This window comes from Pseudomonas sp. FSL W5-0203, assembly GCF_001896155.1.
Taxonomy (GTDB): domain Bacteria; phylum Pseudomonadota; class Gammaproteobacteria; order Pseudomonadales; family Pseudomonadaceae; genus Aquipseudomonas; species Aquipseudomonas paracarnis.
In genome coordinates this window covers 55,350-113,020 of record NZ_MPOR01000007.1, presented here as the reverse complement: position 1 = coordinate 113,020, position 57,671 = coordinate 55,350, and the positions used below count along the sequence as shown (strand labels likewise).

47 protein-coding genes and 1 pseudogene (2 of these 48 cut by a window edge) are annotated in these 57,671 nt (G+C 61.5%); 20 read left to right on the top strand and 28 right to left on the bottom strand.

What is annotated here, in order from left to right; all coding sequences use genetic code 11:
* From BOP96_RS09180 to BOP96_RS09170, 3 genes are all read left to right on the top strand, one after another.
* A protein-coding gene (locus tag BOP96_RS09180) for an NAD(P)/FAD-dependent oxidoreductase (RefSeq protein WP_019818134.1) crosses the window boundary here: on the top strand, positions 1–698 show its 3' portion. 451 nt of this gene lie to the left of the window's left edge; 698 of the gene's 1,149 nt are visible here — the last part of the coding sequence; its start codon lies beyond the left edge, outside the window; its stop codon occupies positions 696–698.
* 190 nt (positions 699–888) lie between these two features.
* Positions 889–1,164 (top strand): HU family DNA-binding protein, encoded by a 276-nt coding sequence (locus BOP96_RS09175; protein ID WP_003195589.1) that lies wholly within the window; start codon positions 889–891, stop codon positions 1,162–1,164.
* Between the two features lie 274 nt (positions 1,165–1,438).
* Positions 1,439–2,533, top strand: a complete 1,095-nt coding sequence (locus tag BOP96_RS09170; protein WP_073452508.1) for a type III secretion effector protein — start codon at positions 1,439–1,441, stop codon at positions 2,531–2,533.
* A 222-nt stretch (positions 2,534–2,755) separates the two neighbouring features.
* Here BOP96_RS09170 and BOP96_RS09165 read toward each other — a convergent pair whose 3' ends face one another.
* The 12 genes from BOP96_RS09165 to tssA all read right to left on the bottom strand — a co-directional run bounded on the left by BOP96_RS09165 (position 2,756) and on the right by tssA (position 20,291).
* On the bottom strand, positions 2,756–3,517 hold the full coding sequence (locus BOP96_RS09165) for a pentapeptide repeat-containing protein (protein ID WP_175562982.1): 762 nt from the start codon (positions 3,515–3,517) through the stop codon (positions 2,756–2,758).
* Complete coding sequence (locus BOP96_RS09160) at positions 3,514–7,896, bottom strand: RHS repeat-associated core domain-containing protein (RefSeq protein WP_073452504.1); 4,383 nt, start codon at positions 7,894–7,896, stop codon at positions 3,514–3,516. Before BOP96_RS09160 ends, BOP96_RS09165 begins: the two co-directional genes overlap by 4 nt.
* A 14-nt stretch (positions 7,897–7,910) precedes the next feature.
* Positions 7,911–8,345: a DcrB-related protein gene (locus tag BOP96_RS09155; protein WP_014720504.1), complete on the bottom strand. Its 435-nt coding sequence runs from the start codon at positions 8,343–8,345 to the stop codon at positions 7,911–7,913.
* A gap of 15 nt (positions 8,346–8,360) precedes the next feature.
* Complete coding sequence (locus BOP96_RS09150) at positions 8,361–10,307, bottom strand: type VI secretion system Vgr family protein (protein WP_020302839.1); 1,947 nt, start codon at positions 10,305–10,307, stop codon at positions 8,361–8,363.
* 156 nt (positions 10,308–10,463) lie between these two features.
* Positions 10,464–13,124, bottom strand: a complete 2,661-nt coding sequence (gene tssH / locus BOP96_RS09145; protein WP_073452502.1) for a type VI secretion system ATPase TssH — start codon at positions 13,122–13,124, stop codon at positions 10,464–10,466.
* Complete coding sequence (gene tssG, locus BOP96_RS09140; protein WP_014720501.1) at positions 13,117–14,160, bottom strand: type VI secretion system baseplate subunit TssG; 1,044 nt, start codon at positions 14,158–14,160, stop codon at positions 13,117–13,119. Before tssG ends, tssH begins: the two co-directional genes overlap by 8 nt.
* On the bottom strand, positions 14,124–15,983 hold the full coding sequence (tssF, locus tag BOP96_RS09135; RefSeq protein ID WP_020302842.1) for a type VI secretion system baseplate subunit TssF: 1,860 nt from the start codon (positions 15,981–15,983) through the stop codon (positions 14,124–14,126). The genes tssG and tssF overlap by 37 nt, the downstream gene beginning before the upstream one ends.
* Positions 15,980–16,495, bottom strand: coding sequence for a type VI secretion system baseplate subunit TssE (gene tssE, locus BOP96_RS09130; protein ID WP_003195563.1), 516 nt, complete (start codon positions 16,493–16,495; stop codon positions 15,980–15,982). Before tssE ends, tssF begins: the two co-directional genes overlap by 4 nt.
* A gap of 72 nt (positions 16,496–16,567) precedes the next feature.
* A complete protein-coding gene (locus tag BOP96_RS09125) occupies positions 16,568–17,056 on the bottom strand; it encodes an Hcp family type VI secretion system effector (protein WP_003195562.1) in 489 nt (162 codons plus the stop codon).
* Between the two features lie 155 nt (positions 17,057–17,211).
* Positions 17,212–18,708 (bottom strand): type VI secretion system contractile sheath large subunit, encoded by a 1,497-nt coding sequence (gene tssC / locus BOP96_RS09120; RefSeq protein ID WP_003195559.1) that lies wholly within the window; start codon positions 18,706–18,708, stop codon positions 17,212–17,214.
* Positions 18,709–18,710: 2 nt separating this feature from the next.
* Positions 18,711–19,217 carry a type VI secretion system contractile sheath small subunit gene (gene tssB, locus BOP96_RS09115; RefSeq protein ID WP_003195557.1) on the bottom strand — a complete coding sequence of 169 codons (507 nt, stop codon included), beginning with the start codon at positions 19,215–19,217 and terminating at the stop codon, positions 18,711–18,713.
* Between the two features lie 54 nt (positions 19,218–19,271).
* Positions 19,272–20,291, bottom strand: coding sequence for a type VI secretion system protein TssA (gene tssA / locus BOP96_RS09110; RefSeq protein WP_019818129.1), 1,020 nt, complete (start codon positions 20,289–20,291; stop codon positions 19,272–19,274).
* A gap of 393 nt (positions 20,292–20,684) precedes the next feature.
* On the opposite strand from tssA, the gene tagH reads away from it, so the two are divergent.
* From tagH to BOP96_RS09045, 13 genes are all read left to right on the top strand, one after another.
* A complete protein-coding gene (gene tagH / locus BOP96_RS09105; RefSeq protein WP_014720498.1) occupies positions 20,685–22,013 on the top strand; it encodes a type VI secretion system-associated FHA domain protein TagH in 1,329 nt (442 codons plus the stop codon).
* A 57-nt stretch (positions 22,014–22,070) separates the two neighbouring features.
* A complete protein-coding gene (gene tssJ, locus BOP96_RS09100; protein ID WP_019818127.1) occupies positions 22,071–22,580 on the top strand; it encodes a type VI secretion system lipoprotein TssJ in 510 nt (169 codons plus the stop codon).
* An 18-nt stretch (positions 22,581–22,598) separates the two neighbouring features.
* Positions 22,599–23,933, top strand: coding sequence for a type VI secretion system baseplate subunit TssK (gene tssK / locus BOP96_RS09095; protein WP_003195550.1), 1,335 nt, complete (start codon positions 22,599–22,601; stop codon positions 23,931–23,933).
* Positions 23,934–23,939: 6 nt separating this feature from the next.
* Positions 23,940–25,229 carry a DotU family type VI secretion system protein gene (locus BOP96_RS09090; RefSeq protein ID WP_014720496.1) on the top strand — a complete coding sequence of 430 codons (1,290 nt, stop codon included), beginning with the start codon at positions 23,940–23,942 and terminating at the stop codon, positions 25,227–25,229.
* A complete protein-coding gene (tssM, locus tag BOP96_RS09085; protein ID WP_073452500.1) occupies positions 25,226–28,726 on the top strand; it encodes a type VI secretion system membrane subunit TssM in 3,501 nt (1,166 codons plus the stop codon). The genes BOP96_RS09090 and tssM overlap by 4 nt, the downstream gene beginning before the upstream one ends.
* Positions 28,723–29,376 (top strand): type VI secretion system-associated protein TagF, encoded by a 654-nt coding sequence (gene tagF / locus BOP96_RS09080; RefSeq protein ID WP_014720494.1) that lies wholly within the window; start codon positions 28,723–28,725, stop codon positions 29,374–29,376. Before tssM ends, tagF begins: the two co-directional genes overlap by 4 nt.
* Positions 29,377–30,096 (top strand): PP2C family protein-serine/threonine phosphatase, encoded by a 720-nt coding sequence (locus tag BOP96_RS09075; protein ID WP_003195541.1) that lies wholly within the window; start codon positions 29,377–29,379, stop codon positions 30,094–30,096.
* Entirely contained in the window at positions 30,093–33,071 is a 2,979-nt protein-coding gene (locus BOP96_RS09070; protein ID WP_073452498.1) for a serine/threonine-protein kinase, read from the top strand. The genes BOP96_RS09075 and BOP96_RS09070 overlap by 4 nt, the downstream gene beginning before the upstream one ends.
* The gene (locus BOP96_RS09065) at positions 33,071–33,775 is read left to right on the top strand and encodes an ABC transporter ATP-binding protein (protein WP_014720492.1); all 705 of its coding nucleotides are present in this window, start codon (positions 33,071–33,073) and stop codon (positions 33,773–33,775) included. The genes BOP96_RS09070 and BOP96_RS09065 overlap by 1 nt, the downstream gene beginning before the upstream one ends.
* A complete protein-coding gene (locus tag BOP96_RS09060) occupies positions 33,775–34,959 on the top strand; it encodes an FtsX-like permease family protein (protein WP_073452496.1) in 1,185 nt (394 codons plus the stop codon). The genes BOP96_RS09065 and BOP96_RS09060 overlap by 1 nt, the downstream gene beginning before the upstream one ends.
* Positions 34,952–36,664, top strand: coding sequence for a formylglycine-generating enzyme family protein (locus BOP96_RS09055; RefSeq protein ID WP_073452493.1), 1,713 nt, complete (start codon positions 34,952–34,954; stop codon positions 36,662–36,664). The genes BOP96_RS09060 and BOP96_RS09055 overlap by 8 nt, the downstream gene beginning before the upstream one ends.
* Before the next feature lie 84 nt (positions 36,665–36,748).
* Entirely contained in the window at positions 36,749–37,672 is a 924-nt protein-coding gene (gene tagQ / locus BOP96_RS09050; protein WP_073452491.1) for a type VI secretion system-associated lipoprotein TagQ, read from the top strand.
* Between the two features lie 124 nt (positions 37,673–37,796).
* Positions 37,797–38,171, top strand: a complete 375-nt coding sequence (locus BOP96_RS09045) for a hypothetical protein (protein WP_003195530.1) — start codon at positions 37,797–37,799, stop codon at positions 38,169–38,171.
* A 129-nt stretch (positions 38,172–38,300) separates the two neighbouring features.
* Here BOP96_RS09045 and BOP96_RS09040 read toward each other — a convergent pair whose 3' ends face one another.
* From BOP96_RS09040 to exbB, 6 genes are all read right to left on the bottom strand, one after another.
* Positions 38,301–39,701, bottom strand: a complete 1,401-nt coding sequence (locus tag BOP96_RS09040) for an aminoacyl-tRNA deacylase and HDOD domain-containing protein (protein WP_014720489.1) — start codon at positions 39,699–39,701, stop codon at positions 38,301–38,303.
* Positions 39,702–39,778: 77 nt separating this feature from the next.
* Positions 39,779–41,854 (bottom strand): ATP-dependent DNA helicase RecG, encoded by a 2,076-nt coding sequence (recG, locus tag BOP96_RS09035; protein ID WP_003195525.1) that lies wholly within the window; start codon positions 41,852–41,854, stop codon positions 39,779–39,781.
* Between the two features lie 8 nt (positions 41,855–41,862).
* Entirely contained in the window at positions 41,863–42,783 is a 921-nt protein-coding gene (locus BOP96_RS09030; RefSeq protein WP_003195523.1) for a hydrogen peroxide-inducible genes activator, read from the bottom strand.
* Between the two features lie 156 nt (positions 42,784–42,939).
* Positions 42,940–43,686 (bottom strand): energy transducer TonB family protein, encoded by a 747-nt coding sequence (locus BOP96_RS09025; protein WP_003195521.1) that lies wholly within the window; start codon positions 43,684–43,686, stop codon positions 42,940–42,942.
* Positions 43,683–44,108, bottom strand: coding sequence for a TonB system transport protein ExbD (gene exbD, locus BOP96_RS09020; protein WP_003195519.1), 426 nt, complete (start codon positions 44,106–44,108; stop codon positions 43,683–43,685). Before exbD ends, BOP96_RS09025 begins: the two co-directional genes overlap by 4 nt.
* Positions 44,109–44,114: 6 nt before the next feature.
* Complete coding sequence (exbB, locus tag BOP96_RS09015; RefSeq protein ID WP_003195517.1) at positions 44,115–45,098, bottom strand: tonB-system energizer ExbB; 984 nt, start codon at positions 45,096–45,098, stop codon at positions 44,115–44,117.
* Positions 45,099–45,285: 187 nt separating this feature from the next.
* Here exbB and BOP96_RS09010 point away from each other — a divergent pair, with 187 nt between their 5' ends.
* Positions 45,286–46,137: an SDR family oxidoreductase gene (locus tag BOP96_RS09010; RefSeq protein WP_034134060.1), complete on the top strand. Its 852-nt coding sequence runs from the start codon at positions 45,286–45,288 to the stop codon at positions 46,135–46,137.
* Positions 46,138–46,262: 125 nt separating this feature from the next.
* On the opposite strand, the gene BOP96_RS09005 is transcribed toward BOP96_RS09010, so the two are convergent.
* The 6 genes from BOP96_RS09005 to BOP96_RS08980 form a co-directional block, all read right to left on the bottom strand.
* The gene (locus tag BOP96_RS09005) at positions 46,263–47,003 is read right to left on the bottom strand and encodes a hypothetical protein (RefSeq protein WP_014720485.1); all 741 of its coding nucleotides are present in this window, start codon (positions 47,001–47,003) and stop codon (positions 46,263–46,265) included.
* 56 nt (positions 47,004–47,059) lie between these two features.
* A complete protein-coding gene (locus tag BOP96_RS09000) occupies positions 47,060–47,440 on the bottom strand; it encodes a RidA family protein (protein WP_003176922.1) in 381 nt (126 codons plus the stop codon).
* 24 nt (positions 47,441–47,464) lie between these two features.
* Positions 47,465–49,570 carry a bifunctional GTP diphosphokinase/guanosine-3',5'-bis pyrophosphate 3'-pyrophosphohydrolase gene (spoT, locus tag BOP96_RS08995; protein WP_003195510.1) on the bottom strand — a complete coding sequence of 702 codons (2,106 nt, stop codon included), beginning with the start codon at positions 49,568–49,570 and terminating at the stop codon, positions 47,465–47,467.
* Positions 49,571–49,630: 60 nt separating this feature from the next.
* Positions 49,631–49,894 (bottom strand): DNA-directed RNA polymerase subunit omega, encoded by a 264-nt coding sequence (rpoZ, locus tag BOP96_RS08990; protein ID WP_003195508.1) that lies wholly within the window; start codon positions 49,892–49,894, stop codon positions 49,631–49,633.
* 167 nt (positions 49,895–50,061) lie between these two features.
* Positions 50,062–50,682: a guanylate kinase gene (gene gmk / locus BOP96_RS08985; RefSeq protein WP_019818119.1), complete on the bottom strand. Its 621-nt coding sequence runs from the start codon at positions 50,680–50,682 to the stop codon at positions 50,062–50,064.
* A 10-nt stretch (positions 50,683–50,692) separates the two neighbouring features.
* Positions 50,693–51,556: a YicC/YloC family endoribonuclease gene (locus tag BOP96_RS08980; protein ID WP_014720484.1), complete on the bottom strand. Its 864-nt coding sequence runs from the start codon at positions 51,554–51,556 to the stop codon at positions 50,693–50,695.
* A 286-nt stretch (positions 51,557–51,842) separates the two neighbouring features.
* Here BOP96_RS08980 and rph point away from each other — a divergent pair, with 286 nt between their 5' ends.
* Positions 51,843–52,565: a ribonuclease PH gene (gene rph, locus BOP96_RS08975; RefSeq protein ID WP_003195497.1), complete on the top strand. Its 723-nt coding sequence runs from the start codon at positions 51,843–51,845 to the stop codon at positions 52,563–52,565.
* 22 nt (positions 52,566–52,587) lie between these two features.
* Positions 52,588–52,956 (top strand): DUF4870 domain-containing protein, encoded by a 369-nt coding sequence (locus BOP96_RS08970; protein ID WP_003195495.1) that lies wholly within the window; start codon positions 52,588–52,590, stop codon positions 52,954–52,956.
* Positions 52,957–53,015: 59 nt separating this feature from the next.
* Here the strand turns inward: BOP96_RS08970 and BOP96_RS08965 are convergent, their stop codons facing one another.
* Entirely contained in the window at positions 53,016–53,795 is a 780-nt protein-coding gene (locus BOP96_RS08965; protein WP_003195493.1) for an exodeoxyribonuclease III, read from the bottom strand.
* 82 nt (positions 53,796–53,877) lie between these two features.
* On the opposite strand from BOP96_RS08965, the gene pyrE reads away from it, so the two are divergent.
* Entirely contained in the window at positions 53,878–54,522 is a 645-nt protein-coding gene (gene pyrE, locus BOP96_RS08960) for an orotate phosphoribosyltransferase (protein WP_014720483.1), read from the top strand.
* A gap of 166 nt (positions 54,523–54,688) precedes the next feature.
* Here the strand turns inward: pyrE and argB are convergent, their stop codons facing one another.
* The 3 genes and pseudogenes from argB to dut form a co-directional block, all read right to left on the bottom strand.
* Positions 54,689–55,594 (bottom strand): acetylglutamate kinase, encoded by a 906-nt coding sequence (gene argB / locus BOP96_RS08955; protein ID WP_003213275.1) that lies wholly within the window; start codon positions 55,592–55,594, stop codon positions 54,689–54,691.
* 20 nt (positions 55,595–55,614) lie between these two features.
* Positions 55,615–57,021 (bottom strand): annotated as a pseudogene (locus tag BOP96_RS08950) (phosphomannomutase/phosphoglucomutase); the annotation flags it as partial.
* Positions 57,022–57,275: 254 nt separating this feature from the next.
* On the bottom strand, positions 57,276–57,671 hold the 3' portion of the coding sequence (gene dut, locus BOP96_RS08945; RefSeq protein WP_014720481.1) for a dUTP diphosphatase. 60 nt of this gene lie beyond the right edge of the window; the window shows 396 of its 456 coding nt (coding positions 61–456); the start codon falls outside the window, past its right edge — the gene reads right to left on this strand; it ends in the stop codon at positions 57,276–57,278.

Sequence of the window (57,671 nt, the reverse complement as noted above, 5' to 3'; positions counted from 1 at the left end):
CCGGCCTGATCGGCTGCGAATTTGCCAACGACCTGATCCTGGGCGGCTATGAAATCGACCTGGTCGCGCCCTGTGAGCAAGTCATGCCGACCCTGCTTCACCCGGCGGCGGCCGCCGCGGTGCAAGCCGGGCTCGAAGGCATCGGGGCGCGCTTTCACCTGGGCCCGGTGCTCAATCGCCTGCAACGCGCCGCTGATGGCCTTGAAGCGCACCTCTCGGACGGCGAAGTGATCCACTGTGACCTGGTGGTGTCCGCCATCGGCCTGCGCCCACGCGTAGACCTGGCCGCAGCCGCTGGCCTGCAAATCAACCGCGGAATCATGGTGGACCGTCACCTCAAGACCTCCCACGCTAATATCTACGCCTTGGGCGACTGCGCCGAGGTCGATGGCCTGAACCTGTTGTACGTGATGCCGCTGATGAGCTGCGCTCGCGCCCTGGCACAAACCTTGGCTGGCAATGCCACGGCGGTGAGCTATGGGCCGATGCCCATCACCGTGAAAACCCCGGTCTGCCCGCTGGTGGTATCACCTGCGCCACGAGGCACCGAAGGCGTCTGGAGCGTCGAAGGGCAGGGTGCCGACATCAAGGCCCTGTGCCGCGATGCCAGCGGCCGTCTGCTGGGTTATGCACTGACCGGCAGCGCTGTCATGGAAAAACTGGCGCTGAACAAAGAACTTCCGCCGTTACTGGCGTAAATACCACCCGTTCTGTCGCAAACATCACGTTCATACCCGTAGAAAGGCCGCCGCGAGACTGGCGCGGCGCCCGAGGGCGTGCCATCCTCACTCCCGTCTGCCGCAGAGTAGAGCCTGCGGCGCCTTGGCGCTGCTCCACCAGAGAGCAGCACGGACATAACAACAAAAAACCGTCAAAGAGGCTTCACATATGCGTAAACCAGATCTCGCAGCCGCCATCGCTGAAAAAGCCGATCTCACCAAAGAACAGGCCAACCGCGTCCTCAATGCCGTCCTCGAAGAAATCACCGGCGCCCTGCACCGCAAGGACAGCGTCACCCTGGTCGGCTTCGGCACTTTCCTGCAACGCCACCGCGGCGCCCGCACCGGCAAAAACCCGCAAACCGGTGAGCCAGTGAAAATCAAGGCGAGCAACACCGTAGCGTTCAAGCCGGGCAAGTCGCTCAAAGACAGCGTCAACCCGTAAGTTAAGCGGTACCGTCTCGAAGGGAGGCGGGGCGGTAAAGAAGATGGGCACGCCGACTGGGTCGGGTGCCCATTTTTATTGTGCGAGAGAAGCATTTTTGCCACCACAACAGACGTTGCCTCTTGCGTAGATATAAGTGAGTACAGTAGCCATTGATCGAATCGATGTTATAGAGTTTCTATATTGACTCAGTGTGGAACTACATCCAAACGACAGGACACATATAGCGCGAGACTGCAGGGAGCGCTCTCTAAACTCATTTAGAGGTGTATATATGAAAGTTCTTGATCTGCCTTTTGTTCCACCTGTCCAATTACCCCACGAGAAAAAAGCAGAAGCGAAGGCTCCGTCGGCGTCGGGTGCTGCCGGAGCAGCCACCGCTAACGTTGAGGGCGTTTCGAGTGGCGCGGACGAGCAGGTATTTAAATGCATAGCAGCGACCCCGGAGGAGATCGCTGCTAAAAAAAGGCAAATGGGTGCTGCGATTGCTAATAATTTGGGACCCGATCAATTAGACCTTCCTGCCCCCGAAGATCTTAAATTCAAACCTGGCGCTCCAGGCAAACCTCACACTCCAGGCAAACCTAGAACTGGCGGAACTAATGGTGGATCTTCCCCTGCCGTGTCCACACCTAAGCCAACTGTGAAGCCTAAGCCAACGGTAACGCCTAAGCCAACTGTGAAGCCTAAGCCAATCACACCTACTCCAACAAAACCAACGGCTGTGCCGAACACTCCGAGTGGTGTAGTGAGCACCGCGCAAAACATTGTGAGTCAGCCACAGAACTTGCCGCCGGCCCCTCCATCAGTAGCGGCCAGTGTGCGTAATGCTTTTATAACGGCCAGTGCAAACAACATAATCAGCAGCCCCTTCACTGTCGGCCAGCAATTCACGTCTAACTACTTCCAGAATAAATTTACAGCGCAAAGTCAGATGCCAGGAGCGCCAGTACAGAATGCAGATGGCACGATTGGAAGCGTAGACCCTGCCGCGACGAAAGAGCAAAAAATGGAGGCTCGCCTCACCGGTGCTGAAATAAAAAATGAGGCAACGGCCAACCTGTTTATTTTTCTCAACTTAGGAGCAGAAGCAAATGCGGTGCAGCCGAGCGATCAAGCGCCTAAGGACACAGATGGGCGCCTGAAGAACCTTGAGGCGTCGATGGATGCAATCGAAGAGCAAATGCCGGAGCTCGCTAAACGTTTCAAACTTCTTTACGAACCGTACGAAGCGGCCGAATCATCAGTGGCGCCGACTGAAGAATCTCGTATGGACAATATTGAAAAACGTCAGGAACACATAAATGAAATGATCAATTTATTGAAGATTGTTCAGAATCAGAGATCGCAGAAAACACCAGGCGTGTAAGGGAGATGTAGTGTTTATTTAACAAGTGGGCAGGCAATGCGACGAGCGTTATTGGCTTAAATAACGTTGTCTCTTTTTATGGGCAAGAGCACCAATGAAGGTGACAGGTTTATCTGACTTTTGTGTCGACTTTGATCTGAGTGATCTGCCCATTTTTAGCGTCCTGTCATTAATTTTGGCTCCGATCATCAGAACTTTTAATTCAGGATTGCCCCTCTGTTTTTAAGTGCCCTGAAGAAACTCGATAAATTGTTTGGTGAATTCCGGCCCTTCGTACTCTTCAAGATTCTTGATATTGAAGAGTGCGCCTCGTTGCGTTGTGAGCTTTTGCAGACGGCGTTTCAATAACTTATTGATCGGGTTTTCTGGCTCAGAGATAATCAATGCGAGCGCTTTGCGGGCGCGAACAGACACGTCTTTGAAAAAAATGTGCTGGGGATCTGCAGGGGGAATGATCTGCTCAAGATCACAGTCTGTAAACGTTACCCAATCCAGTTTGCACAATTCAAAATCAACAAGAAGGGGGGTGTTGGGCGGTTCGGATATGAAACTTACCTCTTGTAATTTTCCCGAAAACTTGAGGTTTTTTATTTTGCTGGCATTGAACGAGTTGTCAATGATCTTGCACTGGGTAAATATGCAGTTGCTGAATTCGCAATCTTTCAAAGACGCTTCTCGAAAGTTGCACTTTATGAAAGTGCAGTTCTCGAATTTGCTGTTGCTGAAGCCTGAAGCCTGAAAGTCAACCGTCTTGAAGTGACAATGGGCTAATAAGGTCTTATTGAAAAATCTTGAACCGGAAAAATCAGTTTTCTCAAAGCTGCAGCTTTCCAATATACACTGATCGAAAATCGGATCGGAGAGCTTCGCATCTTTTAATTTACAATCGATAACACGTTCTTTTTCAAAACGCGTTTTTTTAGGTAACACAAGCCCGTCTTGCTGTATGCCTGACAGTACGAATGATGGCATTTTGTCATTCACCATAATATTCCTTCATAACCATTGCCCCAGTCCCCATAACGCCGCTGATGCGTGCCTCTTTTCCAATCAGCCTTAGTCGTGAGGTCCCACCAGGTTTTAGTTTTAGTTTCATACACATCGGGAAGACGCTGCCCTGATTTCGATACCTCCAGGTGTCCCAATGATGGATCATTTTTTACTCTGGTTTTGAAGTTTGCATCAATTCTCTGCCCTACATACCTGCGATAGCGAGAACGTGCTTGTCCGAGATCGCCTCTATCATAGGCTCGTTTCACCGCTGCTCTTTGCCTCGGGGTCAATGACCTTTGGGGGTTACTGTAGACAGCCTTCTTCGCTGCATTGGCATGCGCTTGAAGCTTAGCAGTGGTTGAGCCGCACGGTGCCCATCCCAACGGATCGATCCATCCCGAGGGGTTAGGAGAATACTGATAAAGGTTAAAACCTCCTGCTAGCCCGACAGGGTCCGGCGTTGTAAAACGCCCCACGTCGGGATCATAAAACCGGAATGTATTAAAATGCAGCCCCGTCTCCCGATCCAGATACTGCCCTTGGAATCGTAGATTTTGCTCTTCAATGTAATGTGGCTCCCGCACCTCTTCCAAGGTATTGCCCCACACCTGATAAGTCGCACGCCAGGTAATTTGCCCATCGGCCTCGGTCAGTCGCTCCGGCAGTCCGTTAAGATCATTGTGGTAGTAGCGGGTTTTTTGCAGTGGGCCGATGCCGTCAATCCTGGCCAGGGGCACGTAGCTTTCACCTTCGTATAGATACAGACTGGTCTGGCTGTGTTTGAACTCCTGCAACAGACGTAAACCATCCCAGGTGAAACTCGTCTGGCCCAACGGGCGGCCATTGTAATCATGCTCGGTTTTTTCGATCCGCCGCCCTAGGGGGTCATAGGTCATCCTGACCACGTGGCCGCTCTCATTTCGCACTTCAACCAGCCGGCTTTCCGCATCGTAGGCAAAGCGCTGCAAGCCACGAGCAGAGCTGCGTTTTTCGATCATTCTTCCTAAAGCATCATAGGCATACCGTATGTCTTGATAGACGAGCAGGCGATTATGTCGTATGAGACCACCTTGATTTGGGCGGTCCAGCAGATTGGCCGCAGCGTCATAGGCGTATGTTTCGGTCCGGCCAACTTGGTGGCTTAAAAGGATTCGGTCGGTGCTGTCGTAACCCAGATGTTCTTGATGATCATGTTGGTGGTTTATACGACGTCGCCCGATCAGGTTGTCACTGGGGTCGAAGCTATAGTCCGTCTCGACCAGGGGAGGCAACTGCCAAGGCTGGTCAATGCTGCGACGCTGTCGTGAGCGAACCCTGCCACTTCGGTCGTATGCGGTACTCGTTTTGAGTTGGCCCTGGGTACGCTGTACTTCGCGATGCAAGCGATCACGCTCAAAGTCGCTGATGACTTTTCCATCGATGTTCAACTGATGCAGGTGGCCGCTACCGTAGTACAGCCTGTTCAACCATCGACCGTCGGGCAAGCCGGTTTGAACCAGGTTTCCCAGCTCGTCGTAACGATGCTGCACAGACCCTGCCGAGCTTTGCTCCTCAAGCAGTTGCCCCAGCGCGTCATAGCTGAAACCGAGTAGCTGCTGGCGGCCATCAAGGGCGGTGAAGGTGACACCGACCAACTGGTCGTTCAGGTCGTGTTCATAGACCGTGGTGCCGTCCGCGGTGGTTTTACTGACCAGGCGGCCAACAGGATCGCGCTGAAACTGGTGCGACAACGGCGCTACCGGCTCGCCCTCTGTTCCCGGTAGATAGTCCACGGCAACAATATCGTCCAGTGAATCGTAGGTGTAGCAGCGTCGGCTTTGATCCAGATCCTGCTGCTGCACCATGCGGTCGGCTGCGTCCCACTCAAAGCGATAGCTCTCGCCATTCTCGTTGGTCAGCTTGCGGAGTCGTCCGTAGGCATCATGATCGAACATCACCGAACGGTTATGCGCATCCCGGCGTTGTTTGACCAAGCCACGAACGTCATAGTCATAGCGTGTGGTGCTGCCGGCAGGGTCAACGTGGGCAGTCAGATAACCATTTGCGCTGCGCTGGAACAGTTCGACGCGGCCATCTGGAAGCTGGCATTCCAGTAGTAGCCCCTGAGGACCGTACCGATAGCGCACCGATTCACCCTCGGCATTGGTCTGCACCACCAAATTGCCGAAGGCGTCGTACTGATAGCGAGTGGGATAACCCGAGCAGTCCACTTCTTCGACCAGTTGGCTCCATTCGTTCCAATGCAATGTTCTGGTTTTTTCGGTCGCATCGATGATGCGTACCGGCTGGCCGAAACCGTCATAGACATAGCGCGTACGGTTGCCCAGGGGGTTGATTTCCTCGATGCAGTTACCACGCTGGTCGTAGCGATAATGCCAGCTGTGGCCCGCAGCATCGGTTTCCACCTCGGGCAATGCCCAATGCGCCAGCCACTGCGTGCTGCTGGTTCTGGACAGTGGATCGATGACGGCGCTCAGGTTGCCGCACGCGTCATAGTTGAAACGCCACTGGCCGTTTTGCGGGTCAATCGCACCGAGCAGTTGGCGATCTTCGCTCCATTCAAACTGCCACGTATGGCCGAGGTTATCGATGTAGCGAGTGATCTGGAACTGCGGATTCCAATGCCGAGTGCTGACGCGCCTCAACCCGTCGGTGACGCGCGTAATGCCCGCATCCAAGTCGTAGTCGAAGGTGTATTCATCACCCGCATCTGTCCAGTGCCGACTGACGCGCCATTCCGAGCCGTCTGGTCCAGGTACTTGAGCCCATTGGTAGAAGCAGCGCATGCCACTCGGCAATCGGTGCACGGTCATGCGCCTGCCGCTGTCGTAGGCAAAGCTGCGAAGGGTCGTGCCCTGGGCGTCCAAGACTTCGGCAAGATCGCCGTTGCTGTCATAGCGATAGCTGACGAGCACGTCGCAGCGCCCATCGAAATGGTCTTGGCGCAGGTAACGGCGTTCGATATGGCTTACACGCCCAGGATGCTCTGCGGTGTAGCTTAGGTCGACGTGCATCAAGTCATGGGTGTCGCGCAGGCGGCACAGCCGTCCTTGGGCATCGTAATCAAGGAAGATCCGCCCTTCATTGCGATCACCTAGCAGTTGCAGACGCATTCGAGAGTGGTTCTGCGGGTCGAGTTCGAACAGCCGATACAGGCCGTCGGTACTCTCGATCAAGACCGCTGCGTCACCACTGCGCCTGACCGCAAGACCTTCGACTGGGTCGAATGCTCCGCCGGACGCAGGGATGTAACCGATCTCCAAGCGCCTTCCCTGTTCATCGATATAAAACAAGTTTTCGTCTTTATCGATCTCGACCGATACCTCATAGGCAACGCTCCAGCCCGCCCCAAAGAGACCGTCGGTCCGTGCGTCGAGGCTGCTGTAGAAACGCTGCCAATCGATGGGAAACAGCCCAGGAAGCACGAAATCCAGTTCATCCTCATCACCTAGAATCTTAGCGCCGGTCGCACTGTGCACGGGGTTGGGGGAGCCGTTCATGGCGCTCTTGAGCGCAGAGGTTATTTTGCTGGTGCCATAGGAGACTCCAGCCCCTACCACCACACTGCCGAACAGGCAGGGCAGTTTGCTCCAAAAGCACTTCACATTGCCGCGTAGCATCAACAAGGCAGTAATCGCCAGCCCCACCCCCGGCGTTTTCCCGCTACGAATCTCCTGCACCACAATGGTCTCACCACCAATGCGCACATCCGGCGAAATCAGGCCCTCAGCCGTCCCAATCTTGGCGTCACAGGTACTGCGATCACCGCTGCGTGCCGCAGGCTGCCCGTTGATGAACACCGAGCTGGAACCTTCGGCAATAAACTGCAGGGGCATGGGCGGATGCTTGTTGCACACCACGGTGTCCAGCGGGCACGGCTCGGTGCCGGGGGCGGGCGAGGCGACGGTCGGGCGCCACATCTGCGAGAAAAACTCCCCGGCCATATCCAGGAAGCTCGGCGCTGCCGGCTCGCTGGGCGCGACCGGTACAGCCGTCATCTTGCCTGCGGCGCGGGCGGCCTTTTTGCCATTGATGAACACGTTGTGCGAACCGCTGGTGATGAAGGCATCGATCACCGGCGGGAACACCCAGTTGGCGGCGGACTCGCACCAACTGGATATCTTCAAGTCCGCCCCCGTGAGGCCAGCGGTAATACCGACGACCGCGCCCACCACCAACACCAGGGCTACACCGCCGGTGGCGATGGTTGCACCCGTCGCGAGGAACACCGCCCCGGCAACGGCCAGGCAGCCCACGGTGGTGAGCGCCGCATAGGCGGCCACTTCCAGCACGCCGCCGAGAATATCGGCCATCACCGAGGTGTGCAGCAGTGCGTCGCCTTCGCGGGCCGCCCAAAGATCCTCACTCATTGCTCAGACTCGACTCAGGGCGTGGCGAGGAAGTGGAGTGTGTTTTTCAGCGTTGCCCAGTGTGCCGCTTCGGCAGGGCCCAGGGGCTGGGTCTTGACGTAGCTCAGGGCAATCAGATTGCGGGTGCCAGGTATCTGCATCGCCAGCTGATACTGGTAAATGTTGTCGCTGCCTTTGTTGAAGTGGTTCTGCACTTCAAACGCATCGATGTCCTGCGCTGGGCCGACCTTGACCGCTTGTGCAGGGCTATAGCGCAGATCTTTGACCTGCTGCTCGAGTTTTTTCAGCTGGCCTTCAAAATTGCTTTGCAGGCTTTCGCCGTCCGCCAACGGGCTGCGGCTCACCACCAGGGTGGTGCCCAGCTTGGCGAACTTGAGGATATTGATGGAGGTGTCCTGTACCTCGGCGTCGGGAAGGGTGAATTGGGCTTCGTTGATCAGATAGTTCATGGTGACAAAATCTCGTTATTGACCAGCACCGGGCTTACCGGGGAATTTTGACTCGACGGCGGACTTGATCGTGCTTTGCACGCCCTGGGCACCCGGCGAAGTGCCTTTGTCGCTGCCCAGGTTGATGTCCAGCTTGCCCTTCGTCTGGATCTTGCTGCTGCCGGTGGAAAACAGGTTGAACGAGCCACAGGTCAGGTTGATGTCGCCGCCAGCCTTGAGCTCAATCACGCTGTCGCCGCACACCAGGCGAAGACTCTCGCCGGCCTCGATGGTGTAACTCGTGGCGGCGCTGTCGGACTTGGCACCGCCCACGATCACCGTGTCGTTATTGCGCACAACCCGCAGGCGGTTACTGCCAATGGTCACCGTCTCGTTATGCCCAATATTCTTGTTGCGGTCATGCCCCACCGAGTGGCTTTCATCCACCTCCACCACGATGTCCTGGTTACGCTCGGCATGGATATACAACTGCTCCAAGCCCTTCTTGTCCTCCATGCGGATTTCATTGAAGTTGGCCGGCGTGCCGCCTTTGCTGGAGCGACTTTTCATGCCGCTCTGGGTGGCGTTCTCCGGCAAGTCGTAGGGCACCGTCTGCTCAGCGTTGTACACCCGCCCGGTGATGATCGGTCGGTCGGGGTCGCCTTCGAGGAAGCTGACGATCACCTCTTGGCCGATGCGCGGAATCTGCATCGAGCCCCAGTTCTTGCCGGCCCAGGATTGCGACACACGAATCCAGCACGAGCTGTTCTCGTTGGATTGGTCATGGCGGTCCCAGTAGAAATGCACCTTCACGCGGCCGTACTGGTCGGTCCAGATTTCCTCGCCCTTGGGGCCTACCACCAAGGCGGTCTGCGGGCCTTTGACGATGGGGCGGTGAGTATTGGCCAGCGGGCGGAAACTCTGTTGGGCGTCGATGCAGGTCAGGCTGCTTTCAAACTGCGCCGAGCCTGAACCGCCACCGCTTTCCAGGCTTTCTTGCACGATGAAGTAGCGGCAACCGACGATCAGGTACTCGCGGTTCTGGTCCTGGCGACTGAAACCGGTGAGGCTGAACAGATGGCCCGAGCCCAGCCCGCGCGCATTGCCGCTGAACTCAATCTGTTCATGCAGGGTTTGCAGGGCCTCGATGCGGGTGCGCGCATAGTGTTCGCCGTCGGCGCTTTGCACGTAGGTACCGGGGTAGTCGTACAGCGGGTAGTCGCCGGCGGTGTGCGGGCGCGGCATGGCCGAGCGCACGTCGATGCTCGCGCTGGGGCGCTGGAAGTCGTAGTCGTTCAGCTCCAGCGAGCCCGGCTGCACCTCCTGCGCCAGGTGCCAATTGTGCATATGGTCGCGCTCGCGCTGCTGCTCGTCCTTGGGGTAGTAGGGGATCGACGCGTAGCCGGGCACGCTGGTGTGGGCGCCATAGGCGTCGGCCAGCACCAGCACATGGCGGTCCTGTTCATGGCGGAAGAAGTAGTAGATGCCTTCCTGTTCCATCAGTCGGCTGACGAAATCGAAGCTGGTCTCGCGGTACTGCACGCAGTACTCCCACTCGCGATACGGCCGGCTGAGGGTGTCTTCAAAGTCGGAAAAACCCAGGTCACGGAACACCTGCTTGATGATCTGCGGGATGCTCAGGTTCTGGAAAATCCGGCAGTCGGAGGTGCGGCTGAGCAACCACAGCCAAGGGCGCAGGGTGACTTGGTAACTGGCGAACTGGCCTTTGTCGATGTTCTGGCTGCACCGCGCAACGATCCCGTGGAAATGCCGCTCGCCGCCGTCCGCCAGTTGCAGGCCGACGCTCATCGGTTTACCCAGCAATTGGTTCAGGTCGATGTTGGCGTCCAGGGACGTCAGTTGCAGCTCATAGTTGAACAGCCGGCCCAACTCTTCACCGCCGCCCATTTCGTTGAGCAGCAGCACATCCGGCCCGAGGGGGCTGTTGATCTTGGCCAGGCGTGAGGCTTGGTTGAATAGCATCGGTAGTCCCGTAAATACCGTCATCACTGACGGAACCGGATCAACTGTGGGAGCTGGCTTGCCTGCGATAGCGGTGGATCAGTCAACATCAATGCTGAATGTCAGACCGCTATCGCAGGCAAGCCAGCTCCCACACTGACCGTATTCCAACAATAGTTATTCGGTGTCGCTGAAGTCGTAGTGCAGTTCATTATCCCGACTACTGATCCGCACCCCCGCCAGTGCCTTGCCTTCCAACATGCGCGTCAGAAATTCCCGGCTCATGTCCGGCAGCAGGCTGTTGGTCAGGATGGTGTCGATCATGCGCCCGCCGCTTTCGGTCTCGGTGCAGCGCGAGACGATCAGGTCGACCACTGCGTCGTCATACTCGAACGCGACTTTGTGGGTGTTCTCCACACGCTTCTTGATGCGGTTCAGTTGCAGGCGCGTGATCGCTTTGAGCATCTCATCGCTCAGCGGGTAGTACGGGATGGTCACCAGGCGACCGAGCAAGGCCGGTGGGAAAATCTCCAGCAGAGGCTGGCGCAGGGCCTTGGCGATTTCCTCGGGCTCGGGGATGTTCGCCGGGTCCTTGCAGACGTGGGAGATCAGCTCGGTACCGGCGTTGGTGGTCAGCAGGATCAGGGTGTTCTTGAAGTCGATCACCCGGCCCTCGCCGTCCTCCATCACGCCCTTGTCGAACACCTGGAAGAAGATCTCATGCACGTCCGGGTGAGCTTTCTCCACCTCATCGAGCAGCACCACGCTGTAGGGTTTGCGCCGTACCGCTTCGGTCAGCACACCGCCTTCGCCGTAGCCGATATAGCCCGGTGGCGCGCCCTTGAGGGTGGACACGGTGTGGGCTTCCTGGAACTCGCTCATGTTGATGGTGATGACGTTCTGCTCACCGCCATACATGGCTTCGGCCAGGGCCAGGGCGGTTTCGGTCTTGCCCACACCCGAGGTGCCGGCCAGCATGAACACGCCAATCGGCTTGCTCGGGTTGTCGAGGCCGGCGCGGGAGGTCTGGATGCGCTTGGCGATCATCTGCAGGGCATGGTCCTGGCCGATGATGCGTTTCTTCAAGTGTTGGTCGAGGTTGAGCACAGTCTCCAGCTCATTGCGCGCCATGCGGCCCACCGGGATGCCGGTCCAGTCGGCGACCACCGAGGCCACGGCCTGATAATCCACGGTCGGCAGGATCAACGGGGTTTCGCCTTGCAGGGCGGTGAGGCGCTGTTGCAGGTCGACCAATTGCGCACGCAACTCATCGTTGCCGCTGTCCACCACACCGGCTTTCTCGCGCAAGGTTGCGCGGGTGGCGAGCAGTTCATCCACCAAGGCTTTCTCTTCAGCCCAGCGGCTTTCCAGCGTGGCCAGACGCTCACGCTCGGCGGTCAGCAGCGCTTCGCTATTGGTTTGACGCGCACCAATGGCAATGCCGATCGCATGCTCACGGGCGATGATTTGCAACTCGGTTTCCAGGGCCTCGATACGGCGACGGCTGTCGTCCACTTCCGCGGGTACCGCGTGCAGGCTGATGGCGACGCGGGCGCAGGCGGTGTCCAGCAGGCTTACGGATTTGTCCGGCAACTGGCGCGCCGGAATGTAGCGGTGGGAGAGCTTCACTGAGGCTTCCAGAGCTTCGTCGAGGATCTGCACCTGATGGTGTTTTTCCATGGTGGAAGCCACGCCGTGCATCATCAGCAGGGCCTTGTCTTCCGACGGCTCGGCAACCTGCACCACTTGGAAGCGGCGGGTCAGGGCCGGGTCTTTCTCGATGTGCTTTTTGTACTCGGCCCAGGTGGTGGCAGCCACGGTACGCAAGGTGCCACGGGCCAGGGCAGGCTTGAGCAGGTTGGCTGCGTCACCGGTGCCGGCAGCGCCACCGGCACCCACCAGGGTATGGGCTTCGTCGATAAACAGGATGATCGGCTTGGGCGAGGCCTGCACGTCTTCGATGACCTGGCGCAGGCGCTGTTCGAACTCGCCTTTCATGCTGGCGCCGGCTTGCAGCAAGCCCACGTCGAGGCTGCGCAGCTCCACGTCTTTCAAGGCGGGCGGCACGTCACCGGCGACGATGCGCAGGGCGAAACCTTCGACCACGGCGGTCTTGCCCACCCCGGCTTCACCGGTAAGGATCGGGTTGTTCTGGCGCCGACGCATGAGGATGTCCACCAGTTGTCGGATCTCCTCGTCACGGCCCACGATTGGGTCGAGCTTGCCGCTGCGGGCCTGTTCGGTCAGGTCCACAGTGAAACGCTTGAGCGCTTCCTGCTTGCCCATCGCGCTGGGCGCCATGGCACCGCTGGCCTCGCCTGGCACACCGGCATTGAAACCGTCGCTGGCGCTCAAGGCATTTTCCGGCGAGTCACCGACGTATTCGTCAAAGCGCTCGCTCAAGGCCTCGGCCTTGATCTTGTCGAACTCGCCGGACAGGCCCAGCAGCGCATGGCGCAGGCTCGGTGTCTTCAAGATGCCCAGCACCAGATAACCGGTGCGCACCTGGCTTTCGCCAAACATCAGGCTGCCATACACCCAGCCGCGTTCCACGGCTTCTTCCACATGGGAGGACAGGTCGGTGATCGACGTCGAGCCACGCGGCAGGCGATCTAGGGCTTCGGTGAGGTCGCGGGCCAGGCGCGCCGGCTCCACGTTGAACTGACGGATGATGCGGTGCAGGTCCGAGTCCTGCAGTTGCAGCAACTGGTGAAACCAGTGGGCCAGTTCCACATACGGATTGCCCCGTAATTTGCAGAACACGGTGGCGGCTTCGATGGCTTTGTAGGCCACGCTGTTGAGTTTGCCGAACAGTGCGGCGCGACTGATTTCACCCATGCTCTGGATTCCTTGAGGTGGTGGCGTGGTCGGCGTAATGCCGGGCCAGGATTAGGTCGTTGGCGTCATGCGCAGGTTGGCCGAGCCAGGTGTTGAAGCCCAGGCGGAACTGGCCGTTGAGTTGCAGCGCCGGTACTTCGGGTTGTTGCAAAACCAGGTTCAAGTCCCAGTCCAATTCATGGCCCAGGTACTCGGCCACCCACGCCACCAGCTCGTTGAACGGCTGTTGGCCGGGCAGCATGCCCATGTAGTTATCCAGCGTGAGCGGGCCCAGGCGGATGCGGAATTTGTGCTGGCGGTCCCATACGTGGCTGCCCAGGCAGAAGTCCACGCCCAACTGGTTGGCGCTGACCCCCACGCGGCTGCGTTCGGGCAGTTCAAGCCATTGGCCGACGTATTCCTCGATCTCTACCGGCAGGCCGAAGTACTCGCCCAGGATCGCTTTCAAGCCATCCGGGTAGCGGGTTTGCGCCGACAGATGGCCGCTGTAATGCAGCTTCGCGGTATCGGGGATCAGCCCTTGATTGAGCAGGCTCGGCATCCCGCGGCCACTCAGGGCGGCGAGGCGGGCGGACCAGTAGTCATCGTCCGGGCGGTCATGGCTGACCGTTGGCCGCGCCTCGGCCCAGGCCCGATAGAACAGGGTCAGCAGGCGATGGTGGAATACATCCAGGAACTGCTTGCTGGTGCTGTCGGCGTTGTTGCGTTGGCGCTCGCGCACGTACTCGGTGATGTGCAGCGGCAGCGGCCCGTTGGGGCCGCCGAGGCCGAAGAAGAACTGCTCCAACCGCGCCGGCTTGCCGTCGCCACCGGGGGCGACCGAGGCGAGGGTGGCGGGTGCGAAGGTGCAATCGGCCTGCTGCCCCAGGCGCAGCGGATCATCGGCCAGGCGCAGGGAATGGCCCAGGCGTGGCAGCTCGGGCGTTTCGCACTCGATGCGCCGCAATGCCTGGAAGAAGTCATATTCCCAGGGCTCCTGGTGCATCGCGTCCAGGGTTCTCACAGGGTCGGACGCCGTCCGGGCTTGGCTTTCCATCGCATGATCTCGCCGCGTTCGGTGGTACGGATCACCGTCTCGGTAAAGCTGTTGATCGACACGTAGCGTGCCAGGAAGCGCTCCAGCACTGCACCGAGCAGGAACACGCCGGTGCCGCGAAACGCGTTTTCGTCGAACTCCAGGGTGATTTCCAGGCCGCGGCCAAACACAATCGGGCCAGGCATCGGCAGGCGTCGGGTCACCGCCTTGCTGCTGACTTCGCGCAGGCCTTCGATCTGCAATTGCAGGGCGGCGTCATTGCTGTCGCCGTACAGGCGCAGCAATTCGCGCAAGGCGCCGGCGCCCTGGCCCTGTTCGCTCAAGGAGAGGTAGTTGAGCGACAACTGGCTGATCAGGCGCCAGGCCTTGGCGTCATGTGCGTGGCTGGCACGCGGGCGGCTTGGCCCGGCGACGCACCGCACGGCCAGTACCGGCGCGCTGTCGGCCAGGGTGAAGTCGGTCTTGCCGTTGCCCACGCTCATGAACAGCGGCAGGTCCCGGTTGGTGCACAGCGCCGTCACGCCCAGTTGGCGCAGGTCATGGCGATACGGCGCCTGGCGGCTGTCCACCAGGCTGACGAAGGTTTCACTGCCTACATAAGTGGAGCGTGGGCCATTGCGGCGTTGGTCGCTGGACAGCACCCGTGGCTCGCGGCGCACGCTGTAATACGCCTGGTCGCGGCCATAGCGCGACGGATCGCGCACCGCATAGAACGGCAAGAACGGCTGCTCCGGTCCGGTGCCATGGCCGGTAATGCCGCTCAAGGAGTGAATCTCGAAATCCATCGGCCGCGTACGGTCGGCGATCACATGGTGTTCATTGACCCGGTCGGACAAGTGGATGCGGTCCACGCGCTTGGGGAACAGGTTGATGGCGGGCGTGCAGAACGGCAAGAACTGCGCCGCGCCGACACTGCCTTCCAGGCTCGGTTCGTGGCGGTCGAACAACACGATCAGTTCCAGCTCCTGGCCGTCACACCGCTTGACCGCGCGTCTCAACTCGGCGAACTCAACGAACAGGAAGCGATGGGGCAGGGCGAAGTACTCCTGCAACAGGCGATAGCCCTGGAACGCCCGTGCCACCACCGGCATGGCCGCATCGGCATCATCGAACCCCCGCGAGCGCAACGCGCCCTGGGGCAGGCGCTCGACCCAATCGCCACCGGGCTGACGCGCAAACACCGCGCAGGCATTGCCCAGCAGTTGTTCGTAGAGGCGAAACGGTTGTTCATCAGCGCCGCTCAGGTACAGCGGCAAGGTATCCAGGTCGAGGCTGTTGAACGGCAGCTCGGCACCGGTGCGCAGGGTCAGGCGCAGGCCCGCCTTGGCTTTCGGTTCGCTGGCGGCCAGGCGTCCGAGCACGGCGGCGGGGTTGCCGAAATATTCGGCGTTGCTGACCTGCAACGGCCACAGCGTCACCGGGTGCGCGGTGCGGTACTCGCAGCAGGTCTGGGTTTCACGGCCCAGGGCGGCACGCAGCACCGTGTCCCGGGGCAGCGGGAAACCGCCGGCCAGGGAGCCTTCATCGGGGTCGGTCTGCAATTGCACTACGGTCATCGACGGCGTCGGTGCCAAGTAGTGCGGGTAGGCGATTTCCAGCAAGTTGTGGGTGAAGGTCGGGTACTCGGCGTCGAGCTTGAGCTGCACGCGGGCGGTGAGATAGGCGAAGCCTTCAAGCAAACGTTCGACGTACGGGTCGGCGCAGTCCATGCCGGACAGGGTCAGCCGACTGGCGATCTTCGGGTATTCCTTGGCGAACTCGGCGGCGCTTTCGCGCACGTGGTGCAGTTCCTGGTTGTACAGCTCCAGCAGGCGCGGATTCATGGGCGTCTCCGCTGGTCGGCATTGAGCACGCGCACATGGCCGGACTCCAGGTCCACGTCGGTCTGCAACAGCAAACGCAACGGCACCGGCTGTGCCCACAGGTCGCCTTCAATCTCGAAACTCAGGGCGTTGTGATTCATCTCGCCATGGCCCATGCGCGCCTTGACCCGCAATGTGTGGCGCAAAATACGCGGCTCGAAAGTGGCGATGGCCTGGTAAATCAAGGCTTCTAGGGCTTTGATATCGACGCTCGACGCGCTGTTGCCCGCCAGTGCTGGCAGGCCGTAATTGACCACCGAAGTGCCGGCCGGGGTGTGCAGCGTGGCATCGGTATCGAGTAACGAGGTGGTGTTAAGCAACCACGCCAGGTCACGCAGCACCGAGGCCTTCAATTGGGTCAGGGACAGCACGCGTTTGTCGGCGCTTTCCTTGGGGTTGGTCGGGTCGTCGTCGGTCAACCGGTCCAGCAGGGACGGTTGCAGACGGTCGCGGGAAGCGATTTCAGTTACCACCAAAGCAGCTCCACGGACGGGTTGCGAGAGGGACACAATGGCCGTGGCACCGGGCCACGGCCACAAGGGCTATCAGCGTTTGGTGTTGGAGCGGATGTTCCAGCCAAACTTGATGGCGCCGCCGTCTTTGGTGCCGTCGGCTTTCTGCGGCTGGTAGTCGACCATCACTTGGGCGAAGTTCAGGGTGACGTTTTCGGTCAGGCGATCATCGCTGCCCGAACCGCCGGTGCTCAAGGAGGTGACCAGCACTTCTTCCAGGTTGATCACCATGTACTCGACCTGGCTCTCGCCACCGGCCTTGCGCACGGTCAGCTTGACCTTGTCGATGTGCTTGCCGCTGGCGCAGTGCATCATCAGGTTGGGCGAAGCCTTGTCGACGTACTTGGTCAGCGACAGGTCCTGGATATTCACCTTGCCCGCGCCACCGCCACCGCCGACGTGCATGTTGCCGGACTGGGACATGCCCCAGCTCCAGTTCAACACATCGATTTCGTCCTTGTGGGCCTTGTCCATGGACTCGCCCTTGATGTCGCCGATCTTGATGAAAATATCAACAGCCATGTTTTCTCCCTGTGTGGCCCATGCCACTTGATTGGGTGATCGTTCCCACGCTCTGCGTGGTAACGCATCCTGTGACGCTACGCGTCACCGGGGCGCAGAGCGTCCCGGGCGGCATTCCCACGCGGAGCGTGGGAACGAGCTAGCTCAACCGTTACTTATGCGCTTTTTGCCGAGGGCAGCTTCGATACCAGGCGCAACGACACCGTCAGCCCTTCAAGCTGATAGTGCGGGCGCAGGTAGAACTTGGAGTTGTAATACCCCGGGTTGCCTTCGACTTCTTCCACGATCACTTCGGCCGCCGCCAACGGGTGCTGGGCCTTGGTGGTTTCGGTGGAGTGCGCCGGGTCGCCGTCGACGTAGTTGAGGATCCAGTCCTGCAACCAGCGCTGCATTTCGTCCTTCTCTTTGAAGGAGCCGACCTTGTCGCGCACGATGCACTTCAAGTAGTGGGCGAAACGGCAGGTGGCGAACAGGTACGGCAGGCGTGCGGCCAGGTTGGCGTTGGCGGTGGCGTCCGGGTCGTCGTATTCGGCAGGCTTTTGCAGCGACTGGGCGCCAATGAACGCGGCGAAGTCGGTGTTTTTCTTGTGCAGCAGCGGCATGAAACCGTTCTTCGCCAGTTCCGCTTCACGGCGGTCACTGATGGCGATTTCGGTCGGGCACTTCATGTCCACGCCACCGTCATCGGTAGGGAACGTGTGGGCCGGCAGGTTTTCCACTTCACCACCAGACTCGATACCGCGGATGCGCGAGCACCAGCCGTAGTGCTTGAACGAACGGTTGATGTTCACTGCCATGGCGTAGGCGGCGTTGGCCCAGGTGTACTTGGAGCTGTCGGCGCCGTCGGTGTTTTCTTCGAAGGCGAAGGCTTCTACCGGGTCGGTCTTGGCGCCGTACGGCAGGCGTGCCAGGAAGCGCGGCATGGTCAGGCCGATGTAGCGCGAATCTTCCGATTCACGCAGCGAGCGCCAGCCGGCGTATTCCGGGGTGGTGAAGATCTTGGTCAGGTCGCGTGGGTTCGACAGTTCCTGCCACGAACCCATGCCCATCACGGTCGGCGAGGCCGCAGCGATGAAAGGCGAGTGCATGGCGGCGCAGACTTTTGACAGCTCGCCCAGCAGTTCCACGTCGGGCGGCGACTGGTCGAAGTAGTAGTCACCCACCAGGCAGCCGTAAGGTTCGCCACCGAACTGGCCGTATTCTTCTTCGTACATCTTCTTGAAGATCGGGCTCTGGTCCCACGCGGTGCCCTTGAATTTCTTCAGGGTCTTGTGCAGGTCTGGCTTGGAGATGTTGAGCACGCGAATCTTCAGTTGCTCATCGCTCTCGGTGTTATTGACCAGGTAATGCAGGCCACGCCAGGCGCTTTCCAGTTGTTGGAAATCCTGGTGGTGGATGATCTGGTTGACCTGGGCGGTGAGCTTGGCGTCGATGGCGGCGATGATCGATTCGATCGACTTGATCGCGTCGTTGGACACCAGGTCGGTTTGCGCCAGGGCCTGTTCAGCCAGGGTGCGCACCGCGGTTTCAACGGCTTCGCGGGCACGCTCGGTCTTGGGCTTGAATTCTTGCAGCAGCAGGTTCGCGAACTCGCTGGCTTCTTCGGTGGTACCCAGGATCTGGCTGCCTTCGCGGGCGGTATTGTCCGTCATGATTACTGCTCCCCTGCAGGCTTGGGCGCGCTGGCAAGTGCCTGAAGCAATGCCGGGTCCTTGATCGCCTTCATGATGATTTCTTCAGCGCCAGTCTTGCCGTCCATGTAGGTCAGCAGGTTGGCCAATTGGGTGCGGGCTTCGAGCAGCTGATTCAGGGAGTCGACCTTGCGGGCCACGGCGGCCGGGCTGAAGTCGTCCATGCTTTCGAAGGTGATGTCCAGGCTCAGGTTGCCTTCGCCTGTCAGCTCATTGGGTACGTGGAACGCGACGCGTGGCTGCATGGCCTTGAGGCGTGAGTCGAAGTTGTCGACGTCCACCTCAAGGAACTTGCGGTCGGCCACGGGTGCCAGCGGCTCGGCAGGCTTGCCGGCGAGGTCGGCCATCACGCCCATCACGAAGGGCAGCTGGACCTTTTTCTCGGCGCCGTAAAGCTCGACGTCGTACTCGATCTGCACTCGAGGCGCACGGTTGCGCGCGATGAATTTCTGAGAACTTTGCTTCGCCACGTTGCTGCTCCTGGTCGCTTGAGCGACGGTGTTGTTACTGCACGGTCCGGCGGCTTACTCGCTTTCGGGGCCGCGCAGGTTTTCAAATTGGGACATGCCATCGGGAATCAGATTGCGCACGATGGCCGCAAAGTCGGCATGTACCAGATTCTTGGCTCGGTTCAACAGCACCGGCAGCGGGCTCGAAGGCTCGTGGCGGGTGTAGTACGCAAGGATCTTGTCGAGGCTGCGCAGCACATCGTCGCGGGTGGCGATGTCGCCAGAAGGGCGAGGAGCTGCGGGCGCGGCGGCGTTATCGACCGAGGGGGCATTGTCTTCACTGACGGCCTCGGGATCGCTGCTGCTGTCGGTGCCTGGCACCGCTTGGTTGAGTAGTTGCAGGGCCTGTTTGAGCGGCTGCTTCAAGGCGCTGAGGTCCACGCCCTGGGCGGAACCGACTTGGTCATTGACCTGTTGCTCAATGGCCTCGCACGCCGCACGCGCCGCGCTCAAGGCGTCACGGGTGGCTTGCAGTTGTTCGGGGTCGCTGTCCAGGAACGCGGCGTTGAGTTGCTGGTTGCCCAACTGCTCATCGGCAAAACTCTGCAGGCCGCTGGCGTTGAGCGCTGCGCGCAGGGTCACGGGCCCGAAGGTGCGCGAGCGCGTCAGGATGCTTTCGCGCAGCAGACGAATATTGGTCTCGCAGGTCAGGCCGGTAAGGGCGTTGATGCGCACGGTGGGGTCGTTGTCATCGTCGGCATCCAGGCGCGGGTGCAGATCGGCCCAGTATTGGCGCAGCAAGGCGTCGATCAGCGTGAGGACTTCGGCCAGCCCGGCCACACCCTGGAGGGCGAGGGTGCTTTGCAGCAGAAAGTGGGTGATGCGCAGGTCTTTGCTGCGCTGCAACAGGTCGAGGCTTTGCTGCTGGATGCTGCGCCACTCGGGCGGCTCAGCGGGCAGGATCGAGTCGCCCATGCTGCGTTCGGGTTGGCCCTTGGCATCACGTTCCAATTGCAGAAATTGCGCGTCATATTCCATGTCCTCGCCACAGGGCGACGTCGCGGAAACGGCGGTGAGCAGCAACGGCACATCCACTGAATTCGATCTCCTTATCGGCCCGCTGGATGGCGGGCAACGCATGCATTAGTTGCGTAATGAACTTTGCATGTTTTCTTGGTCATATACTCAGCGTGCCACTACTGCGCCATCACTGATGTTCAAGAAGTTGTGCATTTTTGGTGTAGTACTTATGGCTTGTCAAGGTAAGCTATTCGCCCTCTGTGACAGATGTGCGGTGTTTAACAACCTGCGCGACTGGCGAGTCGAAAGGCGCGCCCAGAGCGGATTTTTGTCATGGAAGCCAGTTAAGATCAGCGATCATGCTGGTAAAAGCAGATTTTGGCGGTCGTTTGTACGACAGGACGGGACTCTCCAGGGCGGTGCTGCCTCCTGGGTAGACTGCGCGCGATGTATCAGCAAGGAGGCAAGATGTCGCTGTGTTTGACTATCACTAGTTATCACAAGATCACACCTGGGCAATGCCCCGAAAAGTCCATGGATCAGGGCGTGATGGCTATTGGCCGCAGTTCTGACAATGACTGGGTATTGCCCGACCCTGAGCGTCTCGTCTCTTCGCAACATTGCGTTATTCAATACAAAGATGGCCGTTATTATTTGACCGATAACAGCACCAATGGTGTGGAGTTGGTCAAGGCGGGTATTCGTATGCGTCGGGGTAACAGCGAGCCGTTGCAAGACGGTGAATTGATCCGCATCGGCGATTACGAAATCCAGGCGCGTATCGACTTCAACGTGCAGGCCATCGACAGCCAGCCATTTGCCGGCGACTCACCCAATAGCTTTGAAGCGCTGATGGGCGCCGTGGCGAGCCAACCTGCGCCCACGCCGATGATCGCGCCGCAGTTCCAGGGCGCCTCGGCCATGGAAACTTTGCCAGACCTGTTCGACTTCCTCAGCCCCACCGCCGTGCCGCCGCCCACCGTGGCGGACCATGTGCCGTCCGAGCAACACGATTTTCGCCCCCCGGCCCCAGTGGCCGTACCGGCGCCCGAAAAGCCATTGGTGCAAGGCTCGGTGATTCCCGAAGACTGGGACCTGTTCGGCGACGCGCCCGCGCCCGTGGTCAATGCTGCGCCCGCCCCAGACCCGATCATCCCGCCGCCACCTGTGGTCGAGCCTGTTGCGCTCCCCGTGGCCAATGCCGAGCCACAACCGGACCTCCTGCAAGCCTTTCTGCGCGGTGCGGGCCTGGACCAGTTGCGCCTGGACAAAGCCGACGCTTGCGCGCAGATGGAAAGCATCGGCCGCAGCTACCGGCTGATGGTCGAGGGCCTGATCGACGTACTGCGCGCCCGTGCCAGCCTCAAGGGCGAGTTTCGCATGCAGCAGACGATGATCCGCCCCGCCGAAAACAACCCGTTGAAATTCGCCCCGAATGCCGATGAAGCGTTACTGCTGTTGCTGCGTCATGGCAACCAGGCGTTTATGGCGCCGGACCTCGCCGTACGTGACAGTTTCGACGACCTGCGCGCCCACCAGTTGGCCGTGATGGCTGGCGTAGAAGCGGCGATCAAACACCTGCTCACGCGCTTTGAACCGGCGCAATTGGAGGAGCGCATGGGCAAACCCGGCGGCCTCTCGAGTCTGTTCAACGGTTCGCGCCAGGCCCAGTACTGGCAGCAGTTCACCGAGCTCTACAGCAACATTTCCCGCGAGGCCCAGGACGATTTCCAGGACCTGTTCGGTCGCGAATTCAGCCGGGCCTACGAAGAACACAGTGCACGACAGCGACGCTGAAAACGCCTCGCACTAATGGATAAAACGGATAGCTAAATACGTCATTGAGGACGCAGGATGATTCCCAGGTTTTTACTCGCAGCCGCCACCGCGCTGCTGCTGACGGCGTGTGCCAACGACACTGCCAAACCCCAGGCGGCTGCCGAGGCCGAAGCTGACACGGCCGCCGTTGAGCTGCATTTTCATGCGATTGCCGGGCTTAACCCCGGTGCCAACGGCCAGGCCGCGCCGGTGCGGGTGCGCATTTTCGAATTGAAAAACGCCGCGACCTTTTCACGCTCCGATTACTTCGCCCTGGCGGACCGTGCGCAATCGACCCTCGGCCTCGACCTGCTGGACCAGGACGAAGTGATGGTGCAGCCCGGCCAACAACTGAGCCTGCAGCGCGATCTCGACCCGTCCACGCGCCAGATCGGCTTGCTGGTGGGCTACCGCGAGTTGGACCGTGCGCAATGGCGCACGGTCATCAACGTGCCGCCGCGCCAATACAGCGAATACCAGATCAGCCTCGACGTGCATGCCGTGCGCGCCGACGTCGTGGCTTCCCCATCCAGCCCAGCCCAATAACAAGCAATCGGAGCCCCCATGTCCTGGAACAATCGCGTGGTCTGGTCGGAAGGCATGTTCATCGGAACGCAGCACTTCCAGCAGCATGACCGTTACCTGGAAAACCTGATCGATGCCCGCAGCCGTCCGTTGTCAGCGGGTGCCTGGGGGTTCTCCGAACTGCTGATCGACCAGGGCCTGCTGGCCCAGGGCAAGCTGGCGATTGTGTCGGCCCGCGGCCTGCTGCCCGATGGCACGCCGTTCAATATTCCCCAGGACGACCTGGCGCCGAGCCCGTTGAACATCGACGACAACCTGCGCGACGGCCTGGTGTACCTGGCCCTGCCGCTCAAGCGCGCCGGCGCCCGTGACACGGTGGACGAGGGTGAAGCCCTGGAAGCGGCGCGCTACGTGAGCCAGGTGCGTGAAGTGCGCGACGACAACGCCCCGTTCGAAAACCGTGCACCGGTGGCGGTGGGGTCGCGGGCATTGCGCCTGCTGACGGCGCAGGACGGCATCAGCGACTACGCCGCCATCGGCCTGGTACGCATCAAGGAAAAGCGTGCCGACCGTGCGTTGGTGCTCGATGACACTTACATCCCGCCCGTGCTGGACGTGGCCGCAAGCAAGCCGCTGACGGCCTTTCGCAGCGAACTGCTGGGCCTGTTGCACCAGCGTGGCGAAGCCCTGGCCGGCCGCGTTGTGGCCTCGGGTGCCGGGGGGGCCTCTGAGATCGCCGACTTCATGCTGTTGCAACTGGTCAACCGCGCCCAGCCGCTGATCCAGCACTTCAGCCAGTTGAGCCCGTTGCACCCGGAGCGCTTCTTCAGCGAACTGGTCAGCCTGGCCGGTGAGTTTTCCACCTTCTCAACCTCCAGCCGTCGCCCCCAGGAATACCCGCAGTACCAGCACGACGACCTGGCCCTGAGCTTCATGCCGGTGATGGCGGCCCTGCGTGAAGCGCTGTCGATGCTCATCGACAGCAAGGCCACGCCGATCCCCATTGTGGAGAAAGCCTACGGCATCCATGTGGCGATGTTGGCCGACAAGACCCTGCTCGACAACGCCAGTTTCATCCTCGTGGTACGCGCCGATGTGCCCGGCGAAACCCTGCGTGCGCGTTTCGGCCAGCAGAGCAAGGTCGGCTCGGTGGAGCACATCCGCGACATGGTCAACCTGCAACTGCCGGGCATCGGCCTGCTGCCGTTGCCGGTGGCGCCACGCCAGTTGCCTTACCACGCTGGCAGCACCTACTACGAGCTGGACCGTGGCAGCGAGCACTGGCAGCAGCTGAATAATTCCGGCGGTTTCGCCTTCCATATCGCCGGGCAGTTCCCGGGCTTGAACCTGGCCTTCTGGGCGATCCGAGGATAATTGGCGATGCATCCCAATGATGATGACCGCACCCAGTTCATGCCGCGCCCGGGTGGCCGAGAACCTGCACCCGCGCGTGCCGAACCTGCGCCGCTGTCGATGCCGGCTGCGCCGATCCTCACCGGCAAGAGCCAGGGCCTCAACCCGCTGGAAAGTGCCGCCGGCCCGTTGCTGGCGTTGTTGACGCGGTTGCGCAACACCATCGCCCATCCCGCGCCGGCCAGCCTGCGTGCGCAGTTGCTGGCGTACCTGCGCCAGTTCGAAGAGCGCGCCGAAGCCGCCGGTGTGGCACGCAATGAAGTGCTGTTGGCCCGTTACGCGCTGTGCACTGCCTTGGATGAGGCGGTGCTGAGCACGCCGTGGGGCAGCACCAGTGACTGGGGTAAGCAGAGCCTGCTGATCACCGTGCACAACGAAGCCTGGGGTGGTGAAAAGGTTTTCCAGTTGCTTGACCACTGTCTGCAAAGCCCACGGGAACGCCTGTACCTGCTGGAGCTGTTGTACCTGTGCATGTGCCTGGGTTTTGAAGGGCGTTACCGCGTGATGACCGACGGGCGCAGCCAGTTGGAAGCCTTGCGTGAACGCACCGCCGCAGCGATACGCAGCGCCCGTGGCGAGCACGAGCGTGAGCTGTCGCCGCACTGGCGCGGTGTAACCGTGGCCCGTGATCGCCTGGCGCAATTCATGCCGCCATGGATTGCCGTGGCGATTGGCTTGGCGCTGCTGTTGGCGTTGCTGTTCGGCCTGCGCCTGAAGCTGGCCTCGGACGCCGAGCCGGTGTTCAAGAATATTCATGCCCTGGGCGAGATCCCGGTGCAGGCCATCGACCGTCCGGTGGCGCAGCCCAAAGTGATTGAGCGCCCGCGCCTGGCCGGGTTCCTGGCCGACGACATCAAGGCCGGCCGCGTGGCGGTGGAAGACAAGGTCGACCGCTCTGTCGTGACCATTCGTGGCGATGAGCTGTTCGCCTCGGCCAGCTCCAGCATCGTCGATGACTACCAGCCGCTGATGCTGCGCATCGCTGACGCCATTCGCAAGGTCAAGGGCCAGGTGCGTGTCACCGGGCACAGCGACAACCGCCCGATTGCCACGTTGCGTTTCCCGTCCAACTGGGCGTTGTCCGAAGCCCGGGCCAAGTCGGTGCTGGCGATTCTCGCGGCCAAGACCGGCCAGGCCGAACGCTTCAGCGCCGAAGGCCGCAGCGACACCGAGCCGTTGGCCACCAACAGTACTGCCGAAGGCCGTGCCCGCAATCGTCGGGTTGAAATCACCGTATTGGCGGAGGGCGTCGAGTGAAGGCGTTTTTCAGTTTCATGATTCGCTGGGTGATCCCCGTGCTGGGCCTGATTGCCCTGAGCCTGATCATCTGGTTTGTTGGCCCGCTGCTGGACGTGCTGGTGCCCGAAGGGCGCCGTTGGGCGCTGATCGTGCTGGTGTTTGCGCTGTGGGTGGCCTACCGCGTGTTCCGCATTATCCAGGCCCGTCGCCAGGCCGCCGAAGTGATGCGCAGCCTGGCCGCAGAAACCCCGGTCGACCCCAACAGCGTTGCGACCGCCGAAGAGCTGTCCACGCTGCGCCAGCGCATGGACGAAGCCCTGGCACTGCTGAAAAAGGCCAAGCTGGGCGGCGATGAGCGCCGCAACCTCTACGAGTTGCCGTGGTACGTGATCATCGGCCCGCCGGGCTCGGGCAAGACGACCGCGCTGGTCAATTCCGGGCTGCATTTCCCACTGGCGGCGCAATTGGGCGCCGGTGCGGTGCGGGGCGTGGGGGGGACGCGCAACTGCGACTGGTGGTTTACCGACCAGGCCGTATTGCTCGACACCGCTGGCCGCTATACCACCCAGGACAGCAACTCCACGGTGGACAAAGCCGCCTGGCTGGGCTTTCTCGACTTGCTGAAAAAGCAGCGTGCGCGCCGGCCTATCGACGGTGCCTTTATCGCCATCAGCCTCTCGGATCTGCTGCTGGGCACCGACGCCGAGCGCGCAGCCCATGCTGCCGCGATTCGCCTGCGCATCCAGGAGCTGTATACGCAACTGGGCGTGCGTTTCCCCATCTACCTGATGCTCACCAAGCTAGACCTGGTGCCGGGCTTCATGGAGTTCTTCGACAACCTGAGCAAGGAAGAGCGCGCTCAGGTGTGGGGCATGACCTTTGCCCTGGGCGACGGCAAAAACAGCGACAGCCCGCTGGCGCACCTGCAAAGCGAATTCGCCGGCCTGGAGCAGCGCCTCAACGAACGCCTGGTCGAGCGCTTGCAACAGGAACGCGACCCGGCACGACGCGACCTGATCTACGGCTTCCCGCAGCAGTTCGGCGCGTTGAAAGATTGCCTGCAAAGCTTCCTCGAAGGCGTGTTCAAACCCAACGCCTTTGAAGAGCGCGTGTTGCTGCGTGGCGTGTACTTCACCAGCGGCACCCAGGAAGGCAGCCCGATTGACCGCCTGATCGGTGCCATGGCCCAGAGCATGAACCTGGACCGCCAGCACCTGGCGCGCCAGAGCGGCACCGGGCGCAGTTACTTCATCGAAAAACTGTTCACCGCCGTGGCCTTTGCCGAGCGCGGCCTGGTGGGGGTGAACCCGAAAGTCGAGCGGCGCCGCAAGTGGATCGCCCGTGGCGTACTGGCGGCCACCGTCGCGCTGGTGGTGGTGGTCAGCGGCCTGTGGTGGGTGAGCTATCGCGCCAACCAGGCATATATCGCCCAGGTCGATCAGAAGGTCGCGCCCCTGGGCCAGACCGTACAGAACCTGAGCCCGGCACAGCGGGAAGTGCTCGCCGTGCTGCCGTTGCTCAATGCGGTGAAGAACCTGGCGGGGGATTCGCCGAGCTGGTCCGAAGGGCTGGGGCTGTACCAGGGCGATATGCTCGAAGCCGAGTCCGCCAGCGTGTACCGCAAACTGTTGATCGCCGTGTTCGCGCCACGCCTGGTGACGCGTATCGAAGAGCAACTGCACGGCGGCGGTAACTCGGACTTTCTCTACGAGGGCCTCAAGGCTTACCTGATGCTCGCCGACACCGAGCATTACGACCCGGACTTCATCAAGGCCTGGATCGCCCTGGACTGGGACCGCAACCTGCCCCGCGACCTGCCGGCCGACCAGCGTCAGGCCCTGGCCGGGCACTTGCAGGCGCTGTTCGAACGCCACCCGCCGAGCGCACGCCTGGACCCACGGCTGATCGACGATTTGCGTCGGCAGTTGCAGCAGTTGCCGGTAGCCCAGCGCGTGTACGACCGCGTCAAGCGCCAGAAACTGCCCGAAGGTATCCCGGACTTTCGCCTCAACGAAGCCGCCGGTCGCGATGCCGCGCTAGTGTTCAGCCGCAAGAGCGGCAAGCCGTTGGGTGAGCCGTTGAGTGGTTTCTTTACCGCCAAAGGCTATCGCCAGGCGTTCTTGCTCAGCAGCTTGAACCAGACCGGCACCCTGGCCGAAGAGCAATGGGTGCTGGGCCATGAACAGGCCGACCAGCAGAACGTGGTGAGCCTGGCCGCCGACGTGCGCCGTTTGTACTTCCAGGATTACCAGCGCCAGTGGGACGCGTTGCTCGCCGACATCGACTTTGTGCCGATCACCAGCGTGGCACAGGCCGCCGATGTGCTGCGGGTGATTTCCGGTCCCACCTCGCCGCTGAAAAAGCTGCTGGTGGCGGTTGCCAGGGAAACCGACCTGCAAGCCGAAGAACGCCAACTGGCCGCCAAAGGCGTGCCGGTGGAAGGCGGCGTGGACAAGCTCAAGGAGCGCCTCGGCAGTTTGCTGGGCGAGGCGCAACCGACGGCGAATGCACCGGCACCGGCGGATGATCCCGTGACCGCGCACTTTGCCGAACTCAACAGCATCGTCAGCAAAAACGAAGGTGAACCGGCGGCCATCGACGGCCTGCTGTCGGACATGAATGCACTGTATGTGCAGGTCAGTGCCATGGTCGGTGCCAGCGGCGATGCCTTGCTCGGTGAGGCCAAGAACCAGGCGGCGGCTGCGGCCACGCGGGTCAGCCTGAACGCCGAGCGTCAGCCGCCGCTGGTGCAGGGCATGGTCAAGTCGGTGGTCAATTCCACCACCAACAGCATGATGGGCGGGGTGCGTAACCAGCTGAACGCGGCCTGGGTCAGTGAGGTGGTCAACGTGTATCGCCAGTCGTTGGCCGGGCGTTACCCTATGTCGCCGGGCAGTGCGCGGGACACCACCCTGGATGACTTCGGCCAGTTCTTCGGCGTGGGCGGGGTGATGGACAACTACTTCCGCAAATACCTGCAGCCCTATGTGGACACGTCGGCACAGACCTGGCGCTGGCAACCGGGGGCGGCGCAGAAGCTGGGAATTGCTCCTGGCGTGCTGCAAACCTTCCAGCGGGCGGCGACGATTCGGGACGCGTTCTTCCGCTCCGGTGGCACCCAACCCATCGTGCGTTTCGAACTCAAGCCGGTGTCGATGGACCCTACCATCACCCAGTTCCTGCTTGACCTGGACGGCCAGCAATTGAGCTACGACCACGGCCCGAGCCGGCCGGTGGCGATGCAATGGCCGAACCCGGGCAGCATTGGCGTGGTGCGTATTTCCATCATGCCCCCGTCGGCCAGTGGTCGCTCCGGCATCACTCTGGACGGCCCGTGGGCCTGGTTCCGTCTGCTGGAGCAATCAGACCTCACCGCAGGCAACTCGCCGGATCGTTTCAACCTGCGCCTGCGAGTCGATGGCGCGAGCATCGCCTACGAGTTGCGCGCCAACAGTGCCTTCAACCCGTTCAAGAGCCGCGTGCTCAGTGGCTTCAGCCTGCCGGAGCGGCTATGACGGCCCTGGGTTTCTACGGCAAGTTGGCCAGCCGCGGGGACTTCGTCAGCCGCGCCTTGCCGCAGAGCTTTATCGGCCCGTGGGACAGCTGGCTGGCGGCGGGTTTGCTCGCCAGCCAGAACAGCCTCGGCGCTGACTGGCTGAATGCGTACCTGGTCAGCCCGTTGTGGCGCTTTGTGCTGGCGCCGGGCGTGTGCGGGCCGGACGCGGCGGCGGGCGTGGTGATGCCGAGCATTGACCGGGTCGGGCGTTACTTTCCGCTGGCGGTGGTGACCTTGCTGGATCACGACACCAACCCGGCGTCGCTGGTGGGCGGTTCGGACGCCTGGTTCGAGCAGGCTGAAACCTTGTTGCTCAGCACCCTCGACAGCGGCGCGACCTTCGAAAGCTTCAACGCCGGGCTCGACGAGTTGGGTGTGCCGGCCAGCGAGCCGCGGGCGGTGGACAGCCGTTTCGCCGGCCTGCAAAGGGTGGCAGCCACCGTGCCGCACCAGCGTATGACCGCACTGGCCGAACAGGCATGCGAGGGCGCAAGCCTGTGGTGGGGGCGAGGCTCGCAGCGTATCTCCCCCGGTTTATTACGGTGCCAGGGCCTGCCTGCCGCCAGCGATTTTGCGCAGTTTTTGCTCGGACAAGAAGGTGTGGTGTAGATGGGCGTGACGTACGAATCCGCGAGCAAAAGCCATGTGGGCATGGTTCGCCAAGTCAACGAAGATGCCTTTTTGGATCTGCCGGAAAACCGCCTGTGGGTGGTGGCCGATGGCATGGGCGGGCACGCGGCGGGCGACTATGTCAGCAGCTTGATCGTCGACAGCCTGCGCCATGTGCCGCTGGGCCGCTCTCTGGATGAATACTCGGCGGCGCTGCGCAATGACCTGCTGCGCATCAACGCGGCCGTGCGCGAAGAAACCGCCAACCGTGGCGTGACCATGATGGGCAGCACCGTGGTGGTGTTTGCCGCGCGCGGCTTGCGCGGGGTGTGCCTGTGGGCCGGCGACAGCCGCCTGTACCGCTTGCGCGACGGCGTGCTGGAAAGCATTTCCCGCGACCACAGCTACGTGCAAGACCTGCAAGACAGCGGCCTGCTCAGCGAAGCCGACGCCCGCACCCACCCGCGCTCCAATATCGTCACCCGCGCCATTGGCGTTGAGGCCCAGTTGGACGTCGCCTCGGTGGACCTGTTGATCGCTCCCGGCGACAGCTATTTGCTGTGCAGCGATGGCCTCAACAAAACCGTCGAAGACCACGAAATCCGCGAGGTGCTCAGCCATGACGCACCGGATGAAATCGTGCGCAGCCTGGTGCACTTGGGCCTAAATCGCGGCGCACCGGACAACATCACCACCCTCGTCGTGAAGGTCTCGTCATGAACATCGTCATCCCAGGTTATGACATCGAAGGCGAGATTGGCGAAGGCGCCATGGCCAGCGTGTACCTGGCGACCCAGCGCTCGTTGGAGCGCAAGGTGGCGTTGAAGGTGATGGCGGCGGCGCTGGCGGCCGACCCGAGTTTCTGCGAACGCTTCCTGCGCGAGGGCAAGACCCTGGCGCGCTTGTCGCACCCGCACACGGTGACCATCCATGACATCGGCAACGTCGGTGAGCTGTATTACATGGCCATGGAATACCTGCCCAACGGCACGCTCAAGGAGCGCATCGCTGCTGGGCTGACCCCGGAGCAGGGCGTGACGCTGATCCGCCAGATTGCCTCGGCCCTGGGCTATGCCCATGCCCAAGGGCTGGTGCACCGCGACGTCAAGCCGGCGAACATTCTGTTTCGCGCCGATGGCACGGCAGTGTTGTCGGACTTCGGGATTGCCAAGTCGCTGGACGATCGCACCCAGTTCACCCAGGCCGGGTTTGCCGTGGGCACGCCGAGCTACATGAGCCCGGAGCAGGCGCGGGGCCAGGAGATCGATGGCCGCGCCGACCTCTACGCGCTGGGCGTGGTGCTGTATGAAATCCTCGTCGGCAAGCTGCCTTATAACGGCACCGATGCGCTTTCCACGGCGCTGGCGCACCTGACCGAACCCTTGCCGGAATTGCCTGTGCACCATGGGCGCTATCAGGGCGTGCTGCGCAAGTTGTTGGCCAAGGACCCGGCGGAACGTTATCCGGATGCGGCAGCGTTGTTGTTGGCGCTGGATCAACTGCCGGCTGATGAATCGGATGCCACGCTGGTGCGGCCGCTGCCGATTCCATTGAGCTTTGATCTGGCGGGTATGACCCCTGTCACCATCGACATTCCGACGTATAAACCGCAGCCGCAGCCAATAGTGCGTCAACCGGTGGTGACGCCGACGCAGCACAATGCCCCGTCCGAGCAGCGCCGTGGGCCGGTATTGGCTTTGGCCGCCGTGGCAGTCGCCGTCGCGTTGGCCATTGGTGGCGCCAGCTACTGGTGGTTGAGCGGCGGCGATGAACCGGCCAAGCCGCCAGCCGCCGTGGTGCCCAAGGTGACGCCGCCCGTGGCTGTCGCTGAAGTGGATGGCGGTCAGCGCCCGTTGCTGATGGCAGGCAAGAAAACCTTGTTCCAGCGTGTACTCAGCAAACCCGGCGCCCAGCTTTCAGCGGACGCCGGGAGTACGCCGGGTAAAGCGCTGCCGGCGTTTTCCGTGCTCTACGTGTACCAGCGCAAAGAGGTCGATGGCAGCCAGTGGGTACGCGTCGGCGCGGCCACTGATGGTCGCAGCGACGGTTGGCTGCCAGCCTCCCAGGTCAGCGACTGGAAACAAAGCCTGGTGCTCAAGTTCACCGAGCGCTCCGGCCGGGCTCCCGTGATGTTCCTGCGCCAGCCCGGTGAGGTGGAAAAACTGCTGGCCGACCCTGCCGCAGCGAAAAGCGCCTTGGCCAAGGCGCAGAACAACCGTGAAGACAACCAGCAAGTCCTGGCCCTGGAACCCACCGCCAGCGCGGTGCCGCAGAACCAGTTCTACCTGTTGCCGATCTTCGATTCCAAGGAGAGCTTCGACGACAACGGCCAGCCGGTGCAGTTGCTCAACGTGGCCTCCATCGACCCAGGCAGCCGCGCCGCTGCCAGACCCGCCAGCCCGACGCTCAGCGCCAATGCCGACGCGTTCCGCACGGCGGTGGTGCTGGTGGTGGACACCACCGTGTCGATGCAGCCCTACATCGACCAGATTCGCGACGTGGTGCACGAGCTGCAAACCCGCATTGCTGAGCGTGGCGAGTTGGACAGCGTCAGCTTCGGCATGGTCGGCTTTCGCAGCAGCATCCAGAAAACCCCGGGCCTTGAGTATGTCGCCAAGACCCTGATCAGCCTCGACCAAGGCCGCGACCCGCAGCGCTTTCTGGATATGGCGCGCCAGGTCAAAGCGTCGACGGTGTCCAGCCACTCGTTCAACGAAGATGCGTTTGCCGGGGTGATGCAGGCAGTGGACAGCATGGATTGGTCCGGCTACGGCGGGCGCATCATCCTGCTGGTCTCCGATGCCGGCGCGCTGCGCAAGAACGACCCGTTCGCCGCCACCCAGATGAACGAAGCGGAAGTGCGCCAGGCGGCGCTGGGCAAGCAGATCAAGATCTACGCGCTGCACCTGCGCACCGATGCCGGCAAGAAAACCCATGCCGGCGCCGAGAGCCAGTATCGCGTCCTCACCGCCGACGCCAACCCGCAGATCGGCGACCTGTACACGCCGGTGCCAGGGGGCGATGTGCGCAAGCTGGGTGAGCGCGTCGATGAGATCGGCACGGTGTTCGCCAACCTGGTGCATCAGGTGCGCAGCAACACGCCGCAGCCCGTGCCGTTGCTCAGTGCCGCGCCGAGCCTGGCGGACAAGTCCGCCGCCGTCGGCTATGCCATGCACATGGACTTTCTCGGGCGCAAGACCGCGAGCCAGGCACCGCAATTGGTCAGCGCCTGGACGGCGGACCGCGACCTGACCAACCCGGCGCTGCCAGCGTTCCAGGTGTGCGTGATGTTGACCAAGCTGCAACTCAACGACCTGCAACAATCGTTGAAGTTGATCGTGGATGCGGCGCGCAAGACCCAAAGCTCGCCCAAGGATTTCTTCCAGGAAATCGCCAGCGCCTCGGCCTATATGAGCCGCGACCCGCAGGCCCTGCGCAAGGGCGGCAACCTGGCTGACGGTGGCCTGCTCGGTGAATACCTGGAGGGCCTGCCGTACCGCAGCAAGTCGCTGAACATGACCCAGGACCTGTGGTTGTCATTGAGCGTGGCCGAGCAGGAAGACTTTATCGACGAGCTGGATTCGAAAATCCGTCTGTATGAAACCTTCCATAACGACGTGGCCAACTGGGTCCGTTTCGGCGATGCCGAACCGGGCGATGCGTTGTATCGCGTGCCGCTGTCGACGCTGCCGTAATGTTGAACCTGAGCGCGGTGCACAAGAGCCGGGGCGTCGGTAGCCAGCGCTACAGCCTGGTGATCCCTGCGTTGCAGCTGGGCGCGGGTGAACAACTGGCAATTGTCGGCCCCAGTGGTTGCGGCAAGAGCACCTTGCTCGACCTGCTGGCGCTGGTGTTGGCGCCGGATCAGGTGGGGCAGTTTGCATTCAACCAACACGACGTCGGCGCGCTGTGGCGTGCCGACCGGCAATCGGCGCTGGCCGCGTTACGCAGCCAGCACTTGGGCTATGTGCCGCAGACCGGGGGGTTGCTGGGGTTTCTGGACGTGCGCGGCAATATCGCGCTGTCGCGCCAACTGCTGGGCTTGCAGGATGACGGCCGCGTGGCGCGCCTGGCTGAGCAGTTGCAGATCAGCGATCAGTTGGCCAAGCGCCCGGCGGCGTTGTCGGTGGGCCAACGCCAGCGGGTCAGCTGTGCACGGGCCCTGGCCCATGGGCCGCAACTGGTGCTGGCTGATGAGCCGACGGCGTCCCTGGACCCGCTCAACGCCGAACGCGTGATGCAGGCGCTGCTGGCCCAGGCCCGCGAACACCGTACGGCCTGTGTGATCGCCACCCATGATGAACCGCTGGCCCGCGCCAGTGGCTTGCAGGTGCGGCGTATCAGTTGCCAGCGCGATCCAGACGGCGGTATCACCGCAACCCTCGGGGAGGCGTGCTGATGCGCATCGGCCTGGTTGCTTCGCTTGCGTGGCAGGACTACCGCAACGATGGGTGGTTGTCGGCCTGTGCGGTGTTGGCATTGGTGGCGGTTATCGCGCCATTGCTGGTGTTATTCGGGCTGAAATTTGGACTGGTTAGCAGTTTGACCGAACGCTTGGAGACCGACCCCGCCAGCCGTGAAATCATCCCATTGGGCGGTGGTCGATTCAGCGCGGCGTTTATCGCGCAACTGGGTGAGCGCAGCGAGGTGGCGTTTGCTGTGCCGCGCACACGGCAAATTGCCGCCACGGCGCAGGTGGGCACCCTGACCCTGGAAATGCTGCCGACTGCCGCAGGCGACCCGTTGTTGGCAGGCTTGCCGATGCCCCACGGCCTGGACCAGATCGTGCTCAGCCATACCGCCGCCGAAAAGCTCGCGGCAAGGCCCGGTGACTGGCTGGAAACCAGCTTTGCGCGGCAAGTGGCGGGGCGCGTCGAGGCCCAGCGCACGCGGTTGCAGGTGCTGGCGGTGTTGCCGCTGGAGGCCTTCGTTCGCGAGGGCCTGTTTGCCGATCTGGCGTTGTTGGAGGCAGCGGAAGATTATCGCGATGGCCGTGCGGTGCCGGCGTTGGGTTGGGCCGGTGAAGCGGCGAGCGTGAGCGAACAGCGTATCTACCCGGCGTTTCGCCTGTACGCGCGCAGCCTCAGTGATGTGGAACCGTTGCGGGTGTATTTCGCCGGGCAGAACCTGTTGGTTTCAACCCGGGCGCACACCATCGCTCAAGTGCAATCGTTGAGCCGCAACCTGTCGATTGTGTTCTGGATCATCGCCGGGTTGGCGTTGGCCGGGGCGTTTGCGGCGATTTTCGCGGGCACCCTGGCGGCGGTGGCGCGTAAGCACCGTGAACTCTCGGTGTTGCGCCTGCTGGGGTTTTCCACCGCCGCCTTGTTGCTGTTTGTGCTGCTGCAAGCGCTATACAGCGCGGGTTTTGCCGCTGTGCTCAGCGTTGGGCTGTATGGCCTGGCTGAGGCGGCGTTGAACAAGCTTTTTGTGCAGGTGCCGGGCGAGTACGCCAGCCACCTGTTGGCGCGCCATTATGGCCTGGCCCTGGTGGCGGTGCTCGGTGTCAGTGCCGTGGCGGCCGCCTGTGGTGGTTGGCGGGTGGCACGTATCCAGGCTTCTGAAGGAATCAGAGATGTATAAATTACTGGGCGCCTGCGTGGCGCTGAGCCTGGCCTCGCTGGCCTGGGCCGATGAGGCAAGTGACAAGCTCGACAACCCCAAGCCGTTGCCGGACGACGTGAGCCTGCCGCTGCCCTGCGAAGGTAACATGGTATTCCGCTACGCCTACATTCTGGTCCAGGGCACCCTGGATGACCGTGAAATCAACCTGGGCTACCCCTTTGCCGAAGGCGAGGCGGGTTATCAGCAGTCGTTTATTTCCGGCTACCGGCGCGACTTCATCAACGGCCAGTTCACCCTCAAGGACTTGCCCAAGGACTGGAGCAAGGTCATCGCGCCGCAGATGCCGAAGACCGACGCCAAGACCCCGCTCAAGCCCATGCTGTACTTTATCGGCAAATACGAAGTGACTGCTCGCCAGTACGCCCAGGTGATGGCCCAGGCGCAATCCCTGGCCAGCGGAGAACCGGCTCCCGCATGTGAGGCGCCCAGCGGCATGGCCGGGCGTTTGCCCAAGGTGAAACTGTCGCGCTTTGAAGCCGAGCGTTTCTCGGCGGTGTACAGCGCCTGGCTGATGAAATACCACCGCGAACTGCTGCCGGTAAGCGGGCGCGGTGCGTCGGCCGAAGACGGCGGCCTGGGTTTTGTGCGCCTGCCCACCGAAGTGGAGTGGGAGTACGCCGCACGCGGCGGCCAGGCGGTGAGCCGCCAGGACTTGGAAGGCCGTCTGTATCCACGGCGCGCCGAGGGCAGTGAAAGCGATGGTCCGCTGGCCGATTACGCGGTGTTCAACCAAGTGGCCGGCGGCACCGGCCAGGCGGCGCGGTTGATGCCCATCGGCACCAAGTTGCCCAACCCCATCGGCATGTTCGACGTGATCGGCAACGCCGCGGAAATGGTCCAGGAATCCTTCCAGCTGGTACACGCTGGCCGCCGCCAGGGCACCTACGGCGGCTTTGTGGTCAAGGGCGGCAACTACCTGGAAGGCGAGGGCACGTTGTTCACCGGCATGCGCCGCGAATACCCGTTGTTTGCCGCTGATGGCACCGAGCAAAGCAACGAGACCACCGGCTTTCGCGTGGCGATTGGCGCGTTGTCGGCGCCGCGCTCGCGCTACAAGGAATTGTTTGCCCAATGGCAGAAGGAAGGCCGCCTGGCCGCGCTGACCGATGCCATCGACGACGCCCAGGACCCGACCAAGCGCCTGGACAGCATCATCGCCGCCAGTGTCGATCCCAAGCTTCAAGCCGAGCTGGGCCTGGTCAACGAAGAGCTCAAGCGCAACGTGTCGCTGATCGCCCAGCAACGCGAAGAAGCCGCGGGCAATTTGATCCAGTCGGCGGCGTTGGTGGCCGAGACCATCAGCAACTACAACATCCGCCTGGCCAACCTGCAGAAGAGTCGCCAGCAGGCGGTGGACAGCAAGGACGAGGCCAGCGCGCAGCTGTTTGACATGGCCATTACCAATGGACGCAGCGCGTTGGACGGCGCGGTGGCGATTTACATCGACAACCTGGCCACCGGCACGCGCTACACCGATGCGGTGATCCAGGCGCAGTTTCAACGGATCAAGGAAGAGTTGGATCGCAAGCCAGTGCTCGGCAAGAGCCTGGTGACGCGCGCGACACTGTTCGTTCGCCATGTCGGCAACTACCGCAAGCAACAGCGGGCCGACCCGGCAACGATCTTGAAGGAATTGCTCGCAGCGAGCGGTCAGCGGTCTTGATCGTTGGCTGTCTAGCGAGCTTGGAAGGGACTCAGGCGGCGGTGGGCCGTGCTGGGCAAGTCAAACTTAACAGAGATCACATCTATGCTTTTTTCCCGTAAGGCGGTTTCCAAGCGTCACCTGCTGCTGATCGCAGCTGGTTTCAGTACCGTGTTGACTGGTTGCGCTACGTCGCCTGCGTCCAAGGTGGCGTCGAGCACCAAGGTCGAGTACTACCCCAACTGCTACGAGCCGGTGCAGCACCTGCGCGCCACCGATTCGGACATGACCAAGTCGGTCGTCACCGGTGCCGCTATCGGCGCGGCCGGCGGTGCCCTGCTGGGCGCGCTGACCGGCGACAAGGACAGCCGTGGCCGCAATGCCGCGATCGGTGCCGCAGGCGGCGCCCTGGCTGGCGGTGCGGCGGGTTACTACACCGAGCGCCAGAAACAGATCTCCGATGACAACCAGCGCATCGCGTCCTACTCCACCGACTTCAACAAAAGCGCCTCGGACATCGACCGCAGCACCGCCTATGCCAAGGCCTCGCAGCAGTGCTACCAGAGCGCATTCACCAAGCTGGTGGCTGATCGCAAGGCCAAGACCGTCAACGACACCGAAGGCCGCAAGCGCCTGGCGGAAATCGTCGCGGGTCTGAAGGAATCCAATGACCTGATCGTGACGGTCAACGGCAAGGCCAGCGAAGACCTGAACAACTACACCCAGGCGTACGAGAAAGACCTGCAACAGGTCGGCGTACAGCGCAGCGATGTGGTGACTGTGGCCACCGCCGATACCACGCCAGTGGTCGCTCCGGCCAAGGGCAAGAAAGCCGTCAAGCCAGCCAAGAAGCCGGTGCTGCCGACAGTGCCGAAAGAAGCGGTAACCACCGAACGTAGCATCCAGACCGTGCAGGCCAAGCAAGCTGAAAGCAAGCAGGTCGCCAGTGCGGGCAAGACCCAGATCGAAGCAACCTGCCGCAATCCAAACCTGGCCGATTGGGCGCCAGTGCCATGTCCTAACGTTTAAGTACTTGTTGCTATAAGCGTTAAACGCCAACCGATCTGCGCCTAAAGCGCGAGATCGGTGGCGTTCTTTTTGCAAATCGTTACACTGCTGCGGCCACTCCAATAAATACACCGAGGCCGTGTGCATGAAATTTCGTCTTCTCCTGTGGGTGCTGGGCCTGATGATGGGCAAAGCCAGCCGCACCAACCCCGCCTTCCAGCAGCAACTGGGTGACAAAGACCTGGCCTTCCAGCTGCAGACCCTCGACGGCAAGGTTGCCCGTCACTTCATCGTCAAAGACCAGCGCATCACCAGCCGCTCAGGTGTCCACCCGGCGCCGGCCTTCGCCATTGCCTTCAAGGATGCCGCCTACGGCTTCGCCACGATGCAGGCGAAGAACAAGCAACTGGCGTTCATGACGGGGATTCAGGACAAGTCGATCCAGATCAAGGGCAACCCGGCACTGGTGATCTGGTTCCAGGGCCTGACCAAGTATTTGAAGCCGAAGAAAAAGAAGTAGGTGGTCAGGTAGACCGAGTTGACTTCATCGCAGGCAAGCCAGCTCCCACAGTTGACCCTATTTCAACGTTGGAACGCGGTCACTGTGGGAGCTGGCTTGCCTGCGATAGTGGTGTAACAGGCGCCAGATTTACCCCTGGCTGAACTGCGAAGCCAATTCGCGCAACAGCACTTCGGCATCCAGCACTTTACCCACCACGTCCTCGGCCTTCTCGCGGCTCAAGCCCAGGCGCTCAAGCAGTGCGTCCGGAATGGATTCATCCGGCCCGGAGCCAATCCCCCGGCTGCGCAACAGGCGCACCGCCAGGCACACCAGGTTCGGATACTCGGCGTATTGCCCGTCGTACGTCGGGTCGTGCTGGAAGCGCAGGGCGGTGCACAATTCGTCCGGCATGTCCCAATAGCGCATCAGCCAGGCGCCGATCTGTTCGCGGCTGATGCCCAGCAAGTGTTGCTCGACGTAGCTGTGGCACAGGTGCGGGTTGACCTCCAGGTGCCGGCAGATCAGCGAGAAGTGGGGCGGAAACACGTGGGCCAGCAGCAGATAGCCGAAGTTGTGCAGCAAACCTGCCAGGTAGGTCAGGCCGGCTTCCGGGCGCTGGGCGCGGGGCATGGCACGGGTCAGGCCTTCAATCACGGCGGCGGTGTAGATCGACTGGTGCCAGTACGGCGTGGACAGGTGCGGGCGGTCCTTGGGCAGGCTCAGGGTTTTGCCCAGGGCCAGGCCCAGCGCCAGGTTGATCACAAGATCAAAGCCCAGCACGCGCACGATGGCGTCTTCGACTGAGCGGATCTTGCCCGGCGAAGCGTAGTAGGGCGACGCGGCCCAGCTTACGACCTGGGCGGCGAGGGCCGGGTCGGTTTCCACCACGCCGGTGATGTCGTCGATGGTGGCATTGGGATCGACGCGCAGCTTGATGATCTTCTGCGCGGTGTCGGCCAGCGGTGGAATCTCGATGGTCGCTTCCAGGCGCTGCTGAATACGACGCGCGGTGAAGGCTTGCATCGCCTGGGTGATTTCCTCGCGGTCATCATTGGGGCGGTCGAGATTCGGGCGGATGTTGCTCAAGGGTTCCCCGAACTGCGCGGCGCTGGCCTTGGTGAGCAGGCTCTTGAAGGCGTCGCTGGGGATTTCCAGCAACAGCCCGGCTTCGCCCGAATGCACCAGCAGGCTCGGCTCATTGAGCAAGCGGCCTTCGTACAGGCACGGCGAACTGGTCAGGGGCGGCAAACCCGGCAGCAGGCTCAGGTCATGCTTGCCCAGCATGCGCTCGACACGCTCGGGGGCGACGGCCGTGAGGCGGCGACCGGTGAGTTCGGCGAGGCGGTTGAGGTCCAGCAACTGGCTTTGGGGGAACAGCACCATGAGCGCGCCAACCGCATCTTCAAGCAACACCGCCTGGACCTTTTGTGCAGGGTTCAGGCCAGGCTGTTCGATGACTTCCGTGTAGGGGATGGCGAGCTTTGCGAGCAGCGCCCGAATGACCGGCGGGGCGGTCAGTGGGGCTGTGGCGAGGGCAACTTCTGACATGGCCTGATCCAATTTCTTACATTCATTGGAGTATAACCAGCTTGATACGGGTGTTGGTCGGATAAGTGCGTCAGGCGTCACACTTGGCCGTATTGCTGGCCGTGCCGCAGCCAGCGGTTGAGCAAGGGGCTGACGTGATCGGGCCAACGTTCGAGCAATGCTTGCGCAGCATCGCGCACGGCGGGCAGCAGGTCGGCATCGCGCATCAGGTCGGCGACCTTGAATTGCAGCAGGCCGGTCTGGCGCGTGCCGAGCATTTCACCGGGGCCGCGCAGTTCGAGGTCTTTTTCGGCGATAACAAAACCGTCGTTGGTTTCGCGCATGATGCCCAGTCGCTGGCGACCGATCTGCGACAGTGGCGGGTGATAGAGCAGCACGCAGTGGCTGGCGGCACTGCCCCGGCCAACCCGCCCGCGCAGCTGGTGCAGCTGCGCCAGGCCCAGGCGTTCGGGGTTTTCGATGATCATCAGGCTGGCGTTGGGGACGTCCACGCCCACTTCAATCACGGTGGTAGCCACCAGCAATTGCAGGTTGCCGGCCTTGAACTCGGCCATCACTGCGGCTTTTTCCGCCGGTTTCATACGGCCATGGATCAACCCCACCTTGAGCTCACCCAAGGCACTGGTGAGGTCTTCATAAGTGGTTTCGGCGGCCTGGCAGGTCAGTTCTTCGGACTCTTCGATCAGGGTACACACCCAGTACGCCTGGCGGCCTTCGGCGCAGGCACCGCGCACGCGCTCGATCACTTCGACACGTCGGGTGTCGGTGACCAGCACGGTGTTGACCGGCGTACGCCCTGGCGGCAGTTCGTCGAGGATCGAGGTGTCAAGGTCGGCGTAGGCGCTCATGGCCAGGGTGCGTGGGATCGGCGTGGCGGTCATGATCAACTGGTGCGGGTTCATGCGCCCGCCCACGCCTTTCTGGCGCAGGGCCAGGCGCTGCTGCACGCCAAATCGGTGCTGTTCGTCGATGATCACTAGCGCAAGGTTCTTGAACTGCACTTCGTCCTGGAACAGCGCATGGGTGCCCACCACCATCGGTGCGCCGGCGGCGATCTGCTCCAGGGCGGCCACGCGGTTCTTGCCTTTGAGCTTGCCAGCCAGCCACGCCACCTCCAGGCCCAGCGGTTCGAGCCAGCGCTTGAAGGTGATGAAGTGTTGTTCGGCGAGGATTTCCGTCGGTGCCATCAGCGCCACTTGATAGCCAGCTTCCAGGGCTTGCAGGGCGGCGAGGGCAGCGACCACGGTCTTGCCGGCGCCTACGTCACCCTGGATCAACCGCAGCATCGGTTCTTGCTGGCTGAGGTCGTAGGCGATTTCATTGCCCACGCGCTGTTGCGCGCCGGTCGGCGCAAAGCCGAGGTTGGCCAGGTATTGCGCAGGCAGCCGCGTGGCCTTGGGCATCGCCGGGGCGCGCAGGGAACGCATGCTTTCGCGCAGGCGTTGCTGGGACAGCTGGTGCGTGAGCAGTTCTTCAAAGGCCAGGCGATGCTGGGCCCAGTGATGACCGAGGGCGAGTTCGTCCACATCGGCATCGGCGGGCGGGTGATGCAAATACCGGATCGCATCGGCCAGGGGCGCCAGCTGATAGTCGCGGGCCAGCTCCAGGGGCAGCCAATCGGGCAGGCTTTGCGGGCCGAGCATGGTCAGGGTCTGCATGCACAACTGGCGCAGGCGTTGCTGGGTCAGGCCCTCGGTCAGCGGGTAGATCGGCGTGAGCGTGGTGTCCACCGGTGGCGGCTCATCGCCGGTAATGGCGCGGTATTCCGGGTGGTAGATTTCCAGGCCCGATGCGCCTGGGCGTGCCTCGCCATAGCAGCGCACGCGGGTGCCACGCTTGAGCCCTTCCTTCTGCGCGTTGCTGAAGTGGTAGAAGCGCAAGCTCAAGCCGCCAGTGCCGTCCTGCAGGCGCACCACCAGGCTGCGGCGCTTGCCCATCACCACGTCGGCGCCACTGACGGTGCCTTCGATCACCGCGTCTTGCCCAGGGCGCAAATGGCCGATGGGCACCACGCGGGTGCGGTCCTGGTAGCGCAGGGGCAGGTGGAACAGCACGTCCTGAAGGTTCTCCAGGCCGACCTTGGCCAGCTTCTCGGCCATGGCCTCACCGACACCCTTGAGTGCCGTCACCGACACCTGCGACAGCTCAGTCATACCGTGGCTTAGCTCGCAACGGGCGGCTTGGCCACCGAACACAGACGGATCGAGTCCGCGAGGATCTCAATCGCTTTGGGGCGCGGGAAGCTGGCGCGCCAGGCAATCGCCACGGTACGGAAAGGCACCGGCGGCGTGAGTGGGCGAACTTCGATCACGCCCTGGGCGTAGTGATGGCTGTCTACCGCAGACAGCGGCAGGATCGAAATGCCCAGGCCGGAAGCGACCATATGGCGAATGGTTTCCAGGGAGCTGGATTCCACCGTGGTGTGCTTGGCGCCGTCGTTGCCCTTGGTCAGGGTCGGGCAGGCTTCCAGCACCTGGTCGCGGAAGCAGTGGCCTTCACCGAGCAGCAGCAGGCTCTTGTCGTTGAGCAGGCCGGCGTCGATGGTGTCCTTCTTGGTCCACGGGTGAGAGGCTGGCATCAGCACATAGAACGGCTCGTCGTAGAGCGGCAGGGTCAGCACGTCCGCTTCGTTGAAGGGCAGGGCGATGATGATCGCGTCCAGCTCGCCGTTGCGCAGTTTGTCGCGCAGCACGTGGGTGAAGTTTTCTTCGATATACAGCGGCATCTGCGGCGCGACGCGATGCAGTTGCGGGATCAGGTGCGGGAACAGGTAGGGGCCGACCGTATAGATCGCGCCGACCTTGAGCGGCGCGGTCAGCTGGTTCTTGCCGGCCTGGGCCAATTCGCGAATGCTTTGCGCCTGTTCCAGGACCTTCTGCGCCTGGGCAACGATGCCTTCGCCCACCGGGGTGAGGCGAACGGCGCTCTTGCTGCGCTCGAAAATCAGCACACCGAGTTCGTCTTCAAGCTTTTTCACACCCACCGACAGCGTCGGCTGGCTGACGTGGCAACGCTCGGCTGCATGGCCGAAGTGCTGTTCTTGGGCGAGGGTCACGATGTAGCGTAATTCTGTGAGAGTCATAGCGGGCGTCCATGAGGTTGCGGGCCAAGCATACCGGCTGCAATCGATAGACGCACGTTATCAGAACTTTGCTGGGGATTGAGTGGGGAGTGTCGGAATTTTGCTGAGGTAATAAAGCGAATGTGGGAGGGCACCAGTCCCTCCCACAGTGCTCTGTCAGCGGCGACGCTTGTCGATGTTGTAGACGAACGGCGCGACCAGTTCGACGCTGCCGTTTTTCAACAGGTCTGCCGGTGGCTTGGGTAGCGGCTGAGCCTTGCGGATCATCTCAAGCGTTGCACGGTCCAGGTCGGCGTTGCCGGAGCGGCCTTCCAGTTCGTAGGACAGCACATTGCCTTCGCCATCGACCACGAAGCGCAAGCGGTTCATACCTTCCTTGCCACTGCGTTGGGCGCCGGGCGGGTACTTCTTGTACTTCTGCAGGTGCGCCAGCAACGTGCTTTGCCAGGATGCCTGGGCGGCCAGCTGCTGTGCCGACGGGCCCGGTGTAGGCTGGGCGGACTTCTGCGCAGGTGCGTTGCTCGGCGGCGTTTCGCTCGGTGGCTCCTCGGAAGGTTTCTCCTTGGGCGGCTCGGGCTTCTTCTCCACCGGCTTTGGCGGTTGTGGCTTAGGCTTGGGCTTGACCGGCTTGGGCACCTGGATCGTTGGCTTGGGCGCCTCGGCCAGCTTCGGCAGGGGCAGCTCTTCGACCGGTGGTGGCGGCGGCGCAACGACCTTGGGCGGTGCTGGAGGCGGCGGTGGCGCTGGCAGCGGCGCCAGGTCGATGACCATGGCGGCAGGTGGCAGCTGGATCGCCTGCGGCGCGGACCATTGGAGCGCGATGATGATCGCGACGGCATGCACGCCCAGCACGACGGCGAGGCTGGTGCCATAACGCGTCAGTTTGTGGCGCGTCGTGATCATTTCTTGGCTGCCGTCTCAAGTCCGACCAGGCCTACCTTGAGGTAGCCGGCTGCCCGCAGGGCATCCATCACGCTCATCAGGTCGCCATAGTCCACGCCTTTGTCGGCCTGGAAGAAGATCGTCGTGTCTTTCTTGCCTTGGGTCTTGGCATCCAGCACCGGCCCCAGGGTTTCAGCCTTGACCTCTTCTTCGCCCAGGAACAGGCGTTGGTCCGCCTTGACGCTGAGGAATATCGGTTTCTCTGGCCGCGGCGCCGGCTTGGCGCTGGACGCGGGCAGGTCCACTTTGATGTCCACGGTCGCCAGCGGTGCCGCCACCATGAAGATGATCAGCAGCACCAGCATCACGTCGATAAACGGCGTGACGTTGATTTCGTGGTTCTCGACGAGTTCGTCGTCGCCTTGATTCAAATGCAGGCCCATGGCCGATTACCCCACTTTCACCATGTGCGGTTGCGAGCTGCGCTCGGTAGGCAGGTGATCGAGGTCACGGCTGACCAGCAACAGGACTTCAGCCGATGCATCCGATACCTGAGCCTTGTAGCCGGCAATCGAACGGGCGAAGACGTTGTAGATCACCACCGCAGGAATCGCGGCAACCAGGCCCAGGGCGGTAGCCAGCAGGGCTTCGGCGATGCCAGGGGCAACGACGGCGAGGTTGGTGGTCTGGGTTTTGGCGATGCCGATGAAGCTGTTCATGATGCCCCACACGGTACCGAACAGGCCGACGAAGGGCGCAGTGGAACCGATGGTGGCGAGTACGCCGGTGCCGCTGCTCATGTTGCGGCCACAGGCGGCAACCAGGCGCTCCAGGCGGAAGCTGACGCGTTCCTTGATGCCTTCTTTTTCGCGAGTGTTGGCCGACAGGCGCATTTCTTCCAGCGCGTCGTGCACCAGCAGGTTGGCCAGGGTGCCCTTCTTGGTCGCGGTTTCGCTCGCTTCCTTGAGGGTGGTGGCTTTTTTCAGGTGGACGATTTCAGCACGCAGACGACGCTTGGCGCCCAACAGCTCGAAGCCTTTGGCAATCCAGATGGTCCAGGTGATGATCGAGGCAATGGCCAGGCCGATCATCACAGCCTTCACTACCACGTCGGCATTCTGGTACATGCCCCATGGCGACAGGTCGTGGGCCATGCCCAGGGTGTTGTCTTCTTCCAGCACCACGCCGGTTTCGTCGGCAGGTGCGGCAGCGCCGGCGGCCTGGGCCGGGTCGGTGGCCACTGGCGCGACGGCAGGCGCTGCCGGGGTCGCGGCATTTTGCTCGGCGGCTGCTGGAGCGGCGGGAGCGGTGGCGTCAGCGAATGCGGCGGTCGGTGCCAGCAGCACGCTGAACAGCATCGCAGCAATCGCACGCCAGGCGCGGGAGGGACTGTGAAGCTTGGTTGGCGAAGCGGGGTTTGTATGACGTGTCATGCTGGCCGGACCTGAGAGAAAAAATGGGTGATCGTCCTTCCAGACCCAAAGGGTCGAGGACAAATGGGCGGTTATTATTGCAAGTAATTCTTGTTAACTAAAGTGGCACTGTTACTTTATTTCGCTTTTTACTGGCCGTTGATCCACTCGCGCGGCTAATCTGCGCCTTTGAGAATGGAGTTTTATGATGTCTGCGCCTTCTGTTGTGATTGCCGGTTGCGGCGATGTGGGTAGTCGGCTGGCTAGCCAATTGCTGGCCTCGGAATGGGAGGTCCACGGCCTGCGCCGCGATATTTCACGCTTGCCCGACGGCGTGATCGGCATCGCCGGTGATCTGTTCAAAAAGGATTGCCCTGACACCTGGCCGATCGGCGGCGTGGATTACCTGGTGTACTGCGCCGCTGCCACCGACCACGACGAGGCCGGCTATCGCGCTGCTTACGTGCAAGGGTTGCAGCATGTGTTGGAGTGGCTGGGCGATTACGGCCAGGAGCCGAAACATCTGCTGTTTGTCTCCAGCAGCAGTGTTTACGGGCAGCAGAACGGCGAGTGGGTCGACGAAACGTCCGAGACGCAAGCGAAGGGCTATTCCGGGCAGGTGATGCTGGAAGCTGAGCAAGTGGCGCTCAATAGCGGCATCCCGGCCACCGTTGTGCGGCTGACCGGAATTTACGGCCCGGGTCGGGAATGGCTGCTGACTCAGGTTCGCCAAGGCTATCGTGTAGCGGTTGACCCGCCTTTATATGGCAACCGAATTCATGCTGATGATGCCGCGGGCCTGCTCGCGTTTTTGCTGCGGCATGTGGAAAAAGGCGGTTCGCTGGACAAGTTCTATATCGGCGTTGACGATGCGCCGGCACCACTGGCCGAGGTGGTGGCCTGGTTGCGCGAGTATCTGGGTGTGACCGAGTGGGCTGAAGATGCAAGTGTGCGCCGTGCTGGCAGCAAACAATGCAGTAATGCGCGTATCAAGGCGCTTGGCTGGATGCCGACATACCCGACTTACCGGGAAGGCTATGCGGCGATTCTGAAAGGCTGAAGCGCGCAAAAAATGTGGGAGCTGGCTTGCCTGCGATAGCGGTATATCAATCACATCTTTGTTGGATGTAATACCGTCATCGCAGGCAAGCCAGCTCCCACATTTGGATTTGGGTGAGGCTTTTATTACTTTTCAAGCAACCATTGGCGAGGGCCTGGCGTAAACGAAGGCACTTCATCGGCCTGTGCGGTATTGATCGCCTGGAAGATCTCCAGTTGCTCACCCTTGCGCGCGAAGATCCAAGGGTTGCCCTGGCCGTTCAGTTGCAGCCAGATGCTGTCATAGCCGCCGCTCATGGAGGCGCAATCGCCTGCCAGACAGAGTGAATAACGATCAACCCCCGGTAGGCCGGCGACCTTGCCGTCTGCCTGGAACTGCACCGTGGCGCCGCTGCCGGTGCCGTCGCTGATCTTCCAGTCGCCGCCCATATAGGCCGCGTACAGCGCGCGTTCGAAGTTGGCGCCCAGTGGCGCGCCTTCTGGGGCCGGGTCTTTGGCGCGGGCAAACAGCTGCTCGGGCTCGTTGTCGTTGGCCACTTGCAGCAGTTGCTTGCCTTTGCGCTTGAGTTCGGTGGCAGAGCTGCCATAGAAATCCACGTTCCATGCGCCGGGCTCTTCACCCGACAACTTGCCTTCCGCCACTTCAAAACCGTTGTAGTAGCGGGCCTGCAAGGCCTTGGTGTTGACCTCCCACTCAAGGTTGGGGCCATAAGACTGCAGGGCTTCACGCAAAGGGCCGCCCTTGGCTGCCGCGTCGATGGCGGCCTGGTTGATCCAGGTACCGCTTACATCCAGGTCGGCGGGGTTACTGGCACAGCCACCGAGCAACAGGGCGAGCAACGAAGAGGCTACAAGCGCTTTGCGCATTACGAAATCCTTCTGAAACGAAGTCGGCGCAGCCTTTTGGGGCTGCGCCGGGTGTTTTACTCGATGACCAGAATGGCGTCCATCTCAACCTGTGCACCCTTTGGCAGGGCGGCCACGCCGATGGCGGCGCGGGCTGGGTAAGGTTGTTCGAAGTACTTGCCCATGATCTCGTTGACCTTGGCGAAGTGGCTGAGGTCGGTGAGGAAGATGTTCAGCTTGACGATGTCCTTGAACGAACCACCGGCAGCTTCAGCCACGGACTTGAGGTTTTCAAAGACCTGTACGGTCTGGGCTTCGAAGCCTTCAACCAGTTCCATGGTCTTTGGGTCCAGCGGGATCTGGCCGGACATGTAGACGGTGTTGCCCGCCTTGATCGCCTGGGAATAAGTGCCGATGGCGGCTGGAGCTTTATCGCTGGTGATAACTGTCTTGGTCATGAATGACTCCTTGTAATGGATCGGTTATGCACGCATGCGGGTGATGCGGATCACACCGGTCAAGGCGCGCAACTTTTTGATCACGCGGGCCAGGTGCACACGGTCGTGCACGCTGACCACCAGTTGGACCACGCTGATGCGACCATCGCGTTCGTCCATGCTGATTTTCTCGATATTGCCGTCGGCGGCGTTGACGCTGCTGGCCAGCAGGGCGATGAGGCCGCGCTGGTGTTCCAGCTCCACCCGCAGCTCGACGTTGAATTCGCCGGTGACATCCTTGGCCCACGAGAGCTGGATGCATTTTTCCGGGTTGTGGCGGATTTCGGTGATGTTGCGGCAGTTGTCCAGGTGCACCACCATGCCTTTGCCGGCGGACAAGTGGCCGACAATCGGGTCGCCCGGGATCGGCGTGCAACATTTGGCGTAGCTGAGCACCAGGCCCTCGGTGCCGCGAATTGCCAGCGGGCCTTCAGGGCTCGGCAACTGTTCGCCTTCGCCCAGCAGGCGGCGCGCAACCACGTAAGCCATGCGGTTGCCCAGGCCGATATCTTCCAGCAGGTCTTCGATGGTTTCCTGGCGGTACTCGTGGAGCATCGCTTGCACGCGCTCTTGCGGGATCTTGTCCAGGGCGCTGTCGAAGCCGTTGAGCACCTTGTTCAGCAGGCGTTCGCCCAGGCTGATGGATTCGGAGCGGCGCTGCAATTTCAGCGCGTGGCGAATATGCGTACGCGCCTTGCCGGTGACCACAAAGTTGAGCCAGGCCGGGTTGGGGCGAGCGCCCGGTGCGCTGACGATCTCCACCGTGGAACCGCTTTGCAGTGGTTCGGACAGCGGGGCCAGGCGCCGGTTGATGCGACAGGCGATGCAGCTGTTGCCGACATCGGTGTGCACTGCGTAGGCAAAATCGACCGCCGTGGAGCCTTTGGGCAGCTCCATGATCCGGCCTTTGGGCGTGAACACGTAGACCTCGTCCGGGAACAGGTCGATCTTCACGCTTTCGATAAATTCCAGGGAGTTGCCGGCACGTTGCTGCATTTCCAGCACGCCCTTGACCCATTGGCGCGCGCGAGCATGGGTGCCTTTGGGCTGCTCGTCGCCGCTGGACTTGTACAGCCAGTGGGCGGCAATGCCGTTGTTGGCCATTTCTTCCATTTCGCGGGTGCGGATCTGGATCTCGATCGGCACGCCGTGCATGCCAAACAGGGTGGTATGCAGCGACTGGTAGCCGTTGGCCTTGGGAATTGCGATGTAGTCCTTGAAGCGGCCCGGCAGCGGCTTGTACAAATTATGTACAGCGCCCAGCACGCGGTAGCAGGTATCGACCTTGTCGACGATAATCCGGAACGCGTACACGTCCATGATCTCGTTGAAGGCCCGGCGCTTGCCGCGCATCTTCTTGTAGATGCCGTAAATGTGCTTTTGCCGACCGCTGACCTCGCCCTCGATCTCGTCGATCGCCAGGCAATGGCTCAGGGACTCTTCGATCTTGTTGACGATTTCCTTGCGATTGCCCCGTGCGCGCTTGACCGCCTGGTAGATGCGCGCCGAACGCATGGGGTGCATGGCTTTAAAGCCGAGGTCTTCGAATTCGATACGAATGGCGTGCATGCCCAGCCGGTTGGCGATGGGCGCATAGATTTCCAGGGTTTCCTTGGCGATGCGTCGGCGCTTTTCGCCGGACAGCACTTCCAGCGTGCGCATGTTGTGCAGCCGGTCGGCCAGCTTGACCAGGATCACCCGAATGTCTCGGGCCATGGCCATGGCCATCTTCTGGAAGTTTTCCGCCTGGGCTTCGGCCTTGGTCTCGAAGTTCATCTGGGTCAGCTTGCTGACCCCATCGACCAGTTCGGCCACGGTTTCGCCAAATTGCGCACTGAGCGCTTCCTTGGCAATGCCGGTGTCTTCGATCACGTCATGCAGCATCGCGGCCATCAGGCTCTGATGGTCCATGTGCATGTCGGCAAGAATATTGGCCACCGCAAGAGGATGGGTGACATACGCCTCGCCACTGCGGCGGCGCTGGCCGTCGTGGGCTTGTTCGGCATAGAAATACGCTCGGCGAACCAGGTTGACCTGGTCGGCGCCGAGGTAGGCCGATAAGCGATCGGCGAGGGCGTCTATGCTCGGCAAAGTGTGAACTCCTGCCGATGGCTGTGACCCCGCGCCGTGCTACGTCGACCAGGCATAGGCTTAGACGTCCTCGTTGGACTCGCCTTCGAACGCTGCAAACAGCGGTTCGTCTTCAACGATTTCGGCGTTGGCGATGAACTCGTAGCTCATCAGGCCTTCAGCGATTTCACGCAGGGCTACAACGGTAGGCTTGTCGTTTTCCCACTGGACCAGGGGCTCTTTGCCGCCAGTGGCCAGTTGACGGGCACGCTTGGTAGAGAGCATGACCAGCTCAAAGCGGTTATCCACGTGTTCTAGGCAGTCTTCAACGGTTACGCGGGCCATGGTATTCCTCGGAGCGAATGCAAGATGCGCGCTGCCCGGTTGGGCGAGCGGACTGAGCAGTTTAAAAAATCACCAGCGTTTAGGGAAGCGCTGATTTTTCGCAGGCCTTCGCAAAACCGCTACAAGTGCCAATGTAAGGCCCTTGCAGCTGTTTTGGGAAGCGCCAATCAACCGAGCAATTCGGCGAGTAATTTGCCGAAACGCTGCTGTTGGCGCTTTTGCTGCAGTTGGTTGGCGCGGAAAATCGCCTTCAAATCGTCCAATGCGTGGGTGAAGTCGTCATTGATGATCAGGTAGTCGTAGTCGACGTAGTGGCTCATTTCGCTGACGGCCTCACGCATGCGACCTTCGATGATCTCGTCGCTGTCCTGGCCACGGTTGGTCAGGCGCTGGTGCAGGGCTTGGAGCGAGGGCGGCAGGATGAAGATGGAGCGCGCCTTGGGCATCAGCTGGCGCACTTGCTCGGCGCCCTGCCAGTCGATCTCCAGAATCAGGTCGTGGCCTTCGTCCAGGGTCTGTTGCAGGTGGCTCTGCGAGGTGCCGTAGAGGTTGCCGAACACTTCGGCGCGCTCCAGGAAGTCACCGTGTTCGATCATCTTGACGAACTCGGTACGCTCGACGAAGTGATAGTGCACGCCGTCCACTTCGCCCGGGCGCATGGCGCGGGTGGTGTGCGAGACCGAAATGCGGATCTGCTCGTCAGCGTCGGTCAAGGCCTTGACCAGGCTGCTCTTGCCCGCGCCCGAAGGGGCGGAAATGATGTAAAGGGTGCCGGTGCTGTGGGTCATGGAGGGTGCCTTACTCAATATTCTGTACTTGTTCGCGCATTTGCTCGATCAACACTTTGAGGTTGACCGCCGCCGTGGTGCTGCGCGGGTCGAACGCCTTGGAGCCCAGTGTATTGGCTTCGCGGTTGAGTTCCTGCATCAGGAAGTCCAGGCGCCGACCGGCGGCACCGCCCGACTTGAGTACGCGGCGCACTTCAAGGATATGGGTACTCAGGCGGTCGAGTTCTTCGGCCACGTCGCTCTTCTGTGCGAGCAGGACCATTTCCTGTTCCAGGCGCGTCGGGTCGAGGTCAGCCTTCATGTCGGTGAAGCGGTCTAGGACCTTCTGGCGCTGGGTGGCGAGCATCTGCGGTACCAGTTCACGCAGGGTCACTACGTCGGCTTCGATCGATGTCAGCCGCTCGCTGATCAGGCGCGCCAGTTCGGTGCCTTCGCGCTCACGGCCGGCCTTGAGTTCCTTCAGGCCCTGGTTGAACAGGGCGAGGGCTTCGGCATTCAGGGCCTGTGGGTCAGCCGCGTCGGCCACCAGCACGCCGGGCCAGGCCAATACTTCCAGAGGGTTCAATGCGGCCGGCTGCTTGATCAGGCCGGCGATGGTTTCGGCAGCGGCCACCAGTTGGGCGGCGCGGTCGCGGTCGACCTGCAGCGGCTTGCCGGTGGTTTCTTCGGTAAAGCGCAGGGTGCATTCCAGCTTGCCACGGGAAATGCCCTGGCGCAGCGCTTCACGCACGGCGCCTTCGAGGTCGCGGAACGACTCTGGCAGGCGCAGGTGCGGCTCCAGGTAACGGCTGTTGACCGAGCGCAGTTCCCAGCTGAGGGTGCCTTGGGTCCCGGCTTTTTCGACACGGGCGAAGGCGGTCATGCTGTGCACCATGGAGGTACCTCGCGTTGGATAAATAGAAATTGGCCAGGCCGACCTGTAGGAGCGAGCTTGCTCGCGAAGAACGCAAGGCGCCGCGCTGAATCAGGAAGCCCCCGTAATTGTTGGCGTTTTTCGCGAGCAAGCTCGCTCCTACAGTCTGGAGGCGCAGGATTGTAGCGCAGTGGGAGGTAGGCGCCCAAACCCGGGCATTGGTAACCGGATTTTTTAGAAGTGCCCCGAACCGGCTTGCGGCTCTATAATGCTCGGCAGTTTTTCGTCCTCAGTACAGGTATCCCCTATGAAACGTCCAAGTGGTCGCGCTGCCGATCAGCTCCGCTCGATCCGCATCACCCGCAACTACACCAAACACGCCGAGGGATCCGTACTGGTCGAGTTTGGCGATACCAAGGTCATCTGCACTGTCAGCGTCGAAAACGGCGTGCCGCGCTTCCTCAAGGGCCAGGGCCAGGGTTGGTTGACCGCTGAATACGGCATGCTGCCGCGCGCGACTGGCGAGCGTAACCAGCGTGAAGCCAGCCGTGGCAAGCAAGGCGGGCGTACCCTGGAAATCCAGCGCTTGATCGGCCGTTCCCTGCGTGCTGCCCTGGATATGTCCAAGCTGGGTGACGTGACTCTCTACGTCGACTGCGACGTGATCCAGGCAGATGGCGGCACCCGCACGGCGTCCATCACCGGCGCCATGGTGGCCCTGGTCGACGCACTGAAAGTGATCAAGAAGCGTGGCGGCCTGAAAGCGGGTGACCCGCTCAAGCAGATGATCGCCGCTGTGTCGGTTGGCATGTACCAGGGCGAGCCTGTGTTGGACCTGGACTACCTGGAAGACTCGGCCGCCGAGACCGACCTCAACGTGGTCATGACCAGCACCGGTGGTTTCATCGAAGTGCAGGGCACTGCCGAAGGCGCGCCATTCCAGCCGGCTGAGCTGAACGCCATGCTGGCCTTGGCCCAGAAAGGCATGACCGAAATCTTTGAATTGCAGAACGCCGCGCTGGCTGACTGAGCCGGCCCCAAGGAGAAGCGCCATGAATGACAGCCAGTTGCCGGTCCCGGCCCCGTCCAAGGAAGTACGCCAGTGGGCAATGTTGTGTCATTTTGCGGCATTCCTGGGGTTGGTATTCCCCTTCGGCAGCTTGCTGGGGCCGTTGATCCTGTGGCAATTCAAGAAGGACATGGACCCGCTCATCGATGACCAGGGCAAGGAGGCGCTGAATTTCCAGATCACCGTGGCGATCGCCTGGCTGGTGTGCCTCTTGTTGGGCTTCGTGGTTGTTGGCTTCTTGCTGATGACCGTGCTGGTGATCGGGGCGTTGATACTGACGATCATCGCCGGTATCAAGGCCAACAAAGGCATTGCCTATCGCTATCCGTGGACCTGGCGCCTGGTCAAGTAACCGAACGGCCACAAAAAAACCGACATCAGTGTCGGTTTTTTTGTGCCTGGAAAACGACCTCAGATGGTCAATGTCCAGTCGTAGTCCACGATCAGCGGCGCGTGCTGCGAGAAGCGCGGCTGGCGCGGCAGGCGTGCGCTGCGTACGAACCGGCGCAGGCCTGGGGTCAGCAGCTGGTAGTCGAAACGCCAGCCCAGGTTGAGCATCTCAGCCTGTTCGTTATCTGGCCACCAGCTGTACTGGTCGCCTTCGCGGCTGACTTCGCGCAGGGCATCGACATAGCCCATGTTGCCGACAATCTCGTCCATCCAGGCGCGTTCCGGCGCCAGGAAGCCTGGGGATTGCTGGCTGTCGCGCCAGTTCTTGATATCCAGCTTCTGTTGCGCCACGTACAGCGAGCCACAATAAATGTACTCGCGACGTTTACGTCGCTGTTTATCCAAGTAACGGGCGAAATCGTCCATTAGCTTGAATTTCTGGTTCAAGTCTTCATCGCCGTTCTGCCCGGAAGGAAGCAGCAAGGTCGCGATGCTGACCTTGTCGAAATCGGCTTGCAGGTAACGCCCGTAGCGGTCGGCTGTCTCGAAGCCGAGGCCGCTGATGACCGCCTTGGGTTGCAACCGCGAGTACAAAGCCACGCCACCTTGGGTGGGCACTTCGGCATCGCAGGCATAAAGGAAGTAGCCATCCAGTTGGAAGGCTGGGTCGTCCAGTTCAAAGGCGGAGGCACGGGTGTCCTGCAGGCAGATGACGTCGGCATTCTGTGCTTGCAGCCAACTGAGCAAACCACGCTCGACTGCAGCCTGAATACCATTAACGTTCACACTGATGATCCGCATAAATGGCCCCAAAAATCGCGTGCGTGTATGATACACGCCGTCCACCCAATTAGCTAAATCCGTGGTATCTGAGGCTTTTTTCATGCAGGCGTATCAGCGCGATTTCATTCGTTTTGCCATCGATCGCGGCGTTTTACGCTTCGGTGAGTTCACCCTCAAGTCCGGGCGCACCAGCCCGTACTTCTTCAATGCGGGCCTGTTCAACTCAGGTTCGGCCCTGGCTCAGCTGGGCCGTTTCTATGCGGCAGCCATCGTTGAGAGCGGTATTTCCTTCGACGTACTCTTTGGCCCGGCCTACAAGGGTATTCCCCTGGCAGCGGCGACGGCGGTAGCGCTGGCGGAGCATCACGGGCAGGACTTGCCGTGGTGTTTCAACCGTAAGGAAGCCAAGGCCCATGGTGAAGGTGGCAGCCTGGTCGGCGCGCCATTGACCGGCGAGGTGCTGATCATCGATGACGTGATCACCGCGGGTACTGCTATCCGTGAAGTGATGCAGATCATCGCTTCCCAGGACGGCGCCAAGGCTGCCGGTGTACTGATCGCCTTGAACCGTCAGGAACGCGGCAACGGTGAGTTGTCGGCGATCCAGGAAGTGGAGCGTGACTTCGGCATTCCGGTGGTGAGCATCGTGTCGTTGAACCAGGTGTTGCAGTTCCTGGAAGATGACCCGCAGCTCAAGCAGCATTTGCCGGCGGTGCGTGCCTACCGCGAGCAGTTCGGCGTCTGACACTGAATCCTGTGGGAGCGGGCTTGCCCGCGATAGCGGTGTGTCAGGCGGTGCATTTTAGAATGTACTGCCGTCATCGCAGGCAAGCCAGCGCCCACATTTGAACTGTGTACAAACAAAAAGCCCCGCTCAATTCGATTGAGCGGGGCTTTTTGCTTTGCAGTGGTTAAGGACGCTTGCGGTTACTGATCAGCGTGCCCACACCAGTATCGGTGAAGATTTCCAGCAGGATTGCATTTGGCACGCGGCCATCCAGGATCAGCGAGCTGCCGACGCCGCCCTGCACCGCTTCCAGTGCGCAACGGATCTTCGGCAACATGCCGCCGTAGATGGTGCCGTCGGCGATCAGGTCGTCTACCTGCTGGGTAGTCAAGCCGGTCAGTACCTTGCCTTCCTTGTCCATCAAGCCGGCGATGTTGGTCAGCAGCATCAGCTTTTCAGCCTTCAGTGCTTCCGCCACCTTACCGGCTACCAGATCGGCGTTGATGTTATAGGACTCGCCATTAGCACCCACGCCGATCGGCGCAATTACCGGGATGAAGTCGCCCTTGACCAGCAGGTTGAGCAAATCGGTGTTGATGCCGATGACTTCGCCCACCTGGCCGATGTCGATGATTTCCGGCTGGGTCATCTCCGGCGTCTTGCGGGTCACGGTCAGTTTCTTGGCGCGGATCAGTTCCGCATCCTTGCCGGTCAGGCCGATGGCGCTGCCGCCGTGGCGGTTGATCAGGTTGACGATGTCTTTGTTGACCTGGCCGCCGAGGACCATTTCCACCACGTCCATGGTTTGCGCGTCAGTGACGCGCATGCCATCGATGAAGTGACTCTCGATGGACAACCGCTTGAGCAGGTCGCCGATTTGCGGGCCGCCGCCGTGGACGACCACGGGGTTGATCCCTACGGCCTTCATCAGCACGATGTCGCGCGCAAAGCCGGTTTTCAGCTCATCGCTTTCCATGGCATTGCCGCCGTACTTGATCACCAGCGTCTTGCCGACGTAGCGTCGAATATAAGGCAACGCTTCGGACAGGACCTTGGCGGTGTTGGCAGCGGCTTCGCGTTCGAGGGTCATTCAGGGCTCCGGGCAAAAAATCAGAACGGTAATTGGAGATCAGGGGCAACACGTTTCAACTGGGCGTGGAACACGTCCTTGATGCGCTGCAACTCAGCCTCGGTATCCGCCTCGAAACGCAGGACCAGCACCGGTGTGGTGTTGGACGCGCGAACCAGGCCCCAGCCTTTGGCGTAATCGACTCGCACACCATCAATGGTGGTCAGGTTGGCGCCTTCACCCCATTGCGCATCGTGCAATGCGTCAATGATGCTGAATTTGCTCTCCTCGGTCACATGGATATTGATTTCTGGCGTAGAAATATCATTCGGGAAGGTCTGAAACAGCTCTTCGGCCGTGGATTTCTCCTTGCTGAGGATCTCCAGCAGGCGAGCGGCGCTGTAAATACCATCATCAAACCCGAACCAGCGCTCCTTGAAGAACACGTGGCCGCTCATTTCACCGGCCAACAGCGCGCCGGTTTCCTTCATTTTCTTTTTGATCAACGAGTGACCGGTCTTCCACATTAGCGGGCGACCGCCGTACTCCTTGATCAATGGCGTCAGGCGACGCGTGCATTTCACGTCGAAGATGATCTCGGCGTTGGCATTGCGCGCAACCACGTCGCGGGCAAACAGCATCAACAGGCGGTCCGGGAACACGATCTCGCCGGTTTCGGTCACCACGCCCACACGGTCCCCGTCGCCATCGAAGGCCAGGCCGACGTCGGCGCCCACTTCCTTGACCTTGGCGATCAGGTCCACCAGGTTTTCCGGCTTGCCTGGGTCTGGGTGATGGTTGGGGAAGTTGCCGTCCACTTCGCAGAACAGTGGGATCACTTCGCAGTTCAGGGCTTCGAGCAATTGCGGGGCAATCACACCCGCTGCGCCGTTGCCGCAGTCCACCACGACTTTCAAGCGGCGGGCGAGCTTGACGTCGCGAGTGATTTCATCGGAGTAGCGCTGGAGGATATCGACCTTGGTGATGCTGCCGGTGCCGCTGGTCAAGTCGTTGGTCTTCAGGCGGGTGTGCAGGGCCTGGATCTGTTCATTGGCGAGGGTGTCGCCAGCGATGACGATCTTGAAGCCGTTGTAGTCCGACGGGTTGTGGCTGCCGGTAAGCATGACCCCGGATTTGCCCGCCAGTACGTTGGCGGCGTAGTACAGCGCGGGGGTTGGCACCAGACCGACGTCGCTGACGTGGCAGCCGCTGTCAGCCAGGCCCTGGATCAGTTGCTCGACCAGCTCCGGGCCAGACAAGCGGCCGTCACGGCCTACCGAAACGTTGGGTTCGCCTTGGGCCAGACTCTGGGAGCCGATGGCGCGGCCGATCCAGTAGGCGGTTTCGGCGGTCAGGGTCTTGGGGACCACACCACGGATGTCATAGGCGCGAAAAATGCTGTCGGGAAAGGTCGGGGCTACGCGGGCTGCGGTACTCATCGCGGGGGAAACTCCATCTGAAAGGGGGCAAGGCGGGCCTGATGTGGCTGGCCGGCAGGCTCAAACTGAAGGGTATGACGGCGTTTTCGGCAGAGAGTTCGTGGTGTAAAAATGCCATCGGCGCTTCGGCGCTAGCATTATTTTCACGTAGTCCTTTGATTTCATTAGAGAAATCTCGATGATTATTTCCGCGCATTCTTCATCCTGAAAAGCCGGGCGGTGGCGCGTGGCCGGACGATTGCATCCGGCCACGTTCAGCTTAGTCAGTGACTGCCGGAGTGCCCAAAACCGCCTGCGCCGCGTTGGGTTTCGTCGAATTCCTGCACCAATTCAAAATGCGCCTGCACCACCGGCACCAATACCAGTTGGGCGATGCGCTCGCCGACGGCGATGTTGAAAGCAGTCTGGCCACGGTTCCAGCACGACACCATCAACTCGCCCTGGTAGTCGGAGTCGATCAGGCCGACCAGGTTGCCTAGCACGATGCCATGTTTATGGCCCAGGCCGGAGCGCGGCAGGATCAGCGCCGCCAAGCCAGGATCGCCGACATAGATCGACAGGCCAGTGGGAATCAGGATGGTTTGGCCCGGCTCAAGGACGGTGTCCTCTTTGAGCATGGCGCGCAGGTCCAGGCCGGCGGAACCCGGCGTGGCGTACGC

Coding starts and splice junctions, on each gene's coding strand:
- tagH (WP_014720498.1), top strand. CDS start 20,685: ATGTCGCTGTGTTTGACTATCACTAGTTATCACAAGATCACACCTGGG.
- BOP96_RS09010 (WP_034134060.1), top strand. CDS start 45,286: ATGTCTGCGCCTTCTGTTGTGATTGCCGGTTGCGGCGATGTGGGTAGT.
- BOP96_RS09090 (WP_014720496.1), top strand. CDS start 23,940: ATGCATCCCAATGATGATGACCGCACCCAGTTCATGCCGCGCCCGGGT.
- argB (WP_003213275.1), bottom strand. CDS start 55,594: ATGACCCTCGAACGCGAAGCCGCTGCCAACACCGCCAAGGTCCTGTCC.
- BOP96_RS09125 (WP_003195562.1), bottom strand. CDS start 17,056: ATGGCTGTTGATATTTTCATCAAGATCGGCGACATCAAGGGCGAGTCC.
- tssF (WP_020302842.1), bottom strand. CDS start 15,983: ATGAATCCGCGCCTGCTGGAGCTGTACAACCAGGAACTGCACCACGTG.
- BOP96_RS08970 (WP_003195495.1), top strand. CDS start 52,588: ATGAATGACAGCCAGTTGCCGGTCCCGGCCCCGTCCAAGGAAGTACGC.
- gmk (WP_019818119.1), bottom strand. CDS start 50,682: ATGACCCACAGCACCGGCACCCTTTACATCATTTCCGCCCCTTCGGGC.
- BOP96_RS09170 (WP_073452508.1), top strand. CDS start 1,439: ATGAAAGTTCTTGATCTGCCTTTTGTTCCACCTGTCCAATTACCCCAC.
- recG (WP_003195525.1), bottom strand. CDS start 41,854: ATGACTGAGCTGTCGCAGGTGTCGGTGACGGCACTCAAGGGTGTCGGT.
- BOP96_RS09075 (WP_003195541.1), top strand. CDS start 29,377: ATGGGCGTGACGTACGAATCCGCGAGCAAAAGCCATGTGGGCATGGTT.
- BOP96_RS09065 (WP_014720492.1), top strand. CDS start 33,071: ATGTTGAACCTGAGCGCGGTGCACAAGAGCCGGGGCGTCGGTAGCCAG.
- BOP96_RS09060 (WP_073452496.1), top strand. CDS start 33,775: ATGCGCATCGGCCTGGTTGCTTCGCTTGCGTGGCAGGACTACCGCAAC.
- BOP96_RS09030 (WP_003195523.1), bottom strand. CDS start 42,783: ATGACTCTCACAGAATTACGCTACATCGTGACCCTCGCCCAAGAACAG.
- BOP96_RS08965 (WP_003195493.1), bottom strand. CDS start 53,795: ATGCGGATCATCAGTGTGAACGTTAATGGTATTCAGGCTGCAGTCGAG.
- BOP96_RS09155 (WP_014720504.1), bottom strand. CDS start 8,345: ATGAACTATCTGATCAACGAAGCCCAATTCACCCTTCCCGACGCCGAG.
- BOP96_RS09045 (WP_003195530.1), top strand. CDS start 37,797: ATGAAATTTCGTCTTCTCCTGTGGGTGCTGGGCCTGATGATGGGCAAA.
- rph (WP_003195497.1), top strand. CDS start 51,843: ATGAAACGTCCAAGTGGTCGCGCTGCCGATCAGCTCCGCTCGATCCGC.
- tssK (WP_003195550.1), top strand. CDS start 22,599: ATGTCCTGGAACAATCGCGTGGTCTGGTCGGAAGGCATGTTCATCGGA.
- BOP96_RS09005 (WP_014720485.1), bottom strand. CDS start 47,003: ATGCGCAAAGCGCTTGTAGCCTCTTCGTTGCTCGCCCTGTTGCTCGGT.
- BOP96_RS08980 (WP_014720484.1), bottom strand. CDS start 51,556: ATGGTGCACAGCATGACCGCCTTCGCCCGTGTCGAAAAAGCCGGGACC.
- BOP96_RS09040 (WP_014720489.1), bottom strand. CDS start 39,701: ATGTCAGAAGTTGCCCTCGCCACAGCCCCACTGACCGCCCCGCCGGTC.
- BOP96_RS09070 (WP_073452498.1), top strand. CDS start 30,093: ATGAACATCGTCATCCCAGGTTATGACATCGAAGGCGAGATTGGCGAA.
- BOP96_RS09025 (WP_003195521.1), bottom strand. CDS start 43,686: ATGATCACGACGCGCCACAAACTGACGCGTTATGGCACCAGCCTCGCC.
- tssG (WP_014720501.1), bottom strand. CDS start 14,160: ATGGAAAGCCAAGCCCGGACGGCGTCCGACCCTGTGAGAACCCTGGAC.
- exbB (WP_003195517.1), bottom strand. CDS start 45,098: ATGACACGTCATACAAACCCCGCTTCGCCAACCAAGCTTCACAGTCCC.
- tagQ (WP_073452491.1), top strand. CDS start 36,749: ATGCTTTTTTCCCGTAAGGCGGTTTCCAAGCGTCACCTGCTGCTGATC.
- rpoZ (WP_003195508.1), bottom strand. CDS start 49,894: ATGGCCCGCGTAACCGTTGAAGACTGCCTAGAACACGTGGATAACCGC.
- tssJ (WP_019818127.1), top strand. CDS start 22,071: ATGATTCCCAGGTTTTTACTCGCAGCCGCCACCGCGCTGCTGCTGACG.
- BOP96_RS09175 (WP_003195589.1), top strand. CDS start 889: ATGCGTAAACCAGATCTCGCAGCCGCCATCGCTGAAAAAGCCGATCTC.
- tssH (WP_073452502.1), bottom strand. CDS start 13,124: ATGGGTGAAATCAGTCGCGCCGCACTGTTCGGCAAACTCAACAGCGTG.
- tagF (WP_014720494.1), top strand. CDS start 28,723: ATGACGGCCCTGGGTTTCTACGGCAAGTTGGCCAGCCGCGGGGACTTC.
- exbD (WP_003195519.1), bottom strand. CDS start 44,108: ATGGGCCTGCATTTGAATCAAGGCGACGACGAACTCGTCGAGAACCAC.
- BOP96_RS09055 (WP_073452493.1), top strand. CDS start 34,952: ATGTATAAATTACTGGGCGCCTGCGTGGCGCTGAGCCTGGCCTCGCTG.
- tssC (WP_003195559.1), bottom strand. CDS start 18,708: ATGACGGACAATACCGCCCGCGAAGGCAGCCAGATCCTGGGTACCACC.
- BOP96_RS09150 (WP_020302839.1), bottom strand. CDS start 10,307: ATGCTATTCAACCAAGCCTCACGCCTGGCCAAGATCAACAGCCCCCTC.
- pyrE (WP_014720483.1), top strand. CDS start 53,878: ATGCAGGCGTATCAGCGCGATTTCATTCGTTTTGCCATCGATCGCGGC.
- BOP96_RS09160 (WP_073452504.1), bottom strand. CDS start 7,896: ATGAGTGAGGATCTTTGGGCGGCCCGCGAAGGCGACGCACTGCTGCAC.
- BOP96_RS09000 (WP_003176922.1), bottom strand. CDS start 47,440: ATGACCAAGACAGTTATCACCAGCGATAAAGCTCCAGCCGCCATCGGC.